The organism is Salinicoccus carnicancri Crm (assembly GCF_000330705.1).
GTDB lineage: Bacteria > Bacillota > Bacilli > Staphylococcales > Salinicoccaceae > Salinicoccus > Salinicoccus carnicancri.
In genome coordinates, this window is record NZ_ANAM01000008.1 from 691747 (window position 1) to 748898 (window position 57152).

At 47.6% G+C, this 57152-nt stretch carries 60 protein-coding genes, 3 tRNA genes, 3 rRNA genes and 1 riboswitch (1 of these 67 running past the window's edge); of the genes, 5 read left to right on the plus strand and 61 right to left on the minus strand.

All coding sequences use genetic code 11. The features are described from left to right. Positions 1 to 3 precede the first annotated feature (3 nt). Positions 4 to 249: a twin-arginine translocase TatA/TatE family subunit gene (locus tag C792_RS0111300; RefSeq protein ID WP_017549564.1), complete on the minus strand. Its 246-nt coding sequence runs from the start codon at positions 247 to 249 to the stop codon at positions 4 to 6. A gap of 10 nt (positions 250 to 259) precedes the next feature. Then, positions 260 to 892 carry a redox-sensing transcriptional repressor Rex gene (locus C792_RS0111305; protein ID WP_017549565.1) on the minus strand — a complete coding sequence of 211 codons (633 nt, stop codon included), beginning with the start codon at positions 890 to 892 and terminating at the stop codon, positions 260 to 262. Between the two features lie 139 nt (positions 893 to 1031). On the opposite strand from C792_RS0111305, the gene C792_RS0111310 reads away from it, so the two are divergent. Beyond that, positions 1032 to 2942, plus strand: a complete 1911-nt coding sequence (locus tag C792_RS0111310) for an ABC-F family ATP-binding cassette domain-containing protein (RefSeq protein ID WP_026090335.1) — start codon at positions 1032 to 1034, stop codon at positions 2940 to 2942. A gap of 362 nt (positions 2943 to 3304) precedes the next feature. Here the strand turns inward: C792_RS0111310 and tsaD are convergent, their stop codons facing one another. The 10 genes from tsaD to C792_RS0111360 form a co-directional block, all read right to left on the minus strand. Beyond that, positions 3305 to 4324 (minus strand): tRNA (adenosine(37)-N6)-threonylcarbamoyltransferase complex transferase subunit TsaD, encoded by a 1020-nt coding sequence (gene tsaD, locus C792_RS0111315; protein ID WP_017549567.1) that lies wholly within the window; start codon positions 4322 to 4324, stop codon positions 3305 to 3307. Continuing rightward, positions 4321 to 4773, minus strand: coding sequence for a ribosomal protein S18-alanine N-acetyltransferase (gene rimI, locus C792_RS0111320; RefSeq protein ID WP_017549568.1), 453 nt, complete (start codon positions 4771 to 4773; stop codon positions 4321 to 4323). Before rimI ends, tsaD begins: the two co-directional genes overlap by 4 nt. Next, positions 4749 to 5405, minus strand: a complete 657-nt coding sequence (tsaB, locus tag C792_RS0111325; protein ID WP_017549569.1) for a tRNA (adenosine(37)-N6)-threonylcarbamoyltransferase complex dimerization subunit type 1 TsaB — start codon at positions 5403 to 5405, stop codon at positions 4749 to 4751. The genes rimI and tsaB overlap by 25 nt, the downstream gene beginning before the upstream one ends. Then, on the minus strand, positions 5386 to 5856 hold the full coding sequence (gene tsaE, locus C792_RS0111330) for a tRNA (adenosine(37)-N6)-threonylcarbamoyltransferase complex ATPase subunit type 1 TsaE (protein WP_017549570.1): 471 nt from the start codon (positions 5854 to 5856) through the stop codon (positions 5386 to 5388). The genes tsaB and tsaE overlap by 20 nt, the downstream gene beginning before the upstream one ends. A 102-nt stretch (positions 5857 to 5958) precedes the next feature. Continuing rightward, a 5S ribosomal RNA gene (gene rrf, locus C792_RS0111335) occupies positions 5959 to 6073 on the minus strand. A gap of 133 nt (positions 6074 to 6206) precedes the next feature. After that, positions 6207 to 9097, minus strand: a 23S ribosomal RNA gene (locus C792_RS0111340). Between the two features lie 192 nt (positions 9098 to 9289). After that, a 16S ribosomal RNA gene (locus C792_RS0111345) occupies positions 9290 to 10841 on the minus strand. Together the 16S, 23S and 5S rRNA genes with 3 tRNA genes alongside form the textbook arrangement of a ribosomal RNA operon. 160 nt (positions 10842 to 11001) lie before the next feature. Beyond that, positions 11002 to 11075, minus strand: a tRNA-Gly gene (locus C792_RS0111350). Between the two features lie 46 nt (positions 11076 to 11121). Then, positions 11122 to 11206 (minus strand) — tRNA-Leu (locus C792_RS0111355). Between the two features lie 114 nt (positions 11207 to 11320). Further along, a tRNA-Glu gene (locus C792_RS0111360) sits at positions 11321 to 11392 on the minus strand. A 550-nt stretch (positions 11393 to 11942) separates the two neighbouring features. On the opposite strand from C792_RS0111360, the gene C792_RS0111365 reads away from it, so the two are divergent. Beyond that, positions 11943 to 13508, plus strand: a complete 1566-nt coding sequence (locus C792_RS0111365) for a catalase (RefSeq protein WP_017549571.1) — start codon at positions 11943 to 11945, stop codon at positions 13506 to 13508. A 62-nt stretch (positions 13509 to 13570) separates the two neighbouring features. On the opposite strand, the gene C792_RS0111370 is transcribed toward C792_RS0111365, so the two are convergent. From C792_RS0111370 to C792_RS0111445, 16 genes are all read right to left on the minus strand, one after another. Continuing rightward, positions 13571 to 14035: an S-ribosylhomocysteine lyase gene (locus tag C792_RS0111370; protein ID WP_017549572.1), complete on the minus strand. Its 465-nt coding sequence runs from the start codon at positions 14033 to 14035 to the stop codon at positions 13571 to 13573. Positions 14036 to 14109: 74 nt separating this feature from the next. After that, the gene (locus tag C792_RS0111375; RefSeq protein WP_017549573.1) at positions 14110 to 16248 is read right to left on the minus strand and encodes a Tex family protein; all 2139 of its coding nucleotides are present in this window, start codon (positions 16246 to 16248) and stop codon (positions 14110 to 14112) included. Between the two features lie 93 nt (positions 16249 to 16341). Beyond that, positions 16342 to 17118, minus strand: a complete 777-nt coding sequence (gene sigB / locus C792_RS0111380) for an RNA polymerase sigma factor SigB (RefSeq protein WP_017549574.1) — start codon at positions 17116 to 17118, stop codon at positions 16342 to 16344. Beyond that, complete coding sequence (gene rsbW / locus C792_RS0111385) at positions 17093 to 17569, minus strand: anti-sigma B factor RsbW (RefSeq protein WP_017549575.1); 477 nt, start codon at positions 17567 to 17569, stop codon at positions 17093 to 17095. The genes sigB and rsbW overlap by 26 nt, the downstream gene beginning before the upstream one ends. A 1-nt stretch (position 17570) precedes the next feature. Continuing rightward, the gene (locus C792_RS0111390; protein ID WP_017549576.1) at positions 17571 to 17897 is read right to left on the minus strand and encodes an anti-sigma factor antagonist; all 327 of its coding nucleotides are present in this window, start codon (positions 17895 to 17897) and stop codon (positions 17571 to 17573) included. Positions 17898 to 17976: 79 nt separating this feature from the next. Continuing rightward, positions 17977 to 18984: a SpoIIE family protein phosphatase gene (locus C792_RS0111395; protein ID WP_026090336.1), complete on the minus strand. Its 1008-nt coding sequence runs from the start codon at positions 18982 to 18984 to the stop codon at positions 17977 to 17979. 56 nt (positions 18985 to 19040) lie between these two features. Continuing rightward, the gene (locus tag C792_RS0111400; RefSeq protein ID WP_017549578.1) at positions 19041 to 19412 is read right to left on the minus strand and encodes a type II toxin-antitoxin system PemK/MazF family toxin; all 372 of its coding nucleotides are present in this window, start codon (positions 19410 to 19412) and stop codon (positions 19041 to 19043) included. Beyond that, positions 19413 to 19577, minus strand: coding sequence for a hypothetical protein (locus C792_RS14995; RefSeq protein WP_017549579.1), 165 nt, complete (start codon positions 19575 to 19577; stop codon positions 19413 to 19415). It abuts the gene before it with no gap. A gap of 68 nt (positions 19578 to 19645) precedes the next feature. Further along, positions 19646 to 20797 carry an alanine racemase gene (gene alr, locus C792_RS0111410; protein ID WP_017549580.1) on the minus strand — a complete coding sequence of 384 codons (1152 nt, stop codon included), beginning with the start codon at positions 20795 to 20797 and terminating at the stop codon, positions 19646 to 19648. An 11-nt stretch (positions 20798 to 20808) separates the two neighbouring features. After that, positions 20809 to 21159, minus strand: coding sequence for a holo-ACP synthase (gene acpS, locus C792_RS0111415; RefSeq protein ID WP_017549581.1), 351 nt, complete (start codon positions 21157 to 21159; stop codon positions 20809 to 20811). Further along, positions 21156 to 21629, minus strand: coding sequence for a PH domain-containing protein (locus C792_RS0111420; RefSeq protein WP_017549582.1), 474 nt, complete (start codon positions 21627 to 21629; stop codon positions 21156 to 21158). Before C792_RS0111420 ends, acpS begins: the two co-directional genes overlap by 4 nt. Continuing rightward, the gene (locus C792_RS0111425) at positions 21583 to 23118 is read right to left on the minus strand and encodes a PH domain-containing protein (protein ID WP_017549583.1); all 1536 of its coding nucleotides are present in this window, start codon (positions 23116 to 23118) and stop codon (positions 21583 to 21585) included. The genes C792_RS0111420 and C792_RS0111425 overlap by 47 nt, the downstream gene beginning before the upstream one ends. Continuing rightward, positions 23111 to 23575: a PH domain-containing protein gene (locus C792_RS0111430; RefSeq protein ID WP_017549584.1), complete on the minus strand. Its 465-nt coding sequence runs from the start codon at positions 23573 to 23575 to the stop codon at positions 23111 to 23113. The genes C792_RS0111425 and C792_RS0111430 overlap by 8 nt, the downstream gene beginning before the upstream one ends. A 142-nt stretch (positions 23576 to 23717) precedes the next feature. Beyond that, a complete protein-coding gene (gene cshA, locus C792_RS0111435; RefSeq protein WP_026090337.1) occupies positions 23718 to 25220 on the minus strand; it encodes a degradosome RNA helicase CshA in 1503 nt (500 codons plus the stop codon). 91 nt (positions 25221 to 25311) lie between these two features. Continuing rightward, on the minus strand, positions 25312 to 26004 hold the full coding sequence (locus C792_RS0111440) for an alpha/beta hydrolase (RefSeq protein ID WP_342661877.1): 693 nt from the start codon (positions 26002 to 26004) through the stop codon (positions 25312 to 25314). Next, positions 25994 to 27355 (minus strand): UDP-N-acetylmuramoyl-tripeptide--D-alanyl-D-alanine ligase, encoded by a 1362-nt coding sequence (locus C792_RS0111445; protein WP_017549587.1) that lies wholly within the window; start codon positions 27353 to 27355, stop codon positions 25994 to 25996. The genes C792_RS0111440 and C792_RS0111445 overlap by 11 nt, the downstream gene beginning before the upstream one ends. Positions 27356 to 27544: 189 nt before the next feature. Between C792_RS0111445 and C792_RS0111450 the strand changes: the two genes are divergently transcribed. Then, positions 27545 to 28750: an FtsW/RodA/SpoVE family cell cycle protein gene (locus C792_RS0111450; RefSeq protein ID WP_017549588.1), complete on the plus strand. Its 1206-nt coding sequence runs from the start codon at positions 27545 to 27547 to the stop codon at positions 28748 to 28750. Positions 28751 to 28781: 31 nt separating this feature from the next. Here the strand turns inward: C792_RS0111450 and C792_RS15000 are convergent, their stop codons facing one another. Further along, the gene (locus tag C792_RS15000; RefSeq protein WP_017549589.1) at positions 28782 to 28931 is read right to left on the minus strand and encodes an Lmo0850 family protein; all 150 of its coding nucleotides are present in this window, start codon (positions 28929 to 28931) and stop codon (positions 28782 to 28784) included. A gap of 136 nt (positions 28932 to 29067) precedes the next feature. Here C792_RS15000 and cls point away from each other — a divergent pair, with 136 nt between their 5' ends. Then, positions 29068 to 30552 carry a cardiolipin synthase gene (gene cls, locus C792_RS0111460; RefSeq protein ID WP_017549590.1) on the plus strand — a complete coding sequence of 495 codons (1485 nt, stop codon included), beginning with the start codon at positions 29068 to 29070 and terminating at the stop codon, positions 30550 to 30552. A 51-nt stretch (positions 30553 to 30603) separates the two neighbouring features. On the opposite strand, the gene yidC is transcribed toward cls, so the two are convergent. The 7 genes from yidC to C792_RS0111495 form a co-directional block, all read right to left on the minus strand. Next, complete coding sequence (gene yidC, locus C792_RS0111465) at positions 30604 to 31473, minus strand: membrane protein insertase YidC (protein WP_017549591.1); 870 nt, start codon at positions 31471 to 31473, stop codon at positions 30604 to 30606. Between the two features lie 93 nt (positions 31474 to 31566). Further along, positions 31567 to 32199, minus strand: coding sequence for a thiamine phosphate synthase (gene thiE, locus C792_RS0111470; protein WP_017549592.1), 633 nt, complete (start codon positions 32197 to 32199; stop codon positions 31567 to 31569). Further along, positions 32199 to 32984: a hydroxyethylthiazole kinase gene (gene thiM, locus C792_RS0111475; protein WP_017549593.1), complete on the minus strand. Its 786-nt coding sequence runs from the start codon at positions 32982 to 32984 to the stop codon at positions 32199 to 32201. The genes thiE and thiM overlap by 1 nt, the downstream gene beginning before the upstream one ends. 2 nt (positions 32985 to 32986) lie before the next feature. Beyond that, positions 32987 to 33781: a bifunctional hydroxymethylpyrimidine kinase/phosphomethylpyrimidine kinase gene (thiD, locus tag C792_RS0111480; RefSeq protein ID WP_017549594.1), complete on the minus strand. Its 795-nt coding sequence runs from the start codon at positions 33779 to 33781 to the stop codon at positions 32987 to 32989. Beyond that, on the minus strand, positions 33774 to 34457 hold the full coding sequence (tenA, locus tag C792_RS0111485; protein WP_017549595.1) for a thiaminase II: 684 nt from the start codon (positions 34455 to 34457) through the stop codon (positions 33774 to 33776). The genes thiD and tenA overlap by 8 nt, the downstream gene beginning before the upstream one ends. A 72-nt stretch (positions 34458 to 34529) precedes the next feature. Continuing rightward, positions 34530 to 34628: riboswitch (TPP riboswitch) on the minus strand. Between the two features lie 116 nt (positions 34629 to 34744). Further along, a complete protein-coding gene (locus C792_RS0111490) occupies positions 34745 to 35632 on the minus strand; it encodes a transglycosylase family protein (protein WP_017549596.1) in 888 nt (295 codons plus the stop codon). A gap of 509 nt (positions 35633 to 36141) precedes the next feature. Beyond that, positions 36142 to 36735 (minus strand): single-stranded DNA-binding protein, encoded by a 594-nt coding sequence (locus C792_RS0111495; protein ID WP_017549597.1) that lies wholly within the window; start codon positions 36733 to 36735, stop codon positions 36142 to 36144. A 191-nt stretch (positions 36736 to 36926) separates the two neighbouring features. Here C792_RS0111495 and C792_RS0111500 point away from each other — a divergent pair, with 191 nt between their 5' ends. Further along, a complete protein-coding gene (locus tag C792_RS0111500; RefSeq protein ID WP_017549598.1) occupies positions 36927 to 37352 on the plus strand; it encodes a YwpF family protein in 426 nt (141 codons plus the stop codon). Here C792_RS0111500 and fabZ read toward each other — a convergent pair whose 3' ends face one another. The 25 genes from fabZ to C792_RS0111625 form a co-directional block, all read right to left on the minus strand. Next, positions 37353 to 37796, minus strand: a complete 444-nt coding sequence (gene fabZ, locus C792_RS0111505) for a 3-hydroxyacyl-ACP dehydratase FabZ (protein WP_017549599.1) — start codon at positions 37794 to 37796, stop codon at positions 37353 to 37355. Positions 37797 to 37803: 7 nt separating this feature from the next. Then, complete coding sequence (locus tag C792_RS0111510; RefSeq protein WP_017549600.1) at positions 37804 to 37992, minus strand: DNA-directed RNA polymerase subunit beta; 189 nt, start codon at positions 37990 to 37992, stop codon at positions 37804 to 37806. A 12-nt stretch (positions 37993 to 38004) separates the two neighbouring features. Further along, entirely contained in the window at positions 38005 to 39300 is a 1296-nt protein-coding gene (murA, locus tag C792_RS0111515) for a UDP-N-acetylglucosamine 1-carboxyvinyltransferase (protein WP_017549601.1), read from the minus strand. 84 nt (positions 39301 to 39384) lie between these two features. After that, a complete protein-coding gene (locus tag C792_RS0111520) occupies positions 39385 to 39615 on the minus strand; it encodes a DUF1146 domain-containing protein (protein WP_017549602.1) in 231 nt (76 codons plus the stop codon). Positions 39616 to 39655: 40 nt separating this feature from the next. Further along, positions 39656 to 40066, minus strand: coding sequence for a F0F1 ATP synthase subunit epsilon (locus C792_RS0111525; RefSeq protein ID WP_017549603.1), 411 nt, complete (start codon positions 40064 to 40066; stop codon positions 39656 to 39658). An 18-nt stretch (positions 40067 to 40084) separates the two neighbouring features. After that, positions 40085 to 41497, minus strand: a complete 1413-nt coding sequence (gene atpD / locus C792_RS0111530) for a F0F1 ATP synthase subunit beta (RefSeq protein ID WP_026090340.1) — start codon at positions 41495 to 41497, stop codon at positions 40085 to 40087. Positions 41498 to 41522: 25 nt separating this feature from the next. After that, positions 41523 to 42398 (minus strand): ATP synthase F1 subunit gamma, encoded by an 876-nt coding sequence (atpG, locus tag C792_RS0111535; RefSeq protein ID WP_017549605.1) that lies wholly within the window; start codon positions 42396 to 42398, stop codon positions 41523 to 41525. Between the two features lie 32 nt (positions 42399 to 42430). Next, entirely contained in the window at positions 42431 to 43939 is a 1509-nt protein-coding gene (gene atpA / locus C792_RS0111540) for a F0F1 ATP synthase subunit alpha (protein WP_017549606.1), read from the minus strand. Positions 43940 to 43956: 17 nt separating this feature from the next. Next, positions 43957 to 44499 carry an ATP synthase F1 subunit delta gene (gene atpH, locus C792_RS0111545; protein ID WP_017549607.1) on the minus strand — a complete coding sequence of 181 codons (543 nt, stop codon included), beginning with the start codon at positions 44497 to 44499 and terminating at the stop codon, positions 43957 to 43959. Beyond that, positions 44499 to 45014, minus strand: a complete 516-nt coding sequence (locus tag C792_RS0111550) for a F0F1 ATP synthase subunit B (protein WP_017549608.1) — start codon at positions 45012 to 45014, stop codon at positions 44499 to 44501. Before C792_RS0111550 ends, atpH begins: the two co-directional genes overlap by 1 nt. A gap of 100 nt (positions 45015 to 45114) precedes the next feature. Further along, entirely contained in the window at positions 45115 to 45330 is a 216-nt protein-coding gene (gene atpE / locus C792_RS0111555; RefSeq protein WP_026090341.1) for a F0F1 ATP synthase subunit C, read from the minus strand. 52 nt (positions 45331 to 45382) lie between these two features. Beyond that, positions 45383 to 46117 carry a F0F1 ATP synthase subunit A gene (atpB, locus tag C792_RS0111560; RefSeq protein WP_017549610.1) on the minus strand — a complete coding sequence of 245 codons (735 nt, stop codon included), beginning with the start codon at positions 46115 to 46117 and terminating at the stop codon, positions 45383 to 45385. A gap of 13 nt (positions 46118 to 46130) precedes the next feature. Continuing rightward, positions 46131 to 46481, minus strand: a complete 351-nt coding sequence (locus tag C792_RS0111565) for a hypothetical protein (RefSeq protein ID WP_156811688.1) — start codon at positions 46479 to 46481, stop codon at positions 46131 to 46133. A gap of 150 nt (positions 46482 to 46631) precedes the next feature. Beyond that, complete coding sequence (wecB, locus tag C792_RS0111570; RefSeq protein ID WP_017549612.1) at positions 46632 to 47765, minus strand: non-hydrolyzing UDP-N-acetylglucosamine 2-epimerase; 1134 nt, start codon at positions 47763 to 47765, stop codon at positions 46632 to 46634. A gap of 20 nt (positions 47766 to 47785) precedes the next feature. Continuing rightward, positions 47786 to 48415 carry a uracil phosphoribosyltransferase gene (gene upp, locus C792_RS0111575; RefSeq protein ID WP_017549613.1) on the minus strand — a complete coding sequence of 210 codons (630 nt, stop codon included), beginning with the start codon at positions 48413 to 48415 and terminating at the stop codon, positions 47786 to 47788. 59 nt (positions 48416 to 48474) lie between these two features. Continuing rightward, positions 48475 to 49710 (minus strand): serine hydroxymethyltransferase, encoded by a 1236-nt coding sequence (gene glyA / locus C792_RS0111580; protein ID WP_017549614.1) that lies wholly within the window; start codon positions 49708 to 49710, stop codon positions 48475 to 48477. A gap of 31 nt (positions 49711 to 49741) precedes the next feature. Next, positions 49742 to 50287 (minus strand): TIGR01440 family protein, encoded by a 546-nt coding sequence (locus C792_RS0111585; RefSeq protein WP_017549615.1) that lies wholly within the window; start codon positions 50285 to 50287, stop codon positions 49742 to 49744. After that, on the minus strand, positions 50256 to 50684 hold the full coding sequence (gene rpiB / locus C792_RS0111590; protein WP_017549616.1) for a ribose 5-phosphate isomerase B: 429 nt from the start codon (positions 50682 to 50684) through the stop codon (positions 50256 to 50258). Before rpiB ends, C792_RS0111585 begins: the two co-directional genes overlap by 32 nt. 63 nt (positions 50685 to 50747) lie before the next feature. Further along, entirely contained in the window at positions 50748 to 51155 is a 408-nt protein-coding gene (locus C792_RS0111595) for an arsenate reductase/protein-tyrosine-phosphatase family protein (RefSeq protein ID WP_017549617.1), read from the minus strand. After that, on the minus strand, positions 51152 to 52198 hold the full coding sequence (locus C792_RS0111600; protein WP_017549618.1) for an L-threonylcarbamoyladenylate synthase: 1047 nt from the start codon (positions 52196 to 52198) through the stop codon (positions 51152 to 51154). Before C792_RS0111600 ends, C792_RS0111595 begins: the two co-directional genes overlap by 4 nt. A gap of 2 nt (positions 52199 to 52200) precedes the next feature. Continuing rightward, on the minus strand, positions 52201 to 53052 hold the full coding sequence (gene prmC, locus C792_RS0111605) for a peptide chain release factor N(5)-glutamine methyltransferase (RefSeq protein ID WP_017549619.1): 852 nt from the start codon (positions 53050 to 53052) through the stop codon (positions 52201 to 52203). Beyond that, positions 53039 to 54118, minus strand: coding sequence for a peptide chain release factor 1 (prfA, locus tag C792_RS0111610; protein WP_017549620.1), 1080 nt, complete (start codon positions 54116 to 54118; stop codon positions 53039 to 53041). The genes prmC and prfA overlap by 14 nt, the downstream gene beginning before the upstream one ends. Before the next feature lie 101 nt (positions 54119 to 54219). Continuing rightward, positions 54220 to 54435 (minus strand): 50S ribosomal protein L31, encoded by a 216-nt coding sequence (gene rpmE, locus C792_RS0111615; protein ID WP_017549621.1) that lies wholly within the window; start codon positions 54433 to 54435, stop codon positions 54220 to 54222. A 119-nt stretch (positions 54436 to 54554) separates the two neighbouring features. Then, a complete protein-coding gene (gene rho, locus C792_RS0111620) occupies positions 54555 to 55871 on the minus strand; it encodes a transcription termination factor Rho (RefSeq protein ID WP_017549622.1) in 1317 nt (438 codons plus the stop codon). A 188-nt stretch (positions 55872 to 56059) separates the two neighbouring features. Then, positions 56060 to 57152, minus strand: partial view of a UDP-N-acetylglucosamine 1-carboxyvinyltransferase gene (locus C792_RS0111625; protein WP_017549623.1) — the 3' portion only. The gene runs 176 nt beyond the window's last position; the window shows 1093 of its 1269 coding nt (coding positions 177–1269); the start codon falls outside the window, past its right edge — the gene reads right to left on this strand; it ends in the stop codon at positions 56060 to 56062.

Consider the following 57152-nt stretch of genomic DNA (forward strand, 5'->3'; position numbering starts at 1 on the left):
TTGTTAACTCTGTGCATCCTGTGATTCGATTTTCTGCTGCTTTTTGTTTTTGTCATCGTCGTCATCATCGTCATCATCAGACGCAAGGCCTTTGGTCGCGTTTTTAAACTCTTTCAAAGTGGAACCCATGGCACGACCGAACTGCGGCAGTTTTTTTGGCCCGAAAATGATCAGTGCGACAACTGCGATAACAATCATGCTGGTAGGCCCGACTGCCATCAATGTACCCGGCATTAGCATTTCCAACATAATACCCCTCCTAGAAATTTTTCATATAAAAGAATAGTGCCTGCAATTCAACACTCAAATCTATATTATGCACGTAAATCCCATCGCTTACATCCAACCTGATCGGAGTAAAGTTCAATATTCCCTTGATACCTGCCGCTTCAAGGCGCTCTGCCATCTTCTGCCCGGCTTCAGCAGGCAGTGTAAGTATCGCAACATCGATGTCCTGCTCCGGAATGATCTTCTCCAGGTCATCAGAATGGAACACTTCGGTATCATTGATCCTTGTACCAATCATACCCGCATTCCTGTCAAACGCGGCTACTACGTTCATTCTATCATTTATGTTGCTGAATTTATAGTTCAATAACGCACTCCCAAGATTGCCGGCACCTATGATTGCCACATTCCTTGTCTCATTTCCGTGGATATGTTCCATGAAGAATTTCAGGAGGCTCTTCACGTTATAGCCGTATCCCTTCCTGCCGAGTTCCCCGAAATATGAGAAGTCCCTCCGGATTGTTGCAGAATCTATATCGAGAGCATCACTGATCTCTTTTGAAGAGACCCTGTCAGTGCCCGATTTTTCGGCTTCTTTAAAATACCTGTAATATAAAGGGAGACGTTTCATCGTTGCGTTTGGGATTTTCTTTTTATTGTTCAAATGTCCCACACCTCTTCTTTTAGGCTCTATCACTGTATTATATCACAAGTTCATTTTTGAAGTGTAGTACAAAAAGGCTTTATTTCATCGTTTTTTTGGTGTCTTTATTGTAAACTGGAGGAAAGAGAGGGTATTTAAAATGATAGTAATGCAACTTGGAAATATAAAGAAATCATATGCGACTGATTTAATCTTTGAAAATGTAAACCTTGAAATCAAATCGGGCGAAACGACCGGTATCGTCGGGAAAAATGGTGCCGGAAAGACGACACTGATGAAAATAATGGCCGGTGAACTGTCTTATGACGAGGGGACGATTTCTGTACCGAAAGGCACTTCAATCGGCTATCTCACGCAGCAGATGGCACTTGAGTCCTCCCAGACTGTCCGAGAAGAGATGATGCGCCCGTTTTCCGCGCTTCTTGAATTGAAAGCGGAAATCGAACGGATCACCGGCTGGCTCGCTGAACATGACTACAACCACAGTAAATATGAAGATCAGCTCAGACGTTTCGAGCAGCTGCAGAACCGCTTTGAATATGAAGACGGCTATAATATCGAAACTAAGATAAAGACGGTCATGACCGGCCTGAACTTTGACGTGGATGACCTCGGGCGCAATGTTGATGAATTCTCAGGCGGCCAGAAAACCCGCCTCGCACTCGGCCAGATGCTCCTGTCCTCACCTGATCTTCTGCTGCTCGATGAACCGACCAACCACCTGGATATGACAACGGTCTCATGGCTGGAACAGTATTTGAACAGCTTCCACGGTGCGGTCGTCATCATCAGCCATGACCGCTACTTCCTCGACAGGACTGTAGACAGGATATTCGAAGTGGAAATGTTCAAAGGGACGCTTTACCACACCAACTATACAAGATATGCAGTTGAGAAGGAAAAACGATTCAACCTGCAGATGAAGGCCTACGAAGAGCAGCAGAAAGAGATAAAACGTCTCGAAACCTTTGTCGAAAAGAATATTGCGCGAGCCTCCACCAGCGGCATGGCCAAAAGCCGGCGCAAACAGCTTGAGCATATGGACCGCATCAATATGCCGACGCGGGATCAGAGGAATGCCAGCTTCTCCTTCGATATCAAAAGGGAGAGCGGCAATGACGTACTCAGGGTGAAAGAAATCGGCATCGGGTACGAAGAGACGTTGAACGAAGGAATCAGTTTCAATGTCGACAAGGGTGACCGCATAGCGGTCATCGGCCCCAACGGCATCGGGAAATCGACGCTCGTCAAAACGATTGCAAAACACCTGCCGAAGCACAGCGGGGAGATCATTTACGGGACGAATGTATCCATCGGCTACTATGATCAGAAGCAGGCAGAATTCACTTCCGCAAGAACGGTACTCGAAGAACTCTGGCATGAATATCCTCACATGAAAGAAAGTGATGTCAGGGCAGTACTCGGGCGTTTCCTGTTCACCCAGGATGAAGTGCTGAAGCACATCAATGACTTGAGCGGGGGAGAGAAGGCACGCATCCAGCTGGCGAAATTGATGCTTGAGAAAAATAACCTGCTCATACTCGATGAACCGACCAACCATCTGGACATCGACAGCAAAGAAGTACTCGAAAACGCCCTCAAGGACTATCCTGGCACCATCATCTTCGTTTCACATGACCGGTACTTCATCGACCGGATTGCCACGAAAGTGATGGAGATTGGGCATCGGACGACCGACCTTTATCACGGTGATTACAGTTATTATATCCACAAGAAAGAAGAACGGGAGTCACTGGAAATACAGCCCGGACCCGACGGGCAGAAAAATGCCGATACAGGTGATTATGCCTCGCAGAAACAGAAACGCAATGAAATGCAGCGCCTGAAAAGGAATGTTGCCAAAATCGAAGATGCGATACACCGTATCGAACAGGAAATCAAAGAAATTGAGGAAACACTCCTTGATCCTGAAGTTTATGGGGATTATGAGAAAGCCGATGCGTACAACCAGCAGCTCGGACAGAAAAACCAGGAACTGGAAGCGCTGATGTCGGAGTGGGAGAAAACAGAAGAATTAATGGATGATTGAAGAATGCAGAATGCATGCATTCTTTTTTTTATACAGACAACCAGATGTTCGGTGGAATATGTAATTTAATAGAAAATTTACTTAAACACAATATTATTCACATGGGCAAGCCGATAAACAGCGGGTTTTGATGGGTTATCCACATAATCAACAGTTATACTCAGAGTTATGCACAATCATATCCACACCTGTTAATATCCTTATCCACGGATTATCCCCAAATTATCAACAGATGTGGATAAAACACACGTTCCGTATTGACATTGTTAAGACTGTCTTTACATCGCAGACCTTTGAATATACGTTCGCAGAAAAAAATTCCGGCACCTTTTCAGATACCGGAACAGTAATATACAGGAGCTTCATACAAAAAGTTCTATATCGATAAAATTCCTGCCATTCAAATCCAAAGACGCGAAATGGTTCTGCTGATACAGATGATGTGCGACCGCACCGATCATCGCTGCATTGTCTGTGCAGAATTTAAGCTTTGGTATGCTCAATTTGACATCATGCTCACTGCACAATGATTCAAAACGCTGACGCAGCCCGCTGTTCGCGGCGACGCCGCCGGCAACAAGCAGATGTTTCACTTCATACTCCTCCACCGCATCCATCGTTTTTTTCGTCAGAACGTCCACTGCACTTTCCTGGAAGCTTCTTGCAACATCTTCCTTTTTTATTTCCAGGCCTTTCTGCCTGCGATTATGCAGGGTGTTTATAACAGCAGATTTAAGACCGCTGAAACTGAAGTCATAGCTGCCCTGCTCAAGGTAGGCCCTCGGAAAATCAAATGTATCCGCGCCTTCCCTACTCAGCCGGTCTACATGCGGACCACCGGGATAAGGCAGCCCTATGACCCTTGCCACTTTGTCGTATGCCTCTCCGACAGCATCATCCCTCGTTTCCCCAATGACTTCAAACGAGAGATGGTCATCCATATAGATCAGTTCAGTGTGACCCCCCGAAACAATCAGAGCCACCAATGGGAATTCCAGTTCCTCTTCCAGCTGGTTGGCATAGATGTGCCCGGCAATATGATGGACTGGAATAAGCGGGAGATCGTGTGCGAAGCTGAATGCCTTCGCGGCATTGATGCCGACGAGGAGAGCACCAATCAGGCCCGGCCCTTCGGTCACAGCCACTGCAGAAAGTCCTTCAGGTGCCATACCTGCTTCCTCCAACGCCTGTTCTATCACCAGTGTGATCGTCTCTACATGGTGCCTTGAGGCGACCTCGGGGACAACACCACCAAAGCGTTTATGGCTCTCTATCTGGCTCACTACAACGTTGGACATTATTTCAGTGCCGTTTCTCACAACACTCGCTGCCGTCTCATCGCAACTTGTTTCTATGCTTAGTATCACTGTATCCTGTGTCATTTCAATTCCACCCACATCACATGTGCATCCTTTCCGGGACCGTAATAATCTTTGCGTACTCCACCGTATTTGAAGCCCTCTTTTTCATACAGTTTCATCGCAGGTCTATTGTCTATGCTCACCTCAAGAGAAAGAAAATCAGACTGTTCAGCCGCATACTCCTTCGCATATCTGAGAAGTGCCTTACCCAGACCGTTACCCCGCGCATGTCTGGCAATTGCGATTGTGGTGATCTGGCTCTGATCGATGACCATCCAGAGTCCACAGTATCCGATGACCTCACCATTTTCCTCCATCACAAAATAATGCGCGAACTGGTTGACGGTCAATTCCCTCAAAAATGATTCCATATTCCATGACGTATTGGGGAAGGAGGCGGTCTCAATTTCATGGACGGCTTCCAAATCATTAATTCCCATCTGTCTTATGACTTGTTCTGTTCCATCCAATTTCTTTCCGCCTCCGATATCCTCAAATATTCAGGCACCAGGGAATGAATATCTTCTTTCTCCAGTGCAGTTTCGAATGGCTCAACCATGCTGATACGCGGTACAGTGTGGACAAAATCCTCAAGATTTGCACTTACTTTCTCCTGTCCATCCAGTAGAATGACTGATGAATCATAGGAAGAGAGCTCTGTCTGCAAGTCTTCCAGACTCATATGAGCCGGTGCCACTTTTTCAGTAAAGCTGTCTGATTTCATATTATATACAGCACCAAATACATTGCCTCTTCGTGCATCAAACAGAGGAGCAACAATCCCCTTCCTACTGCTTGATGCAGCAACCACAAACAGAGAAGATACACTGTACAGTTCAGTTCCGAAAGCATATGCAAGCGTTTTAGCTACAGTCACACCAATCCGCACACCTGTATATGAGCCGGGACCGTTGGCCACAATGATCCTGTGGACATCATTTTTCTTCAACTCCGTCATTTTGAAAAGTTTGTCTATATAATCCATCACTGTTGCGGAATGCGTCTTTTTTACAGTAGTGTTGATTTCCGCCAAAGTAAAACCATCGCGGTTTAAAGCCACAGACAGCGGCCTATTTGAAGTATCAATCAGAAGGGATAACATTTTGTAGTGCCTCCAGTACAGAATCATATTTCGCACCGTTCGATTCTAAGGTAAACAATCTGCCGTCACCGGCTGTCTTTTCAATCGTCACAGACAGATATTCGTCAGGCAGAAATTCCTCAATGAAGCCTGGCCACTCGATGATGGAGACATCCTGCTCATTGAAGTATTCATCAAATCCCAGGTCCTCATCACTGTTCTCCAAACGATAACAGTCCATATGGTGAAGAACGAAGTTTTCCGCATTATAGGATTTGATGATGTTGAAAGTCGGTGAACTCATACGACGTCTGACACCCAAAGTGATCCCTACACACTGTGCAAAAGTCGTCTTTCCCGCCCCCAGATCACCTTTGAGGAGCATTACTGTACCGCCCGAAATAAGAGGTCCCAGTATTTCAGCAAGCTGTTCAGTCTCCTCAATATTATTAATATTCACTTCCAATTTCATCAAAAACCCTCCTGATCCATAAGTCCATTTCCTCTATTATACAAAAAAAGAGACCTATACAGGTCTCAATGCGGCATGTCGCATCCATATTGAATATGTACTGCCCGGCAGCGTCCTACTCTTGCGGGACGTCAGTCCAACTACCATCGGCGCTGGAGAGCTTAACTGCTGTGTTCGGCATGGGAACAGGTGTGGCCTCTCCGCCATCGCCGCCGGACAATGTCATATGCGAATGTGTCAGATCCAGTGTCACTGCATAAACATCTGCAGTGCCCCGTTTCATGTCACATTCAAAACCGGATAGAAGCAATAGATTGCGCATAAACCGAAACACGGTTTCTTCATCATTCTTGAATAAGTCATCGATCGATTAGTATTCGTCCGCTGAATGTGTTGCCACACGTACACGCCGAACCTATCCACCTCATCATCTCTGAGGGATCTGATGGGGAAATCTCATCTTGAGGGGGGCTTCATGCTTAGATGCTTTCAGCACTTATCCCGTCCATACATAGCTACCCAGCAATGCCGTTGGCACGACAACTGGTACACCAGGGGTATGTCCATCCCGGTCCTCTCGTACTAAGGACAGCGCCTCTCAAATTTCCTGCGCCCACGACGGATAGGGACCGAACTGTCTCACGACGTTCTGAACCCAGCTCGCGTACCGCTTTAATGGGCGAACAGCCCAACCCTTGGGACCGACTACAGCCCCAGGATGCGATGAGCCGACATCGAGGTGCCAAACCTCCCCGTCGATGTGAACTCTTGGGGGAGATAAGCCTGTTATCCCCGGGGTAGCTTTTATCCGTTGAGCGATGGCCCTTCCATGCGGAACCACCGGATCACTAAGTCCGTCTTTCGACCCTGCTCGACCTGTATGTCTCGCAGTCAAGCTCCCTTATACCTTTACACTCTGGGAATGATTTCCAACCATTCTGAGGGAACCTTTGAGCGCCTCCGTTACTCTTTGGGAGGCGACCGCCCCAGTCAAACTGTCCACCTGACACTGTCTCCCGCCCGGATCACGGGCGCGGGTTAGAATCCCAACCACACCAGGGTGGTATCCCACCACTGCCTCCGTGTAGACTGGCGTCCACACTTCCTCGGCTCCCACCTATCCTGTACAGGTGAGGTCAAGATTCAATATCAGGTTACAGTAAAGCTCCACGGGGTCTTTCCGTCCTGTCGCGGGTAACCTGCATCTTCACAGGTACTATGATTTCACCGAGCCTCTCGTTGAGACAGTGCCCAAATCGTTGCGCCTTTCGTGCGGGTCAGAACTTACCTGACAAGGAATTTCGCTACCTTAGGACCGTTATAGTTACGGCCGCCGTTTACTGGGGCTTCGATTCGCACCTTCGCTTACGCTGAGCGCTCCTCTTAACCTTCCAGCACCGGGCAGGCGTCAGCCCCTATACGTCACCTTTCGGTTTGGCAGAGACCTGTGTTTTTGGTAAACAGTCGCTTGGGCCTATTCACTGCGGCTCATATCTCTATGAGCACCCCTTCTCCCGAAGTTACGGGGTCATTTTGCCGAGTTCCTTAACGAGAGTTCGCTCGCTCACCTTAGAATTCTCTTCCCAACTACCTGTGTCGGTTTACGGTACGGGCGGTGGCTGTCCTTGCCAGCGGCTTTTCTCGGCAGTGTGAAATCAATGGCTTCGCCTACTCTTTTCGGCTCCCCGTCACAGCCCATGGTTACACAGGGCGGATTTGCCTGCCCTGACCACTCACTGCTTGGACGTGCCCTTCCGGTCGCACGCTCCATCTATCCTACTGCGTCACCACATCACTCAAACGGACATCACCGGTACAGGAATTTCGACCTGTTGCCCATCGCCTACGCATCTCTGCCTCGGCTTAGGTCCCGACTAACCCAGAGCGGACGAGCCTTCCTCTGGAAACCTTAGTCATTCGGTGGACGGGATTCCCACCCGTCTTTCGCTACTCACACCGGCATTCTCACTTCCAATCGCTCCACATGTCCTCACGGTCATGCTTCCCCGCCATTGGAACGCTCTCCTACCATTAATACTTCGTATTAATCCACAGTTTCGGTAATATGTTTAGCCCCGGTACATTTTCGGCGCAGCGTCACTTGACTAGTGAGCTATTACGCACTCTTTAAATGATGGCTGCTTCTAAGCCAACATACTAGTTGTCTGTGCAACGCCACATCCTTTTCCACTCAACATATATTTGGGGACCTTAACTGGTGGTCTGGGCTGTTTCCCTCTCGACAATGGACCTTATCACCCACTGTCTGACTCCCATGAAGCACATCGATGGCATTCGGAGTTTGTCTGAATTCGGTAACCCGGGATGGGCCCCTCGTCCAAACAGTGCTCTACCTCCACGATGCTCTCATGAGGCTATACCTAAATATATTTCGGAGAGAACCAGCTATCTCCAGGTTCGATTGGAATTTCTCCGCTACCCACACCTCATCCGGTCACTTTTCAACGTAAGTCGGTTCGGCCCTCCATCCAGTGTTACCTGGACTTCAGCCTGGACATGGGTAGATCACCTGGTTTCGGGTCTGCAACCCCATACTCTGTCGCCCGCTTCAGACTCGCTTTCGCTGCGGCTCCGCATTCGCTGCTTAACCTTGCATGAGATCACAACTCGCCGGTTCATTCTACAAAAGGCACGCCATCACCCATTAACGGGCTCTGACTACTTGTAGGCACACGGTTTCAGGTTCTCTTTCACTCCCCTTCCGGGGTGCTTTTCACCTTTCCCTCACGGTACTGGTTCGCTATCGGTCACTAAGGAGTATTTAGCCTTGGGAGATGGGCCTCCCGGATTCCGACGGAATTCCTCGTGTTCCGCCGTACTCAGGATCCACCGTGCCAGACAATGCCCTTCGCCTACGGGACTGTTACCCCCTACGGCCGGCCTTTCCAGGCCGTTCGGCTCCGCATTGTCTCGCGTCTCGGTGTCCTACAACCCCAGCCGAAGCTGGTTTGGGCTCTTCCCGTTTCGCTCGCCGCTACTCAGGGAATCGATTTTTCTTTCTCTTCCTCCGGGTACTGAGATGTTTCAGTTCCCCGGGTCTACCGCCGCGCCAGCTATTGATTCACTGGCCGGCAACACATAATCATGTGCTGGGTTCCCCCATTCGGAAATCTCCGGTTCAACGCTTACTTACAGCTCCCCGAAGCATATCGGTGTTGGTTCCGTCCTTCATCGGCTCTTAGTGCCAAGGCATCCACCGTGCGCCCTTCATTACTTAATCGCAATGAATTTGTGAGTGTGCCGCCCGAAAGCGGCACAACGCGTGTTTGTGTGAACTCTTTTTAATTTCAGTTCTCGGTTTTCTACGCTTTGATTTTCGGTTAAAAATCATTTATTGCTTCTCTATCCGGTTTTCAATGTACATGATACTGAATACAATATGTCAACCATTCCGTTCCGTAATTATCCTTAGAAAGGAGGTGATCCAGCCGCACCTTCCGATACGGCTACCTTGTTACGACTTCACCCCAATCATCGGTCCCACCTTCGACGGCTGCCTCCCGTAAGGGTTGGCCCACCGGCTTCAGGTGTTACTGACTTTCGTGGTGTGACGGGCGGTGTGTACAAGACCCGGGAACGTATTCACCGTGGCATTCTGATCCACGATTACTAGCGATTCCAGCTTCATGGAGTCGAGTTGCAGACTCCAATCCGAACTGAGAACAGTTTTATGGGATTCGCTCAACCTCGCGGTCTCGCTGCCCTTTGTTCCTGTCCATTGTAGCACGTGTGTAGCCCAAATCATAAGGGGCATGATGATTTGACGTCATCCCCACCTTCCTCCGGTTTGTCACCGGCAGTCTCACTAGAGTGCCCAACTCAATGCTGGCAACTAGTCATAAGGGTTGCGCTCGTTGCGGGACTTAACCCAACATCTCACGACACGAGCTGACGACAACCATGCACCACCTGTCACTCTGCCCCGAAGGGAAGCCCTGTCTCCAGGGCGGTCAGAGGATGTCAAGATTTGGTAAGGTTCTTCGCGTTGCTTCGAATTAAACCACATGCTCCACCGCTTGTGCGGGTCCCCGTCAATTCCTTTGAGTTTCAGCCTTGCGGCCGTACTCCCCAGGCGGAGTGCTTAATGCGTTTGCTGCAGCACTAAGGGGCGGAAACCCCCTAACACTTAGCACTCATCGTTTACGGCGTGGACTACCAGGGTATCTAATCCTGTTTGATCCCCACGCTTTCGCACATCAGCGTCAGTTACAGACCAGAGAGCCGCCTTCGCCACTGGTGTTCCTCCATATCTCTGCGCATTTCACCGCTACACATGGAATTCCACTCTCCTCTTCTGCACTCAAGTCTCCCAGTTTCCAATGACCCTCCCCGGTTGAGCCGGGGGCTTTCACATCAGACTTAACAGACCGCCTACGCGCGCTTTACGCCCAATAATTCCGGATAACGCTTGCCACCTACGTATTACCGCGGCTGCTGGCACGTAGTTAGCCGTGGCTTTCTGGTTGAGTACCGTCACACAGGTAGCAGTTACTCTACCTGTCGTTCTTCCTCAACAACAGAGTTTTACGAGCCGAAACCCTTCTTCACTCACGCGGCGTTGCTCCGTCAGACTTGCGTCCATTGCGGAAGATTCCCTACTGCTGCCTCCCGTAGGAGTCTGGGCCGTGTCTCAGTCCCAGTGTGGCCGATCACCCTCTCAGGTCGGCTACGCATCGTCGCCTTGGTGGGCCGTTACCCCACCAACCAGCTAATGCGCCGCAGGCCCATCCATCAGCGACAGCCGAAACCGTCTTTCAACTCTCCACCCCGCGGTGGAAAGGATTATCCGGTATTAGCCACGGTTTCCCGCAGTTATCCCCGGCTGATGGGCAGGTTGCCTACGTGTTACTCACCCGTCCGCCACTCGATCCGAGGGAGCCAAGCTCCCCCTTCTCGCGTTCGACTTGCATGTATTAGGCACGCCGCCAGCGTTCATCCTGAGCCAGGATCAAACTCTCCATAATTGGAAAGCCCATCTCGAGCTCCTGCCGTGCCGTCTCCGGCACCGCACTGCGTTTATATTGTCCGCCTCAATCTGTGACACACTGTGTGTGTCGCTTTCTCGGAATTAACGTTGACATATTGTCATTCAGTTTTCAATGTTCTCTTTTGGCAAATAATTAATGGAGCGGGTGATCGGAATCGAACCGACGACATCAGCTTGGAAGGCTGGGGTTATACCATTTAACTACACCCGCATAATATAATTTAATAATGAATGATAACTATTGTGAAGAATGATGATGCGGCTGAGAGGACTTGAACCTCCACGGGATTAACTCCCACTAGGCCCTCAACCTAGCGCGTCTGCCGATTCCGCCACAACCGCATATGTTGTTTGAAACTTTCAAATCACTTTTTAGCGACAAGTAATATCTTACCACGCTGACTTTTCAATGTCAACACTTCGATTATTATTTTTGTCAGAGTGTTTTCAAGTAAGTGACCCGTACGGGATTCGAACCCGTGTTACCGCCGTGAAAGGGCGGTGTCTTAACCACTTGACCAACGGGCCATTGATTAGTGCAACGATATTTATAATAAAGGGATATTGAGATAAAGTCAATACATTTTTAACATATTCTTAATATAAATTGATGTTTCCACGGTTCTTTTTCAAAAGTGACGTTTTTCTTCCTATATATAATCCTTTGAATTTCAGGAGTGATCATCATTTCTCTTCGTTGGTCTTTTGCTGCATTCCATAAAAGCCAGTGTCCCAACCTGTTTAGGAGTAACTGACCAAGGGGTAATATTATAATGGTGGAACTGATGTGATAATACACTCTCAGCCTTCCCGAGGTTTTATATCCACCATAAAAACGCTTTGTCTGTCTGAGCAGAATATTTCCCATTGGCAATTGATGGGGGTATAATTTTTATTAGTCAGTGTAATATTATAATATATTAATTGATTGCATATCTCAATACGGTTTGTAAAATCTAATATTAATTTTGTTTATTTTTATGCTTTAGTGTTGTTTTTTAATCTGTTTGTGTTAAGATTTATTTATAATCATTCTAAATAAGAATATGGTTAATACTTAATTCGGAGGGATTTTTAGATGGATAAAGAAAATCAGAGTCAACACACTGGCGACATCCGTGCCGGAGGCGGTGACCAGGCGAGAGAACAGTCTCAGAACCAGGGCAGCGATCGGCTCACTACTCTTTTCGGTAATCCTGTAGGTGACCGTGAAAATACGATGACTGCTGGCCCCCGCGGACCAATCGTTATGCAGGACCCTTACTTCCTGGATATGATGGCTCACTTCGACCGTGAAGTCATCCCTGAGCGCAGAATGCACGCCAAAGGTTCAGGTGCATATGGTACATTCACTGTAACACATGACATAACTCAATATACAAAAGCAAAAATCTTCAGTGAGATCGGTAAGCAGACTGAAATGTTTGCACGTTTCTCAACAGTTGCCGGCGAACGCGGCGCAGCTGATGCAGAACGCGATATCCGCGGATTTGCACTGAAATTCTATACTGAGGAAGGTAACTGGGATCTTGTCGGTAACAACACTCCTGTATTCTTCTTCCGCGACCCTAAGCTTTTCCCAAGCTTGAACCACGTTGTCAAGCGTGATCCTAAAACGAACATGCACAATGCGCAGAGTAATTGGGACTTCTGGACCTCCCTGCCCGAGGCACTTCACCAGGTGACAATCATCATGACAGACCGCGGCATTCCAAAAGGCTTCAGAAACATGCATGGTTTCGGCTCCCACACTTACAGCATGATCAACGATGAAGGCGAACGTGTATGGGTCAAATTCCACTTCAGGACTCAGCAGGGTATTGAGAACTACACCGGTGCTGAAGCTGAAGATGTAATTGCGAAAGACCGTGAGTCCTCCCAGCGTGACCTTTTCGATAATATCGAAGAAGGAAACTTCCCTAAATGGAAGCTGTACATCCAGGTCATGACTGAAGAACAGGCAAAAAATCATAAAGATAACCCGTTCGACCTTACTAAAGTATGGTTCAAGGATGAGTATCCGCTGATTCCGGTTGGTGAATTCGAGTTGAACCGCAACCCTGAAAACTACTTTGCTGAAGTTGAGCAGGCTGCATTCGCACCAACGAACATTGTACCGGGACTTGGATTCTCACCTGATAAAATGCTGCAGGGCCGTCTGTTCTCCTATGGTGATACACAGCGTTACCGCCTTGGTGTGAACCATCATCAGATTCCTGTAAACTCTCCAAAAGGTGCTGCAAACGTATGCCCGTTCAGCCGTGACGGCGCAATGAGGGTTGACGGCAACCTTGGTTCCCATACGAACTACTACCCTAACAGCTACAACAAGTACAACAGCACTCCGGAAGCTAAAATGCCGCCCCAGGAATCCATGGGTGCCATCTATGAACATGACTTCCGTGAAGATGACAGCAACTATTATGAACAGCCCGGTAAACTCTTCAGACTGCAGTCCGATGAAGCGAAAGAAAGATTGTTCCAGAACACTGCAGCTGAAATGCAGGGCACTACAGAACAGATCCAGCACCGCCATATCAGAAACTGCTACAAGGCAGACCCTGCATACGGCGAGGGTGTAGCGAAAGCACTGGGAGTCAATATCGGCGATGTTGACCTTGAAGCCCCGGATTATCCATTTTAAAATAATTATCAAAGGGGACCCGATCAGTTGATCGGGTCCCCTTTTTCATACATATATTCATCTCATTGCGCGAAGACGATGTGCCAGACTTCTTTTCTTTCAAGCATGCGCCTCGCGATTTCCTGTGCGCCCTCAAGGCTGTGGCTCGCAGCCCAGCCGCACTGAACTTCATTACATGCGGGGACTTCGGTGGCAGCTGTGACATCCTGCAATGTCTTCCCGACTACATCGGTCACGTTTTCAAAATCATCATCGTTGAGGAGAGACAGGTAGAACCCGGTCTGGCAGCCCATCGGGCTCAAGTCAACAACCTTTTCATGGTGGTTACGGATATTCTCTGCCATCAGATGCTCAAGAGAATGCAATCCCGGCATCTCCATATGCTCTTGATTGGGCTGGCAGAACCGGATGTCATACTTGTATATGACGTCTCCATGCTCACCTTCACTTTTACCGGCCAATCTGATATACGGTGCAGCTACTTTTGTATGATCGAGGTTGAAACTTTCCACATTCATCTTCGGCATTCAAATTCTCCTTTGCTTCATGTATTAGTTATCATGATATATGAATTACAGACTGCCCTCAAGAATCCAGTCTCCTATCTTTTCATGGAAAGTGAAATCCGTTCTTTGCCAACATCCACTCCTGTGACTGTGACATCAACGATATCACCAACACTCACGACTTCCATCGGATGTTTGATGAACCGGCTTGTCATCTTGGATATATGAACGAGTCCATCCTGTTTGACCCCTATATCAACGAACGCTCCGAAATCCGTCACATTTCTCACAGTACCGGACAATTTCATGCCTTCTTTCAAGTCCTCCATGGAAAGGACATCCGACTTGAGCAACGGCGTTTCAAAATCATCACGGATATCCCGTGTCGGGGATTTCAGCGCCTCTACGATGTCTTCCAGTGTCGGTATACCGATGTCGAGATCGGCGGCCATATCTTCAATATTGATCTGATCAAGCTTTTTGGACATATCATCTGTACCGATATCCTCTTTTTTAAGGCCCAGCTGCCCGATCAGTGCGTATGCCGCTTTATAGTTTTCCGGATGGATCGGGGTCTGGTCAAGTGGTTCCCCGCCCTCCGGGATCCTCAGGAAGCCGATGCATTGTTCAAATGTTTTCGATCCGAGCCTCGGTACTTTGCCTATATCCTTCCGGGTCTTGAAGCCATCATTCTCTTCACGGTATTTAACGATATTTTTACTGATTGAGGGGGACAGGCCTGCAACGTGCTCCAAAAGTGTATGGGAAGCAGTATTCACATTGACACCAACCCGGTTGACCGTCGTTTCAACAACGAAGTCGAGGGTTTCCGCAAGATTCTTCTGATTAACATCATGCTGATACTGGCCGACACCGATTGATTTAGGATCGATTTTCACCAGCTCGCTGAGCGGATCCTGCACACGGCGCGCTATTGACACCGCACTTCTTTCTTCAACATTGAAGCCGGGAAACTCCTCCCTCGCAATTTCCGATGCGGAATAAACACTCGCCCCCGCCTCATTCACAATGATGAACTGGGTGCCGAGTCCATTCTCTTTGACAAGTTCACTGACGAAAAGCTCTGTCTCCCTTGAAGCCGTTCCATTTCCGATGGCAATAAGAGAAACTCCATACTTCCTGATTGTTTCCAAAACGCTTTTTTTGGCTGCATCATATTTCTTTTGGGGTGGATGCGGATAGATGACACCCTTGTCGATGAATTGGCCCGAATGATCGATGACAGCCATCTTGCAGCCTGTCCTGAACGCCGGGTCCAGTCCGAGTAACACTCTGCCTTTGAGCGGTGGCTGCAGCAGCAGTCCTTTCAGATTCTCTGCAAAAATATCAATTGCATGCTGCTCCCCGTTTTCCGTAAGACCATTCCTCACTTCACGCTCTATGGACGGCATGATCAGGCGCTTCAGAGCATCTGCAACAGCAGTTTCCATATACCGGCCGGTTGCTGACTTCTCTTTTATCTCCTGTTTGCCGATATAGCGTTTCAGGCGCTCCATATCGTATTCCATCCTGACGCCCAGAACCCCGAGTTTTTCTCCACGGTTTATGGCAAGTACACGGTGGGGTACAATCTTCCGTATGGGTTCCTGATAGCTGTAGTACATCTCAAAGACCCCTGTCGGATCTTCTCCATTCTTCTTCTTAGCAGTCACCATATCAGCAGTATCCCTGATGACTTTCAATATATATGAACGGTATTTGGGCTCATCGGATATTTTTTCAGCAATGATATCGAGTGCCCCTGTGATCGCAGCCTCGGCAGTCTCCACTTCTTCGCCCATAAACTCCTCAGCAGCCGCTTCCACATCCATCGGTTCCTGAAGCAGGATACGTTCCGCAAAGGGGCCGAGTCCTTTGCGCTTCGCCTCTGTTGCACGTGTCTTCTTCTTTTGTTTGAATGGACGATACAGATCCTCCACCCGGTTCAGGACAGTCTGCTTTAAAATATTCCTTCTCAGATCCTCTGTCAGCAGTCCCTGTTCATCTATGAGACGGATCACTTCCTGCTTCCGTTTCTCCAGATTTTCTAGATAAGTGAATCTGTCGGAAATCTCCTTGATTTCCTCCTCATCCATCCCTCCTGTCATCTCTTTGCGGTAACGTGCTATAAAAGGGACGGTGTTCTTCTCCCCGAGAAGCTCCAGTACATTCCTTATGTATTTGGATCCCTTTCCTGTAATGCTTTGCAGTTCTTTGACAAGTTGCTCATTCATGAAAATCTCTCCTATACTACTCTCGTTCAGTTAAACCAGTACCATTATAACATTGATACCCCCATCCTTCTCCGGACGGGGGTATCTGAAAAATCATTCGTCTTTGCTCACTGCCTGCCGCAGTTTATTGATAGCGGTGCGCTGGAGTCTCGAAACATGCATCTGGCTCAGGCCGACCCGCTCCCCCGTCTCCTTCTGGCTCAGGCCCTCCATGAAGGTGAACTGGATGATTTCACGTTCCCGTTCGGAAAGTATCGGAAGGACTTTTTCCAGGATCAGACGTTTTTCGGAAAGATCATAATTATCATCCGACTGCCCCATTACATCGAGCAGAGTGACCGTCGAACCGTCTTTGTCGGCTTCGATTGAATGGTCCACGCTGAGTGCATTGTAACTCTGACCCATCTCCATCGCTTCCAGGACATCTTCTTCTGATACTTCAAGATGTTCTGCAATCTCGCTGATTTTCGGGGAGCGCTCCAGCCTGTTTGTCAGTTCATCATTGGCATTTTTGATCTTTGGCCCAATTTCCTTTATGCGCCTCGGCACATGCACACTCCAGGTCTTGTCCCTGAGATAACGCTTGATTTCACCAACCACCGTCGGCACCAGGAACGCTTCGAATCTTCGGTCGAAGGATGCATCAAACCGGTTGATTGCACCGAGCAGACCGACCATCCCGACCTGCACAAGGTCTTCATGATGGCTTTTCCCTTTCGAATATCTGTACGCAAGCGACTCTATCAGCTTCTGATAGTGCTCCACGATTCTCGTCTGGGCTTCCTGGTCCCCTTCTTCCTGATGGCTGCGTATCAGTGCATTGATATCATCCGGTGTGAGTCCTTTATCGATTGACGATTGTTTCTCCATTCGAATGCACCTGACTTTCATTAATAAACTTCGTCATGCTGATGGTTACTCCAGGGTCTTTTTTGATGTAGACTTCATCCATTAACGTTTCAATCAAGAACAGCCCCAAACCTCCTTCTCTCAAGAAGTTCACGTTATCATCTTCCGTGTACGGACCGAGCTCTTTTCTCACATCTTCATAATTGAAGCTCTGACCATGGTCTGCAACGATTATTTCCACTTTATCTTCATAGACTGCAAAACCGACAAGCACCTCACCTGTCTGGTCTTCCCCGTATGCATGCTTCACTGCATTCGTCACCGCTTCTGAAACAGCAATCTTCGAGTCTTCAATCTGGTCGTAGGTGGCGCCCGCCCGCGACAGTACACCTGAGAGGGTGAGCCTGATCAGACCGACATATTCTGCGCTGGATGGAAATTTCATCTCTATATAATCATACTGCAATGGCATTCTATTCAACCTCCGACGCTTCGTTGATATGCATCAAGTCACGAAGCCCTGTAATCTCGAACAATCTGAGGATCCTGTTCGAAACTCCTGTCACGCGGAGTTCACGGTCATGCTGGTTAAGGTCCTTCAATGTACCGACAAAAATACCGAGTCCTGTGGAGTCCATATAGCTCACATCGGTCAGATCGATTGTGACATCATGACTGCCTGACTGCCTGATGGGATCCAGAACTTTCTGAAGCTCAGGAGCTGTATACAAATCAAGTTCTCCATCCAGCACGATAAGGTATTCGTTTTCTTTTTCAGTTGTATCGATATTGATATTCATTAAGATTACACTCCCATTTTCCGTAAATACATAGACCTTCCGGCTTTTACCCGTAAAAATATGGATCGAAACATGAAATTTATTCTTTATTGTTTTTTAATATGAAAAGCGTCAGATCATCTTTTTTATGCGGATTCTGCATGCGCATCAATGATTCGTAAATATACTGGACGATGTCCTGCGGGTGATGCTCCCGGACTTCCCGGATCATATCTTTGACGTCCTCAAAATCGATGAAGGTATCATCATGCTTCCTGAGCTCGGTTACACCATCCGTAAACACGATGATCATATCGTTATTGCCGATTTCCACTTCCTTCTGTTCATACCTTGCATGCTCTTTGACTCCAAGGACAATCCCCTTTGCATCAATCTCTTCGAATTCATCCGTTTCGTAGCGGTATAAAAGTGCAGGTTCATGTCCTGCAGAGGAATAATAGAGCAGATTGGTATTATGATCGTACAGCCCGTAGAACATGGTTACGAACATGTTCTGGTTGACGTTCTTCTCGACAACACGGTTCAGTTTTTTCAGGCTGTCGCTCGGCAGCTGGGAATAGCCGTAGGAGTCCATGCCGAATTTGATCATCGTCATGGCAATTGCAGCGGGAATCCCTTTACCTATGACATCGGCCACAGCGAAACTGAGCATACCGTCATTGTGGTCGATGATATTGAAATAGTCACCGCTCACTTTCCTTGCCGGAACACTGATTGCACCGATCTTCATCGTTTCAAACGTCGGGATTTCAGCTTTCAGCATCGTCTCCTGAAGACTGGAAGCAACATCCATCTCTTTGTCATGGATTTTGAGCTTGTTCATCATGGACTTATAATCCCTGTATGTAAAACCGAAAGATATGATGACTTCCTGCAGTATATCAAGGGACTTTTTTACAAGTTCACCATCCTCGACTTCCATATCCTCAAGCAGATCTATGTGCAGTGAAACAATTTCCTCGGGCGAGGTATCCATTTCGATTACTTCCTCACTGAACGACTGGCACCAGTCGAATGCCTTGTCAGTGTCTTCGCCATAAAGATACAGATTGAGTATATCTCTATATTTATTAACAAGATCGTCTATATACGTCAAAATAAATCACCTCGGACTGAAAAAAGACTTTTGCGTACAAAAGTCCATCAGGTTTTCGATTCAGATTTTCCGGACTTGGGGGGCATGAGTTCCAAACTGATCTTCAAAGCCTTGTCCACTTCCTTCATCTTATCACTATTCAAATATGTAAGTTTCTCTTTAAGCCTTTTCTTATCCACAGTTCTTATCTGCTCAAGAAGTATTACCGAGTCTTTGTCCAGATTATATGTATCCTTTGATATCTCCACATGGGTCGGGATCTTGGCTTTGTTGATTCTACCGGTAATGGCCGCAACTATCACAGTCGGACTGTGATAGTTGCCGATGTTGTTCTGTATGATTACCACCGGACGTTTGCCACCCTGCTCAGAACCCTGAACCGGTGACAGATCCGCAAGATATACTTCTCCTCTTTTCATCTATTCACCATCTTTACTGTAGACGAGAAAATCCTCGTTCGACTGCCAGGCTTCACATTCCACTTCTTCGCTCTCACAGGCGATTGATAGATTAATCTCGCTCATTTCGATATATCCGTGTTCAAGAGAAAGTTCAATACTGCCAAACAATGCTGCGCTGTTCATTACGTAACCACTCCCCGGTAACATTAAACTTATGTCAACTATAACATGGATAAAATATCATTACTAGTTCATTTTAACACTTCATTATGCACGAATCCTGCATTTTCCCCTCTGTATATACGGGGGATTCTCCTTGATAGGGCCGTAAGTGATTCATAGGAAATCGTGTCCGAATGCACGCTGTATTTTTCCATAGACTGGTCTGATTCCCTATCCTGATCTATGATGATCACCCTGTCACCGATTTCTGCAGACTCAGGAACACTGATCATCGCCGAGTCCATGCATACCCGGCCTGTAATCGGACAATTCGTCCCGTCTTCAAGCCGGACTTCATATCCCGACTGTCTCCGCAGGAGTCCGTCGGCATATCCTATCGGCAGGGTGGCAATCTTCTCCCTCCCCCGCGCACGGTGGGCCAGGCCATAGCTGACACCTTCTCCTTCCGTCAATATATGCATATCCATCACTTTGGTCGTGAGCATAACAGAGGGTTTCAGTTTCACTTCAGAAATACTTTCGATATATTCGGAGGTATAGTAGCCGTATAAGGAGATGCCCACACGGACTGCATTGCAGAAGTCATCTTTGATCCGGAGTGATCCGGCGGAATTCTGGATATGCACATACTGCGGTCTTTCCACTGCTCCTGCAATCCTTTTGAATTCATCATATTCCCTGCCGTTCACATCCGAATCAATGTCGGCGGAACTGAAATGGCTGTATATCCCTTCATATACGAAATGCTCATTGCTGTCGATCCCTTCAATCATGCGGCTGATTTCCCCGACATCGGAAGTTCCGAGCCGGTTCATGCCGGAATTCACCTTGATGTGGATCCACACTTCCTTGTCATATCTGCCATCTATGCTGCTTTCTGCCTTCTCCAGCCATTCCAGGCTGGGTGCAGTGACGGCAACACGGTGCTGGATCGCCTTGTTGATATTTTCCGGAGGGATGACCCCGAGCACAAGCAACTTCTCCCGTATACCGTGCATGCGGAGTTCGATTGCCTCATCCAGCGTGGCAACCGCAAAGAACCCGACGCCCCGGGCGGCAAGGTGGCCGGCCACAGTCACACTGCCAAGTCCATATGCATTGGCTTTTACAACAGCAATGAATGTCTTGTCCGGATGAAGGTCCTGTATCATTCTGTAATTCTCATGCACCGCTTCCAAATCCACGTCAACCAGGGTATGTCTATAGTATTTTTCCGACACGTACAAGCCTCCTAAATTTCTTCTAGAATAACAGTTGCTGTCGCATATTCATCGGCATGTGAAATAGACACATGCGCTCTTTTGTCACCTTCGATAAAAGGTTTACCTTTGGAATCATTCATGCATATGACGTCCTGGAAGGCAGCACTTTTTCCAATCCCGGTCCCAAGCGCCTTGCTGTATGCCTCCTTCACAGCAAACCGCCCGGCCAGATATTCTATCCGGCGCTTTTCAATTTTGAGTGTATCATAATGCGCCATTTCCGGGTCTGACAGAATCCTCCTCGAGAGCCGGTTGCTGCGTGACTCGATTTTTCTTACACGACTTATCTCTATAATATCCGTACCCAGTCCAATAATCATTTTTCCCGCCTCGTATTCTCGTTGATAAGTGCCCGTATGTCATTTCTGAGTCCGTCCGCCCGGCCCGCTTCAAGCTCGGGGATTCCAATCCTCTCGGCAGACGTGCGGAGTGTAATGCTCTTCAGTCCGAAACGTCTCATCAGCGGGCCGACATGCGTATCAATGTTCTGTACGCGGAATAAAGGAACCGATAACCGCCTTTTGATCCATATCCCGCTGTGTATCTTAATCTCGTCTTCAAGCACCTCGTAACGGTAGTGTTTATATTTCAGCGCAGGAAACAGCCAGACCTGGAATATACAGATGTAGAGTAAGACACCGAATATGATCAGCGAAATCCACCAAGGAAGCCAGTCCCACACATACAATGACAGGATGAAGGTGCCCAGGGCCAAAAGGAGCACAACCCCGGCAACTATCGCTTCACTGATCCTCCATACTTTGACCGCTTTCGGCGATATCTTTTCCATTTGAATGCCCCCTTTCCGCCCAGTTCCAAATCTTTTCGATGTCTTCCTTATCTATGAATTTCAAAGATGCACTGGAGCCCACCATGCCGGCGGCTGTGACAAGAGTGATGACACCAAGGTCCGCCCGCCTGAGGAACGGATTGACCACCCATTCGGCCTGGATCACCTTTTCGTGCTTGATTACGAAATGGGATCTGGAGAAGAACCCTGTCGTCATCATATTGATTTCATCTCCATGGAACTTGTAGCCTGTATTTCTTGCGCTGTATATCCCTGAAATTATGAATATGCCCGCGACTGCCAGACCGATGATCCATGCATAACCAAACCAGAAGTATTGGACAATCCCAGTAATGATAACGACGAGGGTGAGCATCACCTGAAAGTATCTCCTATAGCCTCTGAACGGAACAGTTCGCACCGGCAATTCAACATGATAATTCGGAAATATTTCATCAATGATTCGGTAAAGCCGCTTTTTTCTGATGAACGGGATCAGTTCCACTTTGCCGTCGATTTCCCCACTGTCAAGGGAGTCACTCGTTATAGTCACCGACAGGGAATAGTAGCCGATTATACGCCGGATGATTGAGTCCTTGATGATGATGTTCTGGACTCTTATGACATTGACGCTTCTGTGCTTCTTTTCAAGAAGCCCGTATTCCACGACAAGATCATCGGATTTCATCTTCAGTGTGTAGTTGTAGTATTTGATGGACAATATCAGAATGCCCATTATATACCCTACAGTGACGAAGATGAGGACAGCTATTCCCAGGGCGAGGAATATGTTCTGGACCAGTCCTTCAAAAACTTCGAAATACCGTTCTATGAGGAAGTTGGCTCCGATGAGATTGATGAACCCGAATACTATGGCCAGGAATGCACCGAGCGCTCCGCTTGTCATGCTCATGAGAATGAGGGCTTTGCCGGTCATCTGATACAGCGTAACAAATTGCTCCGGCTGGTCTTCAACAGGTGCCTCTTCTCTTGGCCACCGGCTGGATGCACCGATTTCCACCGAGCTGTCCAGCTGATCCATTTCATTGTACAGGATGGATTGGATGGACTGCGCCTGTGACTTTTTGATGGTATCTATCTTAATGCCTTCCCCGGGGGTGATGATATCCAGCTTGACCGCCCCGAATATCCTGTGGAATATCGGTTCGTTGAAATCGATGGACTGTATGCGGCTGATATCCAGTTCCTTTTCCCTGTTGGATATCACACCATCTTTGTATATGAACTTGCCGTCCTCAATCCAAAAACGCGTCCGGAACTTGTTGAGGAAATCATATCCGCCGAAAAGCACGACAGCGAAGATAACGACTCCTCCTGAAATCAGTAAATATTTCAGTGAGATATTTCCTGAAAAAATGGCCTCTCTCGAATTGAACAGGACAACAATAATCGGTATCCATAAGTTTTTGAAAGCGTTGACCACACTGCCCAAATAGGCAACGGGATGGAGTTTTTCGGGATTATACATCTGTTTTCTCCCCCTTTACCATATTGATGACCTCAAGTTTGAGCTGCTCTGCCTCATGTGTTTTCAACGGCGGCAGATGAAATACCCTGCTTGCAGTTTTCACTGTGAGGTTCGCCAGATCATACTTTCTTGAAACCGGCCCTGTTGAAAGTTCAGCTCCCTGGATCCGCCGGATCGGAATCATCTTTGTGGAAATCCTGAAAAATCCCGTCCGTACAATCAGGACCTCCTCCCTGAGAACATAGCGAGTCACTTTGTAATATACAGATGGCTTCGCGAGTCCGACAATAAGGAACTCAAGTGCCAGCACGCCCGCCACCAGCCAGTATATCCAGTCGGGAAGATCAAAATATACGGCAGCAGCACTCACGCCTGCACCAAGAGCCGCCCACAGCAGAAACTGCCAGAAATGGCGTACTCTCAAATAATGAACAACATGTTTATGTATCTCGTTCATAAGTATCCCCCGTCAAAATATTTAATCTATTATAACTCTAATCTAAATTTCATTTCACTTCAATTATATACAGGAGCAGTGCCTCATATATAAGAAAACACCCACGTAACGGAATATTTCCGGCACATGGGTATTGTGGTTCCTATTTCATATGATCTTTGAAAGTACGCCCGCCCTGGCTGGCGCCTCTGCGCGGCCCTTTCTGCTGGCGTCCGCCACTGCGGTCGTTACGCTTGCCGCCGCTTCTTTTCTGGTCGCCGCGGCCCTTCCTGAACGGTTTTTTGCCGCCGGATGGTTTGCCGCCGCGGCGGTTTCCGCCTTTTCTTGTCAGCGGTTTTTCGAATGACAGCTGGATGCTGTCATCCGTTTTACTGAAGAAGAATTCATTAAGCAATGCTGCAACCACATCTTCAGATCCATTTTCTTCAAGCAGTCGCCTGGCGATATCCTTTGTATGATCACTGTCATTTTGGGATATCCAGAGCTGGATCTTTTCGAAGATCTCTTTCTCCCTCGCTTTTTGGACTTCCTTTTTATTCGGCGGTCTCAAAGCCAGGATTGTCTTCTTCTTTTCGTTCTCGATCATTCTGAGATAATCCATCTCGACCGGGTTGACGAAAGTGAGTGCCATACCTTCTTTGCCTGCACGGCCGGTACGGCCGATCCTGTGCGTATAGCTTTCTGCATCCTGCGGGATATCGAAGTTGTATACGTGGGATACGCCTGAAATGTCCAGCCCCCTCGCAGCCACATCGGTCGCTACAAGGATATCAAGTGCATTATTGCGGAATTTCTTAAGCACTTCAAGCCGCTTGGACTGGGTGATGTCCCCATGGAGGCCTTCTGCCCGGTAACCTTTGGCAATCAGTGCACTCGTCAGTTCATCAACACGGCGTTTCGTACGCCCGAAGACGATCGCAAGTTCCGGCTGGTGGGTATCCAGGAAATTCGTGAATACATCCAGCTTTTCAAGCTCTTTTACAATTGTATAGAACTCTTCGATCTGAGGGTCGCTTGCACCCTGGTTCATTGTTTTGACAATCTGTGGATTGTTCATGAACCTTGTGACAAGCTCCTGTATCGCCGCAGGCATTGTTGCAGAGAACAGAAGTGTCTGTCTGTCTTCTTCCGGAAGACCGGACATGATGAACTTCACATCATCGATGAAGCCCATGTTCATCATCTCATCCGCCTCGTCCAGGACCAGTGTCTTGATGCTTTCAAGCTTCAGTGTCTTCCTTTTGATATGGTCGATGATACGGCCTGGCGTACCCACGATGATTTCCGGACGTCTTTTAAGGTCCTTGATCTGGCGTTCGATGCTCATCCCGCCGAAAATCACATTTACACCAAGTTTCTTATACTTGGCAAATTTTTTGAGCTGTTCGCTCACCTGTACTGCCAATTCACGTGTCGGCGTCAAGATCAGCACCTGTGTACCGCCCTGCTTTTCAGTGTTTTCAATGATAGGGATACCGAATGCACCAGTTTTACCAGTACCAGTCTGTGCCTGGCCTAAAATATCTTTTCTTTCAAGAGCAAATGGAATGCTCTCTTCCTGTATCGGGGTTGGTGTTTCAAATCCCATTTCTTCCAGTGATTTTAAGGTTTCATCACTAACACCTAATTGTTTAAAAAACTTCAAATTTAGAGTCTCCTTTGACTTTTCGTTTCTCATTTTCGTTACGCATAACTTCTCTATTTTAACATCATCGGTGTGTTTATACAAGTACGGTTTAACCGTCTTTAAAAAGGAACCTTTCCGCTGCTATGTTCAGTTCAAGCTGGCTCTCCTCGGCATAGGCAAACAGGTGCGGGGCGCTGTCCAAGAGCTCAAGTCCGGCCCCCGGAATCCTTTCCGCTGCCCGCACACTCGATTTATACGGCACCAGAAGATCCAGTTTCCCGTGAACGATCAGAGTATCCGCTGCTATATTTTCCAAACCCTCTTTCTTCGTTTCAACAATTGCTTTGAATTCCTGGAACGCTCTGAATGGAATATCTTTGACCCTGCCTTTTATCTTTCCGTACATGTTCAGTTTCATGTGCTCACTGAAATGTGTCGGCGTCAGCCCGAGTTCCCCCAGTTTCGTGATCTTCGTATAGTCGAATGCGGGCGCAATCAGCAGCAGTTTCTCCACCTTCTCCTTTTGTGCAATATGCGCACCAAATACACCACCCATGGAAAAACCGATGACATAGATTCTGTTCACCCGCTTACGGAGCTCAATATACGCATCCCAGGCCTCCTGATACCATTCATCGCCGGTCACTTTCCTCAAATCCAGCACCGTGCCGTGCCCTGGATAGACAGGGAACTCATATTCGAATTCATAACGGGATTTAAGATAGACGAACAACGGCTCGAGCTCATGCCTGCCACCCGTATACCCGTGCAGGAATAAAATTCCGGTATTATCAGAGATGATCGATCACCCTCTCGACAGCCATCCCCCTCGACCCCTTCAGCAGGATGACAGTGTCCGGTCCGAGATGTCCCGCCAATGCTCCGGCGAGTGCTTCCAAAGAATCAAAATGCGCTTTTTTTGTGCCAGCAACCGTGTCATGGATAATGCGTGCACCGTCACCGTACGTCAGGACCAGATCAAATTCATGGGGAGATTCATCGATGTGCCCGCCGATTGATTCGTGAAGTTCCCTACTGTATGTGCCGAGCTCGAGTATATCAGCCAATACGAGTATTTTGAAGCCGTTCCTCATGCTGCCGACGGTATCGATTGCACCTTTCATGCTGGACGGACTGGCGTTGTACGCATCATTTATTATCAGCGCCCCCGTACTGTGCTTTACCCTCTGCATACGCATGTCAGTCACCTGCAGACTTTTGAAATGCCCTTTGACCTCTGCCATATCAAGCCCCAGCACCTCCGCAGCAAGCAGTGCAAGCGTTGCATTGGAAGCATTATGGGCACCGAGCTGAGGGATTTCAATGGCTTCGTCAATGCACGAGACATTGAAGCTTGTTCCGTCACTGGTCTGCTCAACATGACTGATCTGAACATCATTGGCCATATCGATGCCGCCTGTCCTGATTGTGTAATCCGCTTTTCGGTCGACGGTCTGTTCAAGCAGCGGATAGTCACGGGAATAGATGAAAGTCCCCGAGTGCTTCAACCCGTTTACAATTTCATATTTGGCTGCAGCGATGTTTTCCCGTGAACCAAGTTTTTCGATGTGGGACTCCCCTACATTGGTGATGATTGCAACATCAGGAACAGTCATTTTGCTGAGGAAATCTATGTCCCCAGGTGCATCCATCCCCATCTCGAGTATCGAGATTTCAGTATTGACGTCGAGCTGGAGGATTGTCAAAGGAAGCCCGATCTCATTGTTGTAGTTGCCGATTGTCTTCTGTACTCTGTAATGTGGCGCCAGCAGGCATTCGAGCATATCCTTTGTCGTCGTTTTGCCGTTTGAACCGGTGATTGCAATGACCTTGGGTTCTACTGTATGCAGGTGTTCACGGGCAATCGTCTGCAGTGCATCAAGTCCATCCTCCACTCTGATCAGCGGTCTCGGGTCACCTTCATCAATTTCATGCTCTGTAAGGGAGAGAGAGGCGCCTTTCCCAAATGCATCATCTATGAACCTGTGTCCATCCGCATTTTCGCCCAGAAACGGGATGAAAAGGTTCCCTTTTTCTATGGTACGTGTGTCTATGGAGACACCTTTCACTTTTTCATTCTTTATTGCTTCAGCAGCTTTGTTGGGTTTTCCATTGCAAAACTCTGCAATTTCCCCTATTGTCACTTCTATCATGAGAAACTACCATTCCTTCTGTTTATTATATCAAGCCGGGAGTCCCCTACATTATAATACAGTCACCGTTCTCTATCACTAATGAAGTTCACGGAAATGACAACACAAAGCTGTGGAATTGTCGAAAGTTGTTATGATAATATTAAAAACCAGAGTCATAATAGTGTATAATTAAAAGATGATTTCAATATGGGTAAGGTGAAATTCTTGGAAAACAAACAAGGATATAAAAGACAAAATACAAATATACTCGCCCGGGTCGACTGGCTGCTCCTTCTGCTGATCACAATCCTTGGGGTAGTGAGCATCATAATGATCCGTTCTGCGATGACAAGCGGCCAATATGCTACAGATTTCAGCGTCCGCCAAATAATTTTCTATGTGACGGGCTTCTTCATGGTCTTTGTGCTGACTTTCATCCCTGTCAAATGGATGAAACAGTACGTATGGATCATTTATGGCGTGGGTGTCCTTTCACTCATGGTTCTTTTCTTTGCGCCGGTTTCACCGGTCACACCGATCATCAATGGTGCAAAAAGCTGGTATCAGTTCGGGTTTTTCAGCATCCAGCCGTCAGAGGTAGTCAAAATCATATACATACTTACTCTTGCTTATGTTGTCAGTCAGCATAACAGATATAAGTTGACGAATGATCTGACCGACGATGTCAAATTGCTGTCCAAGATGTTTATCGTCTCGGTACTTCCCATGGTGTTCATTCTCGTCCAGAATGACCTGGGTACAACACTCGTGATGCTTGCCATACTGCTTGGTATGATCGTCGTCTCCGGCATCAGCTGGTGGCTGATTCTTCCAACTCTTGCTGTTGCTGCAACAATCGGCGGTGCCCTGATACTCGGCATTCTGTACAGACCGGATTTCCTGGAACGATATCTGGGCATCCATCCCTATCAGTTTGAGCGGATCTATTCCTGGCTGCAGCCCGAAGACTACGTCACCGAGGGCGGCTTCCAGCTCAGCAATTCTCTTAAGGCAATCGGGTCCGGTGAGATCACCGGCAAAGGGTTCAGTGACGGCATCATATATATCCCCGAAAACCACACCGATTTTATCTTTACGATCATAGGGGAGGAATTCGGCTTTCTGGGATCCACTGCAGTAATCGTCCTTCTTTTCATGCTGATGCTCCACCTGTTCAGAATTGCAGTGACAGTCAATGACAGTTTTTCTTCTTACTTCATCATAGGCTACCTGTCCCTGCTCATGTTCCATGTATTCCAGAATATCGGCATGACGATCCAGCTTCTTCCAATTACAGGCATCCCACTCCCTTTCCTCAGCTACGGGGGAAGTGGCTTATGGGCGAACATGATTGCAATCGGCATAATCATGAGCATATATTTCCATGAGTATCGCCGGGAGAACATAAATTAAACCGCTGCCGGAAAACCGGCAGCGGTTTAATTTAAATGTTCTGTTCTTTTAATCGCAATTTCTCATTGTGTGCGATGCGATTCATAATTTCGAACCTGGACCTCGAAACCTTGACTTTGACCCCGAGTTCATTTAGCATCGTGACGACTTGTTTGACTTTTGAATTGTCGTTTTTATGCATAATGACACTCCTTCATATACGTCTTATATATATTTTACCTTTTCAAAGCTACTTTTTCTATACATTTTACAAAATAAATATTACAAAATTTTAAATATCCATCGAAATATAATAGAATGGTAATGAGGTGACTATCATGGACTGGTTAATATTCGACTACTTTTTCAGCACAGGTGTAATGACCATCATCACCCTGATTATAATTACCATCAACTTCCTGCTTGCCCTCGGCCTGATTTTCTTGGAGCGGCGGAGCGCCCAGAGTGTGTGGGCATGGATACTCGTCCTTTTTTTCCTCCCTGTAATAGGGTTCTTCATCTACATTCTTTTTGGCCGTACGATATACAGCAAAAAACTTTTTGCCATTGACGAAACTGAAAAGGTGGGGATGGAACACCTGGTAGAGGAACAGCTGGATGAATTGAATAGTGATACTCTGGATTTTACGAATCCAGTTGCCCAGAAACACAAGAAACTGATTCACATGCTTCTGTATAATAACCAGTCTTTTCTGACATTCAATAATTCCATCGAGACATTTGTAAATGGGCGGGATAAATTCGACAGTCTGCTCGCCGATATACGCAATGCCAAAGATCACATCCATTTCCAGTACTACATTTTCAAACTGGACAATCTTGGAAAAGAGCTCTACGACGCATTGCTTCAAAAACAGAAGGAAGGGGTCACCGTCAGAATCCTCTACGATGATATTGGATCCAGGGGCCTCAGCCTTCGTAATTTCAGGAGATTCAAGAACGAAGGCGGACAGGTTGAGTCATTCTTCCCAAATATGCTCCCCCTGATAAATCCCCGGATGAATTACAGAAACCACCGGAAGATTGTAGTCATCGACGGGGATGTCGGATACGTTGGCGGCTTCAATGTCGGCGACGAGTATCTCGGGCTGAATAAAAAATTCGGTTTCTGGCGGGATACACACCTGAAGATCAGTGGCGAAGCTGTTAAGTCCCTGCAGCTCAGATTTATGCTGGACTGGAACTCCCATTCCGGCCGTAACAACCTGACCCGGGAAGAGAGGTATTTCCCGGAAAGCATGCCCCACCATGGTGAAAATCCGATACAGATCGCTTCAAGCGGCCCTGATGAAAAATGGCAGCAGATCAAATACGGATATATCAAGATGATCTACCATGCCAAGGAGCATATCTACATCCAGACACCCTATTTCATACCGGACCAATCGTTTCTTGAAGCAGTCAGGATTGCCATCCTGAGCGGCATAAAAGTCAACATCATGATTCCTAATATGCCGGACCACCCGTTTGTCTACTGGGGCACTTATTCAAATGTCGGCGCAATGGTCAAAATGGGGGCAACAGTCCATATTTATGAAAAAGGGTTCCTCCACCAGAAAGTCGTCATGATTGATGACGAAGTGATCAGTATCGGAACTACGAATATCGATAACAGAAGTTTCCTGCTGAACTTTGAAGTCAACGCTTTCATATACGATGCAGAGCAGGCAGCGGAATACCGGAAGATTTTCGAAAAAGATGCCATGGACTCAACAATTCTCACCGAAGAGATATACGATTCAAGAAGCAAATGGATACGTATCAAAGAAAGCTTTGCCAATCTCATTTCACCAATTTTATAAAAGACAACGCCCCTCCCATCAATCTGGGAGGGGCGTTCTGATAAGCACAGTTTAATTTTTCTTTCTGCGCTTTTTCTTAGGCATCACTTTCGCATTTTTTATACGCTGTTCTTTTTCCGCCTTCTCTCTTTCATGCGCTTCGATGATCGGTGCCATCTCTTCGGCAACTTTTTTCTTGTAGAATGTGTTACCTGCCCATGTCTGGAATATCAGGAATATACCGCCGACTGCCCAGTATAATGGGAGTGCGGAAGGTGATATCAATGAAATCCAGATGATCATGATTGGAGAAATGTACATGAACAGCTGCATCTGCTTGCGCTGTTCTTCCGGTACGAACTGCATGGATACAAATGCCTGTCCGGCATATACGAGACCTGCGATTGCGACCATGAAATAATCGGTCTCTGTCAGGTTCATCCAGAGGAATTCGGGATATTCCGTAATACCTCCTTCTGAAGGGAATCTGAGAGCAAAATACAACGCCATGACAATCGGCATCTGGATGAAAATCGGCAGACAGCCCATATTCAGCGGATTGATGCCGTGCTTTTTGTACAGTGCCATCATTTCCTGCTGTGCTTCCATCTTTTCTTCCTGTGTAGTGGCAACTTTCGTCTTCTTCTGAATTTCTTCCATTTCAGGCTTGACTATCTTCATCTTCTCGCGCATCATCATCTGATTCTTATATGTACGCATCATGAACGGGAAAATAGCCAGACGGACAATAAGTGTGATGAGGATGATTGCCAGACCATAGTTATGGCCGAGATTATCACCAAGCCAATGCAGCAGTGAATCCATCGGCTGTACGAATGTATTAAAGAAAAAACCGTCCCTGTTTTCTTCCTGGGAATAATCACAGCCGGAGAGTACAAGCACCAGGCCGATCATTACGGGGAAGAGCCATTTTTTACTCATTTTTTCACCTCAAAAAAAATATCTCACATAAAAAGCATTGTACCATAAACAAGGATGTAAAAAAATCATTTTCCAAAGGTTAATTGAGTATATTTAATGTCCGGTCGTTCCCAGGAATCCTTCAACCGCCCTTTTTGTGTCCTCCGCCGCAGCGATTGCAGAAATGAGTGACACGCCGTCTGCCCCGAACTCCAGGCATTCCCTGTAATTTTCGCGGGTGATGCCGCCGATGGCCACCATGGGGAGCGTGCCGACCATCCCCCTCATCGTTTCCAGGCCTTCCACCCCTATCGCTTCACCGGCATCATCCTTTGATCCGGTGGCAAAAACCGGACCGGTACCGATATAATCCACCTTGCTGATATCACTTTTTTCAAACTCACTCCGGTCCCTGACAGAAAGTCCGATGATCTTATCATCGAAATAAGATGGCAGCAGGGCAATATCCATATCCTCCTGTCCAAGGTGGATACCGTCAGCCCCCACCTTTTCAGCAAGTTCTGGCGCATCGTTGATGATAAAGGGCACACCGTATTTCCTGCAAATTTTTTTAATATCCAGCGCAAAGTTGAAAAGTTCCTCTCCAGCCAGTGCACCGGGTCCTTTTTCCCTGAGCTGGAACATGGTCACACCGTGCTTCAATGCCTCTTCGATGACCTGCAACGGTCTATCTCCGGCATTGCGGCTCCCACAGATGAAATATAGTCTGAGTGCATTCCTGTCCATCAATAGACCTCCACCATCTTTTCTTCAAGCAGGCTGTCTTCATTCAGGTACAATTCATCGATGAGCATGGTCATGAATGAGCCCGGTGCAGGCACCCGTATTTTACCGGCGGCCGCTTCGGCACAAATATTGTAGTAGCTGACTGCATCCGCTACAGCTGCCTCATCAAACCGCCCTTCAATGCCGATGAAACCTGCTGTCAATGCTCCGAGCAGGCATCCCGACCCAGTGATTCTGCCCTGCAGACCGTGACCGTTGGCCATGATCATTTCATTCTTCTTTGTCACAAGAGCGTCGCGTTCACCTGTTACAAGAGAGGGGATTCCGAATTTTCTATAGACTGCCCGGGCGATTTCCAGGGTATCTGTTTTTTCCATTGAGTCGACACCCCTAAGGCTGCTCTCTTCCCCCGACAATGCATGCATTTCACCCGCATTTCCCTTGATCAGGGAAACGTGATGACGGTCAAGCAGTGTATCCGTGATACTGACACGGAAATCAGACGCACCGTAACCTACGGGATCAAAGACAATCGGCACACCATTATTATTCGCTTCCCTCATCATTTCATCCATAAGCTCATATTTTTGCTTGTCTGCCGTCCCGATATTGACAAGAAGCGCAGAAGCCGCTTTCATAAGGTCCTCCGCTTCTGATCTTTCTCCGCTCATGATCGGAGAAGCCCCGGCCGCCAGCATGCCGTTGGCCGTGAAGTTCTTCACTACATCATTGGTAATGCAAACGACGAGTGGTCTTTCTTTCCTCAGTTTTTCAATACGTTCCATGATCATTCTCCTTTAAAGCTGAAATGATTGACCGGACCGTTGCCTTGTCCGATGCCGGGGCTATTTTTTATAGCTGATGTTATATATTTCTTTGCCGTCCTGAAACTTTCTTCCATCGTCTTCCCTTTGGCTAGTTCAGCTGTCATCACAGCTGAGAAAGTACACCCGGTACCGTGGGTATGGTTTGTATCGATGCGGAGGGAGGACACCGTTATCTCCCTGTCTCTCATAAACAGATAATCGACAGCATCCCCGTCAAGGTGGCCGCCCTTTATCGTTACACTCCGGATTCCAAGCTCGTCCAGGAAGATTTTGGCTGCCTTCCTCACACCGTGTTCATCATTGATTTTTATACCGGCAATTTTTTCCGCCTCATGTATGTTTGGTGTCACATTCGCGGCAAGCGGCAGGAGCGACTCTCTTAAAAATTCTACCGATTCCTTTTCAATCAGTGCGTCTCCGCTGGTCGCAATCATCACCGGATCTATGACATACGGGATATCATGTTTTCTCACGGTTGCTGCAATGACTTCCATCATTTCAACCGTCGCAATCATACCGCTTTTCATGGCGTGCGGCACTTCATCGCTGAAGATGCTGTGCAGCTGGCTCTCCAGAAAGTCAGCAGGTATATTATATACATCCTGCACCCCCATCGTGTTCTGGGCAGTCAGGGAAGTCACTGCTGCCATGCCGTATACGCCCCTCGAATGAAATGCCTTGCTGTCGGCAAGTATACCGGCACCGCCTGTAGGGTCGTTTCCGGCTACTGTCAGTGCAATCGGGAACTTATGCATTCACACCCACCTCCATCCATCTTTCTTTGGCTGCGGCCATATCGAAGAACCTCAGCTCATGTTCCGCACTCTCCATGAAATTTTTCCTGAGTACTGCCACTTCATCCTCAGACATCGTTTTGCTCTCATTGTCGATGATGTCAAACATGACCCCCACCGTCGCGTCCCTATCATTATCATAGAACTCAAACCATTTCCTGTAAGGGTGATCTTCTTCAAAATCATTGTTTTCAATGGCCAGCTCTGCAATCCGCCGGTACACGTATGGACATGGTGCCATCGCACTGAGAGTGAATGCAATATTGCCCCTTGCATACACATTATAATACATATGCTTTATATAATGATCCGCAGAGGGGAACCATTCACCCGATTCGATGATTTCTTCGTACGGCATGCCCACAGCCTGTGCCAGAGTCTCATGTGCTCCGCTCTCACCGTCGAACAGGAACTCCATCTGCCCCAGCAGATACTTTATCGTTTCCCTTGATCCGGTTTTGGCAGTCAGCATCGCATATATTTTTGCAAATTCATCCAGATACAGGGCATCCGCCTGCAGGTAATGGATGACAGAGCCCCTGTCCACATCCCCTCTGATCAGACCCTGTATGAAATCCCCATTGTAAATCTCATATATGATAGGTTCAGCGTCCATCATCAATTTGTCAGTAAGCATACTATGTCTCCTTTTTCATAAAATAAAACCCGTTTCCAGAAACAGGAAACGGGTTCAGGTAAATAGGCTCTATGCCGTACCGACCCGCTTCCCTACGCTGGTATTATCCAGATCAGGTCCGAGGGATCAGCCGGCCGGCCGTCTCAGCAAAAAGCACCCCTAGCGGTATTTCTATCCGATTAGTTCCAATATTAATAAACCTTCACGCCAAAGTCAATCGAATTGAAAAAGGCACCGGACGTATTCGCCTGGTGCCTGGGATGGTCATTCATATTGAAAATTTGGCATTACAGTCTTGAACCGCATACAGGCCAAGGCTGGGAACCTCTTTGGTCAAACAAAATCTGTGCTCTCTTAGTCTGTTCAGCTGCAGAAGCCTGGGATGGAAGTCCACTGCCGCCTACAGACTTCCAAGTCCGAACATCAAACTGGTAAAGACCGTGATAAAGGCCGTTGGAGCTTACAACACTCGAGTTTCCACCGGATTCACATTGTGCCAATGCTCCCCAGTTCTGCCCGCTGCTGTTTGCAGAAGTGGACTGGTTTTCAGTTTTCACCTGCTGTTTTTCCTGCTGTTTCTGCTGCTGTGCGGCTTTCTCAGCTGCTGCACGCTCTTCAGCTGCCTGTTCCTCTGCACGCTGCTGTGCGGCTTCTTCCTGAGCCTGCTGCTCGGCTGCAGCCTGTTCCTCTTGCTGTGCCTGGTTCTCTGCTTCATTTTGCTGTGCAGGCTCTTCTTCAACCTGCGGTGCTTCCACTGCCGGAGCCTGTTCTGCGTTTTCACCGGATACAGTGATTGTTTTTCCCGCAAAGATCAGGTCGGAGGACAGGTTGTTCCATGCCTTAAGGTCGGAGACTGTTACATTGAACTGCTGCGCAATTTCAAATAGAGTGTCGCCTGCCTTTATAGTATAGAGACCTTCTTCGGCCGTCTCGGTTTTTTCTTCTGACTGTTCTTCTGTTTTCTCTTCCCCGCCGATTTCCAGTACCTGTCCGGGCAAGATGATGTCTGAAGAAAGTTCGTTTGAACTTTTAATTGACTCTACTGAAGTATTGTTTTCCTGAGCAAGGCCCCATAGAGTATCACCCGTATCTACTGTATGGCTTGCCGCTTCTGCACTGTATGCGAGTGTTCCGGATACAGCAACTGCTGCACCTACTGTAAGTACCTTCTTCATAAGAATGATTTCCTCCCATTAATCGGTATGTAATATTTTAAGATTAAACATATTCTCTGTTAATCAACTAGGTAATACTATAGCAGACAAAATAATCCAGTAGGTTACAGTAATATAAAATGTTAAGCGTTTTTTTACAGTTGTGTTACAGTAAGATGTCCTCCGGAAGCTCATTGTTACAGTTAAATTCGATTTAAGTTCCACTTTTTTCATTTTCCATCCCCTAAAAAACTTTCATCCGTATTCCTCTGTCCTCAAACGCTGATATTTAAGCGTTTGTCAGGAATTTCATTGAACCTGATTAAAAAAACGAATCATCCTTATTATCTGACAGCCGTAACAATATAGGGACAGGCTGTAACAAAACATCCCAAGGAGAGATTTACAAGCCTGATAAACACAAAAAAGCCCTGCAGATTGCCTTTTCGCAGCTTTCAGCCTTCTGCAGGACGGGTGAGTAGTGTGTGAGTGTAGAATTTTCAAAGATAGGGTGGCGGTGCGGCTAACAACTATGCAAGTGCCTTTTCTTCATCGTGCTCATTCTCTTCATTTTCAGCATCGGTTTCTGCTTCTGTACTGGAAACGTCCATATCCGACGGCAGGGATACTTCACCAATGATTTTTTCAATGGCTTCCAGATGGTCATCCCGGCCGGATGTGAGCTGCTGGTCCCCGCCATCGTTCAGTACATGGACAGATTTCTGTGTGACAATATTATGATGGTCGTAATACCTGATGGCATCGCCGATCATTTTTGACGGGTTGCCCAGCTCCTTTTGGTCCGACATTTTCTGCGGCATCGGTTTTACGCTCTCCGCCCAGATTTCCATGCCGTATTCCTTTTCCCCATTCGGCTTTGTATGGGTCGTTGATGCAACTTGTCCGCTGACACACAGTATCTCGCCTTCCCTTGCCCTTGAAAGTACTCCAGGTATCGCCTTTCCGAACGCTTTGCAGTATATGAAGTGGATCTCCTTGCCCTTCCGCTCGTCCTTGGGCACACGTATCGTGGCAATGATGAAAGAATTTATACTTCCATTTGAAGTCTGGGACAGAGTAACATTCTTTACAAGCTCCCCGACCAGCAGAACTTTGTTCATCATCTTTTTCACCCCCTTCCTGTATACAAGATAAGCGGCGGTGAAATTTTCTGCAAACGGCGGATATTTGATTTTATCTGTGATTTCTATACAATTAAACTGTATCTGCAGTTATTTCTGCCTACGGCAGAATTTTATCACGCAATTATATATATTCTGCTGTTTTCAGCTCTACAATCGAAAGGGGTACATGAATGAAGTCTTTTAAGATTGTCGAAGTCAAGATTGAACGCGGAGGAAATTTCATCATCCTGGATCTCATTGACGGCATCATCATCAACAAGGAAACCAGCGAAGACTCATGGCTGCTGGAGATTTCCACATCACCTGATTTCAAGGATATACTCGAACCGTATGTGGAACAGGAGGTCAACCTGCTCGTCACCATTACCAGACCGACTAATGAACCGGCCAGATTCAAAGGTGTTTTCAATGAAATGAATGAGATTGATAACGCTGTCTCGCTGATTTTCACCGGGGATATCATTACACAGAATCCGAACTATGCAGAGAATCTGCTGGCACAGCTCATTGATGAAGGATTTGAAGGGGACGAACTGCTCAATGAGTTCACAGCAATGATGGAATCCAAGACAGAATTGAAAACATCCGATGATTGATTAATCATCGGATGTTTTTTTATCCTGTATAGCAAATGTGATTTCACATTTGCAGGCAATTTCACCGTCGACCATGGCGACTGCCTCGCCTTTTCCGATCGGACCTTTGATCTTTGTGATCTCCACAGTCAATTCCAGAGTATCCCCCGGCGTCACCTGCTTTTTGAACTTACATTTATCTATCCCGGCAAAAAATGCCAGTTTTCCTTTGAACTGCTCTTCCTGAAGCAATGCCACGGCCCCCACCTGCGCAAGTGCTTCTACGATAAGTACGCCCGGCATCACTGCATATTCAGGAAAATGCCCTGTGAAGAAAGGCTCATTCCCGGAAACTTGTTTGATGCCTGTACATTTTACTCCCGGCTCTAAATCCGTCACTCTGTCAATGAGCAGGAAAGGGGGACGGTGCGGGATGATTGCTTTGATCTGGTCATAAGTCAACATTTTAATATCATTCCTTGGTCAAATTGATGATGTGTTCCCAGGTCTCCAGACGGAATACTTCGATGGGATTATCGAGTATGCCAAATCCAATCATAAGTCCTACAAAAAAGACGATGACAGCGATATAGACAAATAGAAGGACCCGGACGATCAATGGGAATCTGCGGTGTACCAGTTTTTTAGATTGCTCCGCCATATTCATACCTCTTTACTTCTGTGTTACCGCACTTTTATGTGCAGTGTCATCACCCGTCCGTTCAATGTCTGCTCCAAGTTTTTCAAGTTTCTTATGGAAGTCGACATATCCGCGATCCAAGTGCTTAAGTTCAGTAACTACAGTATAACCATCTGCTGCCAAACCTGCAAGAATCAGGGCAGCTGCGGCTCTCAAGTCGGTCGCGCTCACTCTGCCGCCGTTCAACTGCCTGACGCCTTTGATGATGGCGTGATTTTCCTGCAGATCGATATCGGCATTCATTTTCGCGAACTCGTCAACGTGCATAAACCGGTTTTCAAAAATTGTTTCGGTGATGATGCTCACGCCATCCACCGTGGTAAGCAGCGCCATCATCTGACTCTGCATGTCAGTCGGGAAGCCGGGATGCGGCATCGTTTTCACCTGTATTGCTTTCAATTGCCCATCGGGTACTACACGCACGCTGTACTCACCTTCAGGTACAATGCGCACGCCCGTCTCTTCAAGCTTGGAAATCAGTGCAGTCATGTGTTCCGTCATTACATTTTCAAGCACAATCTCACTCTGAGTAATCGCGCCGGCAATCATGAATGTGCCTGCTTCTATGCGGTCTGGTATGACTGTATGTTCAGTTCCTCTGAGACGCTCCACACCTTCGATAGTGATATGTCCTGTACCGGCGCCCTGGACATTGCCGCCCATCGCGTTGATATAGTTGGCAAGATCCATGATTTCAGGTTCCCGGGCAACATTTTCAAGATGTGTCGTACCTTCTGCCAGGCTGGCTGCCATAATCAGATTCTGCGTGGCTCCGACACTTGGGAAATCGAGGTAGATCTTGGCTCCCTTCAGGCGGCCGTCAGCCATGCCCTCAAAGCTTCCATCCACGGTCCTGAAAGTGACACCCATTTTTTCAAGGCCCTTGATATGCTGTTCTACGGGTCTTGAACCGATAGCACATCCACCCGGCATCGCCACGTTGCAATATCCGTATCTTGCAAGCATGGGACCCATCACAAGCATGCTTGCCCGCATTTTGCTGACAAGATCAAACGGCGCTTTGCAGTCAATCTTCCCTCTGGCATCGATTTTGACTGAACCGTCTGCGCGTTCCACCTCGGCTCCCAGATATTTGAGCAGATCGGCAAGATTATCCACATCGGATAACAGAGGTACATTGATGAGTTTTGATACACCATCCTCTGCAAGCAGTGAAGCCGTCATTATCGGCAGCACTGCATTCTTCGAACCTTCTATTTTCACGGAACCAGACAGTCTGTTTCCACCCTTTACAATTATAGACTCCATAACAATCACTCCATACATTTAAATCACATTTTCACATTACACTATTCACTATTTTAAAGTTGTATAAACATGTTTGTAAAGTATTTAGTGGAACATCAGGGAAGCTTCCTGCACGAGCCTGAAGAAGTCCATAATGAAATTGCTTAATGCACTTCCAAGAAGTACCGCGAGCAGAATGAGGAAAAGACGTATCCTTCCCGTTTCCCCCCGCCGGAACCATCCGTCCACATTGAGTGCACCGAGTACCCGGAAGGCAAATATGACACAGAAAATATGAAGTACAATGTGTATGAAGGCAAGTTGTGAAATTAACATTTTTACCACCTTAAAAAACCCAGGCCGGAGCCTGGGTGATCTATGAACTGTGCTTTGCTATATCTATTCTGTTAGTCGCCCTTTTCAGAGCAAGTTCCGCGCGGAATCTGTCGATTTTCTCATCGCGTTCCTTAGCGAGCAGCGATTCTGCACGTTCTTTCGCAGCAACAGCCCGTTCAGTATCGATGTCACCTGCAAATTCACCAGCCTGAACAAGTACAGTCACTTTATCAGGACGGATTTCAACGAAACCGTCTGTCACTGCAAAATACTCAAAGCGTCCATCAACTTTTATGCGGAGGCCTCCGATTTTGAGTGCAGCTACTGTCGGGACGTGGCCGGCCATGACACCGAGCTCACCTTGTTTGGTCTGGAGTATGATGATTTCACAGTTCTCTTCGAAATGGACAGAACCATCAGGTGTTACTACATCCAGTGCAATTGTATTCATTTGCTAACCCTCCCGATTTTAAACTTCTACACCCATGTCGCGTGCTTTATCAAGCACATCTGAAATACCGCCGACAAGACGGAAGGCATCTTCGGGGATATTGTCATATTTACCGTCAAGGATTTCCCTGAAGTCCGCAACTGTCTGCGAAACTGGCACATATGAACCTTTCTGTCCCGTAAACTGCTCCGCAACGTGGAAGTTCTGTGACAGGAAAAACTGAATGCGGCGTGCGCGGTTTACAGTTTTCTTATCATCGTCGGAGAGCTCGTCCATACCGAGGATTGCAATGATATCCTGCAATTCACGGTATTTTTGGATTGTCGCTTGGACTTCACGCGCAACTTCATAGTGCTCTTCCCCGACAACAGCCGGTGTAAGTGCACGGGAAGTGGATGCGAGTGGATCCACCGCAGGGTAGATACCCATCTCGGAAAGGCTTCTTTCCAGGTTCGTCGTCGCATCAAGGTGTGCGAACGTCTGGGCCGGAGCCGGGTCGGTATAGTCATCCGCCGGTACGAATACTGCCTGGATTGAAGTTACTGATCCGACATTGGTAGATGTGATACGCTCCTGGAGCTGACCCATTTCTGTTGCGAGTGTCGGCTGATAACCAACTGCTGACGGCATGCGCCCGAGCAGGGCTGACACTTCTGAACCAGCCTGTGTGAAACGGAAGATGTTGTCGATGAACAGGAGTACGTCCTGTCCTTCTTCATCACGGAAGTATTCCGCCATTGTCAGGCCTGTAAGCGCAACACGCATACGTGCACCCGGCGGCTCGTTCATCTGGCCGAAGACCATTGCAGTCTTCTCGATTACTCCGGAATCTTTCATTTCATAATAAAGGTCGTTACCCTCACGTGTACGTTCTCCGACACCGGCAAATACTGAGATACCGCCGTGTTCCTGTGCGATGTTGTTGATCAGCTCCTGGATGAGGACTGTCTTGCCTACACCGGCACCGCCGAAGAGTCCGATCTTACCGCCTTTTGTATAAGGGGCAAGCAGGTCGACCACTTTGATGCCTGTTTCCAGGATTTCAACCTCAGTTTGCAGTTCATCAAATTTAGGCGCTTCACGGTGAATCGGATCTCTTCTCTCAGATTCAGGGATTGCATCCTCGAGATCAATATGCTCCCCCAGTACGTTGAACACGCGACCAAGAGTTACCTGACCGACCGGCACAGATATAGGCTTGCCTGTATTCGTTACTTCAGCACCGCGCTGTAAACCATCTGTCGAGCTCATCGCAATTGTTTTTACGACATTATCTCCGAGATGGAGCGCGACTTCAAGAGCCAGGGTGGTAGTCTCGCCGTCTTTTTCAACATCGACGAAAAGTGCGCTATTCAGTTCAGGAAGCTCTCCCTCGTTGAATCTAACGTCGACTACCGGTCCCATGACTTGAATTACTTGACCTAAAGCCATTAGATTTCCTCCTACTCATTCTTGTTTATTCGAGTGCAGCTGCGCCGCCCACAATTTCAGTGATTTCCTGAGTGATTGCCGCCTGCCTTGCACGGTTGTATTGCAATGTAAGATCATCAACCAATTCTTTGGCGTTGTCTGTTGCAGCCTGCATCGCTGTCATTCTCATGGAATGTTCACTTGCCTTGGCATCAAGCAGTGCGCCATATATTAGACTTTCCGCATATTGTGGAAGAATCGTTTCAAGGATCGACTCCTTGTCCGGTTCGAATTCATATGTTGAAAGGCTTGAAGCCTGTGATTGATTCGAAAGGTCACTGTCGGCAAGCGGCAGCACTTTCCTCATATCGACTTCCTGCTGCAGAACAGATATGAACCGGTTATATACAATATAAAGTTCATCAAATTCTTCACTGGAAAATGAAGACACCGCCTGCTGTGCAATTTCTTTCACACTGCTGAAATCAGGCTGGTCCGCCAGTCCGGTACGTGAATTCGCAACAGGGTAACCGCGGTTCTCCAGGAACTCGAGACCCAAGCTTCCGATTACAAACAAGTCGTAGGAGTCCGGATTGTTGTTATGACGTTCTTTTATTTCGTTCGTCACCATTTTCAGCACGTTGGCGTTGTACGGTCCTGCAAGACCGCTGTCCGCCGTGATTACAATATATCCTGTACGTTTGACCGGACGTTCCTCGAGCATAGGGTGGGAACTGGTCGTGTCGCCGGATGCGATGGCCTGTACCGCCTCCTGGATCTTGTCCATGTATGGCTGGAACTTCTTGGAGTTCTCCTCCGCCCGCTTGAGCTTGGAGTTCGCAACCATCTGCATCGCCCGAGTGATCTGACTCATCTTCTTAGTAGATCCGATACGGCCTTTTATTTCTTTTATTGAAGCCATGAATTCACCACCTTAATAATTATTCACCTTCATTACTTGGAAGGGTTGAATAGTTTCTTGAAGCTGTTTATCGCGCTTACAAACGCTTCATCATCAGGAAGCTGCTTCGTATCACGGATTCCGTCCAGCAGTTCCTGATTGTTGGAATCCAGCCAGCTGAGGAATTCATCTTCGAAACGCGTGATGTCCTGAACAGGGATATCATCGAGATGTCCGTTGACAAGTGCATACAGGATTGCTACCTGACGCTCTACTTTCAGCGGCTTGTTCTCGCCCTGTTTAAGCACTTCAACCGTACGCTGTCCACGGGCCAGCTTGGCAGCAGTCGCTTCATCAAGGTCCGAGCCGAACTGTGCGAACGATTCAAGTTCACGGAACGCTGCAAGGTCAAGACGCAGTGTGCCCGCAACTTTCTTCATCGCTTTGATCTGCGCAGAACCGCCGACACGTGATACTGAAAGTCCGGCGTTGATTGCCGGGCGCACACCTGAGAAGAACAGGTCCGACTGCAGGAATATCTGTCCATCTGTAATCGAGATGACGTTCGTCGGTACGAATGCACTGATATCCCCTGCCTGTGTTTCAATGAACGGGAGTGCAGTGATCGAACCGCCGCCAAGGTCATCGTTGAGTTTGGCCGCACGTTCGAGCAGACGGCTGTGGAGATAGAAGACATCACCCGGGTATGCTTCACGGCCCGGCGGACGGCGAAGAAGAAGTGACAGTTCACGGTACGCAGCTGCCTGTTTGGTCAGGTCATCATAGACGATGAGTACATGTTTTCCGTTGAACATGAATTCTTCTGCCATGGACACACCAGCATAAGGTGCGATATAAAGCATCGGTGCAGGCATTGAAGCACCTGCTGAAACAACGATCGTGTAATCAAGCGCACCGCTCTTGCGGAGTGTTTCCACAGTCGCACGGACAGTGGATTCTTTCTGGCCGATTGCTACATATACGCAGATCATGTCCTGGTCTTTCTGGTTCAGGATCGTATCGATCGCAACTGTCGTCTTACCTGTCTGTCTGTCACCGATGATAAGCTCACGCTGTCCGCGTCCGATCGGCACAAGTGCGTCAATCGCCTTGATCCCGGTCTGCAGCGGCTCATCAACCGATTTACGGTCCATGACCCCGGTTGCCGGGCTTTCGATTGGCCTTGTTTTTGTGGCGCCCAGCGGCCCTTTGCCGTCGATCGGCTGTCCAAGTGGATTCAGCACCCGGCCGATGAGTTCCTCACCGACAGGAACTTCCATGATGCGCCCTGTACGTTTGACTTCATCGCCTTCTTTGATATCATCATACGGTCCAAGAATTACGATACCGATATTGTTTTCTTCGAGGTTCTGGGCAAGCCCCAGAACACCGCTAGGAAATTCAAGCAATTCTCCAGCCATTGCATCATTAAGACCATGAGCAAGTGCGATACCGTCACCAACCTGGATGACTGTTCCCACATCGGATACTTTCATATCCGCTTCATAGTTCTCGATCTGGCTTTTAAGAAGAGCGCTTATTTCGTCAGCTTTAATTGCCATCAAATATCACTCCTTAATTAACTGATAGTCCGTTCATTGAACTGGTTTTTCAAGTCAGCGAGCTGTCCTCTCAGGGAACCATCATAGACCTTCGTTCCGATGAAGACCCTGATGCCGCCGATCAGTTTCTCATTTATTTTATTCTCGATGAGCAGTTTGGAAAAACCAGTTTTCCGAATGAACACCTTCCCGATGGAATCGATTTCTTCATCAGAAAGTTCGTATACTGATTCAATCACAACATGCTCCTGGTTGTAATGTGCGTTATATGCCTCTGTGAAGTGGGTGTGGACAGCTTCGATTTCAGACAGAAGATTCCTGTCCGACAGAATCAGCAGAAGATTGTAAAGTGGTTTCACAACACCGCTGAAGGCCTGTTCCACCGTTTCTTTGCGCTTATTTTTGGCGATCCTGGGATTGGCCATGAATTCTGTGAAATCGGGTGTTTTCCGTACTGCCTTTATCACTTCATCGAAATCAGACTTCACTTCATCAAGCTGGCCGCCTTCTGAGACACTGCTGTAAAGCGCCTGGGAATATTTTTGTGCTGAACCTGCCATTATTTATCCCCTGCTTCCTGCAAGTACCTTGAGATAAGATCTTTCTGATCCTCTTGATTGATTTCTTTGGAAATCATCTTCTCTGCAATCAGGACGGAAAGCTCCGACACCTGACTGTTGATATCACGTATTGCTTTTTCTTTTTCCCTTTCGATGTCAACTTTCGCGTCGTTCATCATCTGGTTGGCACGCGTGTTGGCATCGTGAATGATTGCTTCCTGCTCTTTTTTGGCCTGCTGTTTTGCATTGTCCATCATAGAAGAGATTTCAGCCTGCGTATCTCTCAGTACTGCTTCATTCTCTTCTTTGAGACGTACTGCTTCAGCCTTGCGCTGTTCAGCATCATCAATTTCTGTATGGATCAGGTTCTCTCTCTCGTCCATCACTTTTTTAAGCGGCTTCCATACAAAGTAGGAAAGGGCTCCGAGAAGGACCAGGAAAGTGACCAATTGTACCAGACTGCTTCCGATAGCTGTCGGAATTGTATCCGCAGCTCCTAAAATAAGAAATTCCACGTATGTACACTCCTTTCACGAGAGTTTCATTCTTTATTCATAGTCGACATAATAAGAGGGCGAAATCTTTGATAGAAGACTTCGCCAAATGTAACGATTCTTAGAACATGAACATAAGCATGAATGAAATAACAATCGCGATGATCGGAACGGCCTCAACAACACCGATACCGATGAACATGACTGTCATGAGCGGGCCACGTGCCTCGGGCTGGCGTGAAACCCCTTCTACTGTTTTGGAAACGATAAGACCGATACCGATACTTGCGCCGAGTGCCGCAAGACCTGCTGCAATACCTACTGCGAGTAAGTTCATCATAAGATATAGTTCCTCCTAATATTTTTGAATGATATTTAAAAATTATATATTAATGGTCATCGCTAACTTTATGGGATAGGTAGACCATTGATAACATAACAAAGATGAATGCCTGAATTGCACCGATATAGATTGAGAAGCCTTGCCAGACCATCATCGGGATAAACCCTCCGACAAAGCCTATTGCACCGCTCATCATGACTGTTGTGAGCAACGCCAGAAGAATCTCACCTGCATAGATGTTACCGTAAAGACGAAGCCCCAGTGTCAGGTTGTATGTGAATTCTTCAAGTATTTTGAAGGGCACCATAAATCCAAAAGGTTCTGCGTACGATTTGATGTATGCTTTCGTACCGCGCATCTTGACACCATAATAATGTGTCAGCACGATCATCACACTTGCCAGTGTCAGTGTGACAGCTGGATCCGCTGTTGGCGATTTCCACCAGAGTGTGTGGTTTTCATCAGGTGCCACGAAAGCGAATGGCAGTCCGAGGAAGTTCGAAACGGCTATGTAAAGAATCAGTGTCAGGGCCAGGAAGTGAAATCTTCCTCCTTGTTTCCACGCCATATTGCCGGAAATGATACCTTTAACGAAGTTCATCAGTACTTCCATAAGTACCTGGCTTTTTCCTGTCGGCCGCACCGCAATGTTCCTTGTCATGAAGAATGCAATCAGAAACACTATTAACGACGACACGATGATCATCAGGGATGTCGACAGGTCAAATGTTACAGGTAAACCAAAAACGTCAATTGTCCATAACGGAGTTCCATGTTCCATTTTCTCACCTCTTTCACTTCGTCAATTCTTTAATCGCACGGAAAATAATCATGATATAGCTGAGCAGAAGCCCGCCTGCTATACCGAAAATGCTGAATACGCCAGGGAATCTCACCCAGAAAAGACATGTAACTATTACAATCAGCAGCCGCGCAACAGTTCCGGTTCTTATTTTACCCTCGCTCCCGTAAGCTCTTTCAAGGTTGTAGTACCAGTTCCACAGCAGGAAAATGGACGCAATGGTGCCAAGGGCGAACCCGGCTGCAATGGAAGATTTGGTAAATAAATAGATGAGTAGGCTTAAAAACAGGGGAAAAAGTAAAAACTTCAGGAAATGTCTGTAAAATCGTCTGAAAAATGGCACTGTCAACACTGTCTCCTAGTGTGTTTTACGGCTGTGTCTGGAAACCGTTACATTACTCTTGTAATGATATATGAGTGCTTTTTTTATGTCAATAATATGTACGAAAATATTTGTCATGACGGCGTCTCCGACATATTATTGACATATTTTTCACACTCTGAAACTTTTCGGTTTTTCATTCAGTATTTCGTAATAATATTTTATGTTTTCACAGATGCGTTCCGAAGCGCGGCCGTCGCCATAAGGGTTCGCAGCCGAAGCCATTCTTTCGTACATCTCATCCTCTGTGAGGAGTTCTTTTGTCATGTTGTAGATATTTTCTTTCTGGATGCCGGCAAGTTTCAATGTGCCTGCCTCCACGCCTTCAGGACGTTCAGTCGTATCTCTCAGCACCAGCACCGGTTTGCCGAGTGAGGGTGCCTCCTCCTGTACCCCGCCAGAATCGGTGAGAATGATATGACTCTTTGCTGCGAAATTGTGGAAATCAAATACATCGAGCGGTTCAATGATCTCAATACGGTCATGATCTGAGAGATATTTGGCCGCGATTTCACGGACTTTTGGGTTTTTGTGGATCGGATAGACGACTGTCACATCATCGAATTCTTCAACAATCTCCCTTACGGCGCTGAAGATGTTCTCCATTGGCATGCCGATGTTCTCTCGCCTGTGCGCGGTGAGCAGAATCACTTTTTTGTCCTTATGCTTCTCGATGATTTCACTTTTGTATTCTTCATTGACGGTTGTTTTAAGTGCATCGATTGCTGTATTGCCTGTAACAGAAATATAAGTTTCGTCCTTGTTCTCTTTAAGCAGGTTTTCCCTCGATTGATCTGTCGGGGAGAAATGAAGGTCTGCAAGCACGCCCGTCATCTGACGGTTCATCTCTTCAGGGAATGGAGAATATTTGTTATAGGTCCTGAGCCCCGCTTCAACATGCCCGATATCGACTTCGTTATAAAATGCCGCCAGACTGCCGGCGAAAGTGGTAGTCGTGTCCCCGTGGACCAGAATCATATCCGGCTCTGCTTCCTTGATAACAGATTCCAGACCTTCAATCACCCTTCCAGTCACTTCAGAGAGCGTCTGTCCCTGTTTCATGATATTGAGGTCGAAATCAGCAGTGATTCCAAAAATATCCATCACCTGATCCAGCATCTCCCTGTGCTGCGCCGTCACTACCACGATCGGCTCAAGCTCCGGGTCTTTTTCCAGTTCCAGTACAAGCGGGGCCATTTTGATGGCTTCAGGGCGTGTACCAAAGATTGTCATGATTTTCTTCATTCTTTTTCTCCTTGTTGGTCCTATTTTGTTCCGAAAAGTCTGTCTCCGGCGTCTCCAAGTCCAGGTACAATGTAACTTTTCTCATTCAGTTTCTCATCCAGTGCAGCAATGTATATGTCCACATCGGGATGGGCCTCCTTCAATACCTCGACACCTTCAGGCGCTGCGATCAGGCAGATGAACCTGACTTTTGTTGCGCCGCGCTTTTTCACTGCTGTAATCGCCTCAACTGCAGACGCTCCGGTTGCGAGCATCGGATCGATGACAAAAATGTCCCTCTCTTCGATGTCGCCCGGGAATTTGGCATAGTATTCGATTGCTTCCAGCGTCTCAGGATCTCGGTACAGTCCGATATGCCCCACCCGGGCAGAAGGTATCAGCTTCAGTATACCCTCCTGCATTCCAAGACCGGCACGGAGTATGGGAACAATCCCCAGCTTTTTGCCGCTCAGCCTTTTTGCCGTCGTCCTCTGAACGGGGGTGTCCACCTTGACATCCTCCAGTGACAGATCACGCGTCACTTCATATGCCATCAGCATACCGACTTCATCGACAAGTTCCCTGAACTCCTTTGTAGATGTCTTCTCATCACGGATATAACTCATTTTGTGCTGGATCAACGGGTGGTCCATTACTTGCACTTTGGACATAGTGTCCCTCCTGTCTTCTCAATTGTGCCGGAATAAGTGATCTTATTCCGGCATCCTTTTTATTGGTATAGTGGGTATTTGCCGGTCAGAGCGGATACTCTGTCTTTGAGTTCAGCGAACTCCTGGCCATTTTTGACAGCAGTAAGCACTTCTGCCATAAGGTCTGCCACTTCTCTCATGTCATCCTCATTGAAACCGCGCGTTGTCATCGCCGGTGTACCGAGACGGATACCGCTTGTGACAAACGGGGATTCCTCATCAAAAGGAATCGTGTTCTTGTTGCAGGTGATGCCGACTTCATCCAACGCTTCCTCCGCCTGCTTGCCTGTCAGGCCGAATGTCTTCACATCAACGAGCAGGAGATGTGTATCCGTGCCGCCGGAGACAACGCGCAGCCCTTTCTCCGTCAGCCTATCAGCAAGCGTACGGGCATTTTTGATGACCTGTTCCTGGTAGACTTTGAAGTCAGGGTTCAATGCTTCGCCAAACGCTACAGCTTTCGCTGCAATGACGTGCATCAGCGGCCCCCCCTGGATACCCGGAAAGATATTTTTGTCAATTTTCTTGGCAAACTCATCTTTTGTGAGAATCAGCCCGCCGCGTGGTCCTCTCAGCGTCTTATGTGTTGTGGAAGTGACGAAATCTGCATGCGGTACCGGATTCGGATGAATGCCTGCTGCAACCAGTCCGGCGATATGTGCCATATCCACCATCAGATAGGCACCGACTTCATCTGCAATTGCACGGAACTTGCTGAAATCGATTGCTGTTGAATAAGCACTTGCACCGGCAACAATCATTTTCGGCTGGTGCTCCTTCGCCTTCGCGAGCACATCCGCATAATCGATCTGTTCATCTTCCTCTTTCACTCCGTAATCGACAAAGTTGAAAAGTTTACCGCTGAAGTTGACCGGACTTCCGTGTGTGAGATGTCCGCCATGATCCAGTTTCATACCGAGCACTGTATCCCCCGGCTCAAGCACTGAGAAGTAAACAGCCATATTTGCCTGTGATCCGGAGTGCGGCTGCACATTGGCATGGTCTGCTCCAAATAGTTCTTTTGCACGTTCACGTGCAAGGTCCTCGACTACATCCACATGTTCACAGCCGCCGTAATAGCGCTTATGCGGGTAGCCTTCTGCGTATTTGTTGGTCAATGTTGAACCTTGTGCTTCGAAAACAGCTTTTGATACAAAGTTCTCCGATGCAATCAATTCAATATTATTGTTCTGACGATCAAACTCCGATTCCATCGCTTCAAAAAGTTTTGGGTCCTGTGACTCGATATGTGACATATTCTCTCTCCTTAGAACTTGAAATTTATTATTAATAGTGCGCTCTTGGCCCACCAATTAATTTCGGTCTGGAAAATGCTATGGTTACATTCGCGCTGCCCACCGTCTTCTGCTCCGTCCTGAACGGAACAGCGACATGGCGCACATGCATGCCGATCAATGTCTGTCCAATGTCAATGCCGCGGTCAGCCGTCACATGCTCGACGACTGCCGGGTTGCCCAGGTGCTCATAGGCGTATTCACTCAGGCTCCCCCCGGCTCTCCTGTGCGGCACGACATTTACAATCTCGTAACCTCGTTTTTTTGCAACACCCCGGTCAAGGGTCACGGCACGGTTGATATGTTCGCACCCCTGGAACATGATGTTGATCTCAAACTTTGCTGCAACTTCGCTAAACGCATCAAATATCAGTTCCGCGACTTCCATCGAGCTGTGCTTTCCGATGTGGTGACCGATCACTTCGGATGTCGAGCATCCGATGAGCAGGTCTTCTCCCGGAACAAAAAAATCTGCATCTTCAAGATTTTCAATCAAAGCATCGATATCATTCTTCAATCTTGCAAACTCTCCGTTCATGCCTGCCACCTTCATATTCAGTATTCAGCCAAATATCGACAATATCATTCGCCAGCCCGGAGCCGATCACTCTCTCCCCCATAGCCAGCATATTCGAGTTGTTATGCTGTCTTGTTGCTTTTGCCGAAAAGCTGTCGTGTACAAGGGCACAGCGGATGCCCTTTACTTTATTCGCCGCTATGCTCATCCCTATGCCTGTGCCGCAGATGAGGATTCCGCGGTCAAAATCACCGTCTGCAACTTTCTCCGCGACCGGTTTTGCGTAATCAGGATAGTCAACAGATTCACTTGAATCCGGACCGAAATCCGTAATGTCGACACCTTTTTGCACAAGGGCTTCAACAATCGTCCTTTTGAGATTTATACCACCGTGATCCGAAGCAATGACAATTTTCATAAATCCACCTCTTTGCTGATATTATATATCAAATATGCACGCAGCCAAATAATTTATAAATTTCTACAGATTAAATTTATCGATATATGACTTAAGTTGATTGTACACTAATTCGTATTCCTTCACAGACCTGCCATAGGGATCCGATATCGGTTTTTTTGTCCCTTCCGCAAATTCACTGATCATCCTCACGTCCGCACCCGGATAGCGCTGTATGACCATCATCTTGTGTTCTTCAGTCATGGTGAGAAGCAGGCTGTCCTTTACATCTTCCGGCCTCAGCTGTGAAGGGAGGGAAGGCGGTACAAGCGACTCACGTTCGATTATATCAATAGTCTCACTGCTTGTTTTACCGGAAAACACCATCAGTCCCCGCGATTCAAACTCTCCACCCTCAAATTTTGTCCTGGCGTAGCTTTCAGCAAGCGGGCTTCTGCATGTATTCCCGGTACATATGAATACTATCTTCATAGATGATCATCCTTAATCACTTCGTCCCCCGCCGCCTTGTATATCCGGTTCATCAGCGCCTCAGTTTCATCATTTTTGGGGAAACCGTGTATATAGATAAGATCGACATCTGATTTATCCATCCGCCTGAGTGCGGCATAGAGGTTCCTTGCCGCCTCCCGGTAATTTTCATCGTGCGAACAGAGGCTTATGAAATAGGACCCTTCCGGAATGAAGCTCCTGCAGTTCTCGGGAGCGATGATCCCTACTTTTTTATCGTCACCCGCTTCAATATGCGTATTGTTCTTCAGACCGCCCTCGAGGACTGCAAGGGGCTGGCGGGGGGCATAATGCTTATATTTCATGCCCGGGGATATCGGTTTCTCTGAATCTGAGACATGCCGGTCCACTGTTTCCTTCAGCACATTTTCAAGCTCCTCCTTGGTGATGCTGCCCGGCCTTGCTACACGGTAGGGATACTGCGTGCAGTCGAGGACCGTACTCTCCAGGCCGTATGTCGCCGGATCACTTTCCACGACACCGTATACTTTTCTGTTCAAATCATCAATAACATGCCGGTACTCTGTGGGTGATGGTTTGCCGCTCAGATTTGCACTCGGCGCCGCGAGCGGGAATCCAACGTGCTCAAGTATCGCATGACCCACGGGGTGGCTCGGCATCCTCACAGCCACAGAGTTCAGCTCCGCTACAGTATTGCCTGCGAGCATGCTGCCCTTCAACGGAAGTATGAATGAGATCGGCCCCGGCCAGAAATGGTTCATCAGGGACTGGACTTTGGGGTCGAGCGGCTCTGTAAAGTCTTTCAGTTGTTCCATGCTGTGTATGTGGACGATGAGCGGGTTGTCGCCGGGGCGTCCTTTTGCCGAAAATATTTTATGGATGGCTTCAGAGTTTCTCGCATCCCCTGCGAGGCCGTATACTGTTTCGGTGGGAATACCGACAACTTCACCATAGGTAAAAGCTGTTCTGATTTCATCTAGTTTCTCTCTTGTGCTCTTGTCTTTTAGCTGGTCGATATAGATTTCCCAAACTTTTGTATCCATTTTCAATCCTCCCACCTGAAAAAAAGTATCCTGTCCTGCCCATTCATATCTTTTTTAAGCTGTGGCCGGGTCTTCGGCCAGACCTTTCTGATATAGCTGCTGAGCGCCGTGTACTGCCGCCAGCCAATCTCAAAATAGACTGTGCCGCCCTTGGCCAGTACAGCGGGCAGTCCGTCTATCATCTTTTTATATAGTGCCAGGCCTCTGTCATCCGCAAATAGTGCCAGATGCGGTTCATGCCGGTAGACAGAAGCATCCATCTCACCTTTTTCATCATACGCTATATATGGAGGATTAGACACGATGCAGTCAACCATTATTCCTCTCTCTGTCAACGGTTCAAACAGACTCCCGCAAAAAATTTCCGGCGACACCCCCAACTCTTCCGCATTCTCCTCTGCCACTTCAAGCGCACCAGGCGATACATCCGTCAGCACCACCCGGTTTTTGTCCCAGTGTTTTTGCAGCAGGAGACCGATGGCACCTGTACCCGTCCCGATATCCGCAACAGTCCTGCCGTCGTCGGGCTCCTGATGCAGCACAAACTCAACCAGTTCCTCTGTTTCATTCCTCGGGATCAGCGTATTTCCATCCACTTTCATTTTATATCCGTAGAACCAGCAGAAGCCTGTCACATATTGATATGGCTCGCCGGCGGCAGCCCTTGTGACCGCCTTTTCAAATTTCCTGCGCCGCTCCCCCGGGACTTCCTCATCACCGTGCAGCATAAGATATGTGCGGTCGATACCGAAGAGATCCTCCAGCAGAAGTGACGCAATCCTCGGTTCTCTGTGAGATAAAATTAAAGAGGCTTCCGCCTCTTTGATCATTTTTTTGTAACTATAGTGTTGCATTGTTCAACTCTTCCAGTTTACTTGTCTGTTCCTCGATGGTCAGCGCATCGATCACTTCATCAATTTTCCCTTCAATAATCTGATCGAGCTTCTGTATGGTCAGTCCGATGCGGTGGTCTGTAACACGGTTCTGAGGATAGTTGTATGTCCTGATACGTTCCGAGCGATCCCCGGTCCCTACAGCACTTTTCCTCTTTTCTGCATATTCCGCATGGGCTTCCTGCTCTTTCAGATCATATATGCGCGCCTTCAGCACCTTCATCGCGCGCTCACGGTTCTTGATCTGGGATTTTTCATCCTGCGATGTCACGACCACTCCTGTCGGGAGATGTGTAATCCTGACGGCGGAATCGGTCGTATTGACGTGCTGACCGCCCGCACCGCTTGAACGGTACGTATCGATTTTCAGGTCTTCATTGCGGATATCCACTTCGACATCTTCAACTTCCGGCAAAACCGCAACTGTTGCGGTCGAAGTGTGGATACGCCCTCCTGATTCCGTCTCGGGCACGCGCTGCACACGGTGTGCACCATTCTCATATTTCAGCTTTGAGAATGCACCCTGTCCCTGGATCAGGAAACTGATCTCCTTGTAGCCACCCTGATCGTTCGAATGTGCTTCGACGACTTCCGTTTTCCACCCCTGGTCTTCAGCAAACCTTGAATACATCCTGAACAGGTTACCCGCAAAAATCTGCGCCTCGTCGCCGCCTGCAGCACCACGGATTTCCATGATGACATTCTTATCATCATTCGGATCTTTAGGGATGAGTTCAAGCTTCAGTTTTTCCTCCAGTTCTGGAATACGGGATTTCGCTCCCGAAAGTTCCTCTTTGAGCATATCGATCATTTCTTTATCATCAGTTTCATTCATCATCTCTTCGGACTCTTCAATCGTTTCCTTCTGAAGCTTATATTCCCTGTATATATCCACAGTTTTCTGAAGATCGCTCTGTTCCTTGGAATACTCCCTCAGCTTATCTGAATCACTGACTACATCGGGATCACTCAGCAGTTCATTCAGCTGCTCGTAACGATTTTCTATGATTTCAAGTTGATCATACATAAATTTTCACCTTTTTCGTCCTTTAATCCTGTTAATTATATCATATTTCAGACATAAAAAAACTGCATTGAAGTACAACTTCAATGCAGTCATTTCCGCTATTATTCGTTTGCGCTTTTGAAACCGAATTTTTTGTTGAATCTCTCAACACGGCCATCTGCAGATGCGAATTTCTGACGTCCAGTGTAGAATGGATGGCATTCAGAGCATACTTCTACTTTGATGTCCTCGTTGTTTACTGAACCTGTTTCGAATTCGTTACCGCAAGAGCATACAACTTTGACTTTGTTATATTCCGGATGAATTGCTTGTTTCATTACTTTCAGCTCCTTTGCCCTGAACCATCTGGAACAGAGTTGATTAGTGGCAGCCGCCACTTCGACATTAATATATTATACACCCTGCAGTGTAAAAAATCAAGGGATGCATTTTTCTTTTAAATGACTGGTTTCCCTGTATTCTGGGAAGACAGCATACGCTGCCTCAGAACATCGAAAAACTCTTCGTTGGTCTTCGTCTGCTTCAATATCCTGAGGAACCTTTCAGTGAAGTCCGGTGCATCAGTGAACAGATTTCTCAACTGCCAGAGTACATCGAGCGCTTTTTTATCAAGCAGCAGTTCTTCCTTCCTTGTGCTGGAGCGTCTGATATCGATCGCCGGATAGATGCGGCGCTCGCTCAGGTTCCGGTCCAGATGAAGTTCCATGTTTCCGGTCCCTTTGAACTCCTCATAGATGACGTCATCCATGCGGCTTCCGGTATCCACGAGTGCTGTGGATAGGATCGTCAGGCTTCCACCCGCCTCGATGTTACGCGCGGCACCGAAGAAATGTTTCGGACGGTGCAGGCTTGCGGGGTCCAATCCACCGGAGAGTGTCCTGCCGCTCGGAGGGATCACCAGGTTATATGCACGGGCAAGCCTTGTGATGGAATCCATCAGAACAATGACATCCTCCCCCATTTCCACAAGCCTTTTCGTGCGTTCGAGCAGCAGTTCAGCAACTTTCACATGGTGTTCCGGCGGTTCGTCAAAGGTAGAATGGACCACTTCGGCATCTTCAACCGAACGTTCAAGATCCGTCACCTCTTCGGGACGTTCCCCGATCAGCAGTATAAACAGTTTCGCATTCGGATGATTTTCAGTGATTGCATTGGCGATTTCCTTAAGCAAAGAAGTCTTACCTGCTTTTGGCGGGGCAACGATCATACCACGCTGACCAAAACCGATCGGGGTGACGAGGTCCATTATGCGTGTGGACAGATCATTCGATTTATTTTCCAGATGGATGCGTGTATCTGGATAGAGCGGAGTCAGTGCCTGGAAATGGGGTCTTTTCTTCACATCTTCTGCGTTCTGGTCGTTTATGAAATCGACCTGCAGCAGTCCGTAATATTTTTCGCTGTCTTTGGGACGGCGTACCTTGCCGGTGACCTTGTCACCTTTTTTCAGTTCGAATCTGCGGATCTGTGATGCCGAGATGTAGATATCCTTCTCCCCTTTTGAGAAGTTCACTGTTCTCAGGAATCCGTAGCCGTCCTGCTGGATATCATCCAGAACCCCTTCCATGTAATAGTTGCCTTCCTTTTCCATTTCGGCTTCCATTATTGCCAGGACCAGCTCTTTTTTATTAAGCCGGCTGTAATTGGTGAGTCCCAATTCTTTGGCACGTGCTGTCAGTTCTTTCGTATTGTTCTTTTTATAGAGTGCATCAAAGGATTCATATTTCAACCCTTTCTTTTCTCGCTCTGCCATAAATTCACTTCACTTTCATATAGTAGGGACCCTCGGATAATCCAGAGGTTTTAAACAAGTGGAAACTTTTGAGTTTTTGACAATTTCATATTCTACACCATAAACATTTAAAATGAAAGAAGTGGTGGAGATGGACAAAATTTATACAAAAACTGCCGGCTCATCCAAAGTGAGCCGGCAGTTCATGATCAGTCCCCGGAGATTTCCTCACGCCATATATCAGCACCGAGTATATCCAGTTTCCTGACGATGTCCGTATAGCCGCGGTCGATATGGCTGACGTTATGGATTGTAGTGATCCCGTCGGCAAGCAGGCCGGAGATGAGGAGGCAGGCCCCCGCCCTCAGGTCGCTTGCATAGACATCTGCACCTTTGAGTTCTGACGGATAGACAAGCGCCGAACCGCCTTTCTGCTCAATTTTGCCGTCCATCCGGTTCAATTCATCGACGTGCCGGAACCTCGCCGGATAGATTGTTTCTGTTATTTTACTCACGCCATCCGCTTTGAACAACAATGGGGTGAGCGGCTGCTGGAGATCTGTGGCAAACCCGGGATAGACCTGGGTCTTCACCGACACCGGCCTGTATTCATCGGGTTTTGTAATCGTTGCGTAGTCATCCCCGATTTTAATCTTTACACCTAGCTCCTCAAGCTTTGCAGTCAGTGACTCCATGTGTGTCGGAATGATATTGCGGACGGTGAAACTGTCCCCTGCAGCTGCACCCGCAATCATGTAGGTACCGGCTTCGATCCTGTCGGGGATGATATTGTGTGTAGTACCATGCAATTCTTCGACACCGTTGATCTTGATAGTGTCCGTACCTGCTCCACGTACATCCGCTCCCATATTGTTCAGCAGGGAGGCCACATCCACGATCTCCGGTTCTTTCGCCACGTTTTCAAGGACCGTGCGCCCTTTGGCGCAACTGGCCGCAATCATCAGGTTGATTGTTGCGCCGACGGACACCACATCGAAGAAGATCTTTGTACCCTTCAATTCTTCAGCCACCAGATACATCGCCCCGTGCTCATTGGTCACTTTGGCACCGAGTGCTTCGAATCCTTTGATGTGCTGATCGATCGGACGCGGGCCGAGCGGGCACCCTCCCGGCAGGCCGATCACACATTTCTTGAAACGTGCAAGCATTGCCCCCATCATATAATAGGAGGCACGCAATGACTGCACCTTTGTGTTCGGCAGTGGCATATTCTCAGCCTCTTCAGCATTGATTTTCAGCACAGTACCGTCGAGGTCCGTTTTTATATTGAGGTCATTCAGA

Bases quoted from the DNA above. Each gene is read 5' to 3' on its own strand.
- C792_RS0111300 (WP_017549564.1), bottom strand. From the start codon at position 249: ATGTTGGAAATGCTAATGCCGGGTACATTGATGGCAGTCGGGCCTACC.
- C792_RS0111310 (WP_026090335.1), top strand. From the start codon at position 1,032: ATGATAGTAATGCAACTTGGAAATATAAAGAAATCATATGCGACTGAT.
- tsaD (WP_017549567.1), bottom strand. From the start codon at position 4,324: ATGACACAGGATACAGTGATACTAAGCATAGAAACAAGTTGCGATGAG.
- tsaB (WP_017549569.1), bottom strand. From the start codon at position 5,405: ATGTTATCCCTTCTGATTGATACTTCAAATAGGCCGCTGTCTGTGGCT.
- tsaE (WP_017549570.1), bottom strand. From the start codon at position 5,856: ATGAAATTGGAAGTGAATATTAATAATATTGAGGAGACTGAACAGCTT.
- C792_RS0111365 (WP_017549571.1), top strand. From the start codon at position 11,943: ATGGATAAAGAAAATCAGAGTCAACACACTGGCGACATCCGTGCCGGA.
- C792_RS0111370 (WP_017549572.1), bottom strand. From the start codon at position 14,035: ATGCCGAAGATGAATGTGGAAAGTTTCAACCTCGATCATACAAAAGTA.
- C792_RS0111375 (WP_017549573.1), bottom strand. From the start codon at position 16,248: ATGAATGAGCAACTTGTCAAAGAACTGCAAAGCATTACAGGAAAGGGA.
- sigB (WP_017549574.1), bottom strand. From the start codon at position 17,118: ATGGAGAAACAATCGTCAATCGATAAAGGACTCACACCGGATGATATC.
- rsbW (WP_017549575.1), bottom strand. From the start codon at position 17,569: ATGCCATTGCAGTATGATTATATAGAGATGAAATTTCCATCCAGCGCA.
- C792_RS0111390 (WP_017549576.1), bottom strand. From the start codon at position 17,897: ATGAATATCAATATCGATACAACTGAAAAAGAAAACGAATACCTTATC.
- C792_RS0111400 (WP_017549578.1), bottom strand. From the start codon at position 19,412: ATGAAAAGAGGAGAAGTATATCTTGCGGATCTGTCACCGGTTCAGGGT.
- C792_RS14995 (WP_017549579.1), bottom strand. From the start codon at position 19,577: ATGAACAGCGCAGCATTGTTTGGCAGTATTGAACTTTCTCTTGAACAC.
- acpS (WP_017549581.1), bottom strand. From the start codon at position 21,159: ATGATTATTGGACTGGGTACGGATATTATAGAGATAAGTCGTGTAAGA.
- C792_RS0111420 (WP_017549582.1), bottom strand. From the start codon at position 21,629: ATGGAAAAGATATCGCCGAAAGCGGTCAAAGTATGGAGGATCAGTGAA.
- C792_RS0111425 (WP_017549583.1), bottom strand. From the start codon at position 23,118: ATGTATAATCCCGAAAAACTCCATCCCGTTGCCTATTTGGGCAGTGTG.
- C792_RS0111430 (WP_017549584.1), bottom strand. From the start codon at position 23,575: ATGAACGAGATACATAAACATGTTGTTCATTATTTGAGAGTACGCCAT.
- C792_RS0111445 (WP_017549587.1), bottom strand. From the start codon at position 27,355: ATGATAGAAGTGACAATAGGGGAAATTGCAGAGTTTTGCAATGGAAAA.
- C792_RS0111450 (WP_017549588.1), top strand. From the start codon at position 27,545: ATGGGTAAGGTGAAATTCTTGGAAAACAAACAAGGATATAAAAGACAA.
- C792_RS15000 (WP_017549589.1), bottom strand. From the start codon at position 28,931: ATGCATAAAAACGACAATTCAAAAGTCAAACAAGTCGTCACGATGCTA.
- cls (WP_017549590.1), top strand. From the start codon at position 29,068: ATGGACTGGTTAATATTCGACTACTTTTTCAGCACAGGTGTAATGACC.
- yidC (WP_017549591.1), bottom strand. From the start codon at position 31,473: ATGAGTAAAAAATGGCTCTTCCCCGTAATGATCGGCCTGGTGCTTGTA.
- thiE (WP_017549592.1), bottom strand. From the start codon at position 32,199: ATGGACAGGAATGCACTCAGACTATATTTCATCTGTGGGAGCCGCAAT.
- thiM (WP_017549593.1), bottom strand. From the start codon at position 32,984: ATGGAACGTATTGAAAAACTGAGGAAAGAAAGACCACTCGTCGTTTGC.
- thiD (WP_017549594.1), bottom strand. From the start codon at position 33,781: ATGCATAAGTTCCCGATTGCACTGACAGTAGCCGGAAACGACCCTACA.
- tenA (WP_017549595.1), bottom strand. From the start codon at position 34,457: ATGCTTACTGACAAATTGATGATGGACGCTGAACCTATCATATATGAG.
- C792_RS0111490 (WP_017549596.1), bottom strand. From the start codon at position 35,632: ATGAAGAAGGTACTTACAGTAGGTGCAGCAGTTGCTGTATCCGGAACA.
- C792_RS0111495 (WP_017549597.1), bottom strand. From the start codon at position 36,735: ATGATGAACAAAGTTCTGCTGGTCGGGGAGCTTGTAAAGAATGTTACT.
- C792_RS0111500 (WP_017549598.1), top strand. From the start codon at position 36,927: ATGAAGTCTTTTAAGATTGTCGAAGTCAAGATTGAACGCGGAGGAAAT.
- fabZ (WP_017549599.1), bottom strand. From the start codon at position 37,796: ATGTTGACTTATGACCAGATCAAAGCAATCATCCCGCACCGTCCCCCT.
- C792_RS0111510 (WP_017549600.1), bottom strand. From the start codon at position 37,992: ATGGCGGAGCAATCTAAAAAACTGGTACACCGCAGATTCCCATTGATC.
- murA (WP_017549601.1), bottom strand. From the start codon at position 39,300: ATGGAGTCTATAATTGTAAAGGGTGGAAACAGACTGTCTGGTTCCGTG.
- C792_RS0111520 (WP_017549602.1), bottom strand. From the start codon at position 39,615: ATGTTAATTTCACAACTTGCCTTCATACACATTGTACTTCATATTTTC.
- C792_RS0111525 (WP_017549603.1), bottom strand. From the start codon at position 40,066: ATGAATACAATTGCACTGGATGTAGTAACACCTGATGGTTCTGTCCAT.
- atpD (WP_026090340.1), bottom strand. From the start codon at position 41,497: ATGGCTTTAGGTCAAGTAATTCAAGTCATGGGACCGGTAGTCGACGTT.
- atpG (WP_017549605.1), bottom strand. From the start codon at position 42,398: ATGGCTTCAATAAAAGAAATAAAAGGCCGTATCGGATCTACTAAGAAG.
- atpA (WP_017549606.1), bottom strand. From the start codon at position 43,939: ATGGCAATTAAAGCTGACGAAATAAGCGCTCTTCTTAAAAGCCAGATC.
- atpH (WP_017549607.1), bottom strand. From the start codon at position 44,499: ATGGCAGGTTCAGCACAAAAATATTCCCAGGCGCTTTACAGCAGTGTC.
- atpE (WP_026090341.1), bottom strand. From the start codon at position 45,330: ATGAACTTACTCGCAGTAGGTATTGCAGCAGGTCTTGCGGCACTCGGC.
- atpB (WP_017549610.1), bottom strand. From the start codon at position 46,117: ATGGAACATGGAACTCCGTTATGGACAATTGACGTTTTTGGTTTACCT.
- wecB (WP_017549612.1), bottom strand. From the start codon at position 47,765: ATGAAGAAAATCATGACAATCTTTGGTACACGCCCTGAAGCCATCAAA.
- upp (WP_017549613.1), bottom strand. From the start codon at position 48,415: ATGTCCAAAGTGCAAGTAATGGACCACCCGTTGATCCAGCACAAAATG.
- glyA (WP_017549614.1), bottom strand. From the start codon at position 49,710: ATGTCACATATCGAGTCACAGGACCCAAAACTTTTTGAAGCGATGGAA.
- C792_RS0111585 (WP_017549615.1), bottom strand. From the start codon at position 50,287: ATGAACGGAGAGTTTGCAAGATTGAAGAATGATATCGATGCTTTGATT.
- rpiB (WP_017549616.1), bottom strand. From the start codon at position 50,684: ATGAAAATTGTCATTGCTTCGGATCACGGTGGTATAAATCTCAAAAGG.
- C792_RS0111595 (WP_017549617.1), bottom strand. From the start codon at position 51,155: ATGAAGATAGTATTCATATGTACCGGGAATACATGCAGAAGCCCGCTT.
- C792_RS0111600 (WP_017549618.1), bottom strand. From the start codon at position 52,198: ATGGATACAAAAGTTTGGGAAATCTATATCGACCAGCTAAAAGACAAG.
- prmC (WP_017549619.1), bottom strand. From the start codon at position 53,052: ATGCAACACTATAGTTACAAAAAAATGATCAAAGAGGCGGAAGCCTCT.
- prfA (WP_017549620.1), bottom strand. From the start codon at position 54,118: ATGTATGATCAACTTGAAATCATAGAAAATCGTTACGAGCAGCTGAAT.
- rpmE (WP_017549621.1), bottom strand. From the start codon at position 54,435: ATGAAACAAGCAATTCATCCGGAATATAACAAAGTCAAAGTTGTATGC.
- rho (WP_017549622.1), bottom strand. From the start codon at position 55,871: ATGGCAGAGCGAGAAAAGAAAGGGTTGAAATATGAATCCTTTGATGCA.